The organism is Pseudomonas vlassakiae, assembly GCF_014269035.2.
Lineage (GTDB): Bacteria > Pseudomonadota > Gammaproteobacteria > Pseudomonadales > Pseudomonadaceae > Aquipseudomonas > Aquipseudomonas vlassakiae.
Map to the genome: position 1 here is coordinate 167,127 of NZ_JABWRP020000006.1, position 57,328 is coordinate 224,454.

The 57,328-nt window shown below is 61.8% G+C and carries 52 protein-coding genes, 2 tRNA genes, 1 other RNA gene and 1 pseudogene (2 of these 56 only partly in view); 41 read left to right on the plus strand and 15 right to left on the minus strand.

Features of this window, described 5'->3' with window-relative positions:
• Nucleotides 1-330, plus strand: the 3' end of a protein-coding gene (locus HU738_RS10430; RefSeq protein ID WP_186601106.1) for an MFS transporter. Its footprint begins 1,023 nt before the window's first position; the window shows 330 of its 1,353 coding nt (coding positions 1,024-1,353); the start codon falls outside the window, past its left edge; the stop codon is at nt 328-330.
• A gap of 19 nt (nt 331-349) precedes the next feature.
• Nucleotides 350-1,705 (plus strand): glucarate dehydratase, encoded by a 1,356-nt coding sequence (gene gudD, locus HU738_RS10435; protein ID WP_186601107.1) that lies wholly within the window; start codon nt 350-352, stop codon nt 1,703-1,705.
• A 123-nt stretch (nt 1,706-1,828) separates the two neighbouring features.
• Here the strand turns inward: gudD and HU738_RS10440 are convergent, their stop codons facing one another.
• Entirely contained in the window at nt 1,829-2,716 is an 888-nt protein-coding gene (locus tag HU738_RS10440; protein ID WP_186601108.1) for a LysR family transcriptional regulator, read from the minus strand.
• A gap of 99 nt (nt 2,717-2,815) precedes the next feature.
• On the opposite strand from HU738_RS10440, the gene HU738_RS10445 reads away from it, so the two are divergent.
• The 10 genes and pseudogenes from HU738_RS10445 to HU738_RS10490 all read left to right on the plus strand — a co-directional run bounded on the left by HU738_RS10445 (nt 2,816) and on the right by HU738_RS10490 (nt 13,316).
• Entirely contained in the window at nt 2,816-3,766 is a 951-nt protein-coding gene (locus tag HU738_RS10445; RefSeq protein WP_186601109.1) for a 2-hydroxyacid dehydrogenase, read from the plus strand.
• 153 nt (nt 3,767-3,919) lie between these two features.
• Nucleotides 3,920-5,263 carry an MFS transporter gene (locus HU738_RS10450; RefSeq protein ID WP_186601110.1) on the plus strand — a complete coding sequence of 448 codons (1,344 nt, stop codon included), beginning with the start codon at nt 3,920-3,922 and terminating at the stop codon, nt 5,261-5,263.
• 365 nt (nt 5,264-5,628) lie between these two features.
• On the plus strand, nt 5,629-7,020 hold the full coding sequence (gene gabP, locus HU738_RS10455; protein WP_186601111.1) for a GABA permease: 1,392 nt from the start codon (nt 5,629-5,631) through the stop codon (nt 7,018-7,020).
• A gap of 144 nt (nt 7,021-7,164) precedes the next feature.
• Nucleotides 7,165-7,567, plus strand: a pseudogene (locus HU738_RS10460) (DUF1016 N-terminal domain-containing protein); the annotation flags it as partial.
• 333 nt (nt 7,568-7,900) lie between these two features.
• Nucleotides 7,901-8,752 (plus strand): STAS domain-containing protein, encoded by an 852-nt coding sequence (locus HU738_RS10465; protein WP_186601112.1) that lies wholly within the window; start codon nt 7,901-7,903, stop codon nt 8,750-8,752.
• A gap of 4 nt (nt 8,753-8,756) precedes the next feature.
• Nucleotides 8,757-9,119 (plus strand): STAS domain-containing protein, encoded by a 363-nt coding sequence (locus HU738_RS10470; RefSeq protein WP_054883952.1) that lies wholly within the window; start codon nt 8,757-8,759, stop codon nt 9,117-9,119.
• Nucleotides 9,116-9,520 (plus strand): anti-sigma regulatory factor, encoded by a 405-nt coding sequence (locus HU738_RS10475; protein ID WP_054883953.1) that lies wholly within the window; start codon nt 9,116-9,118, stop codon nt 9,518-9,520. The genes HU738_RS10470 and HU738_RS10475 overlap by 4 nt, the downstream gene beginning before the upstream one ends.
• A complete protein-coding gene (locus HU738_RS10480) occupies nt 9,517-10,527 on the plus strand; it encodes an ATP-binding protein (RefSeq protein ID WP_186601113.1) in 1,011 nt (336 codons plus the stop codon). Before HU738_RS10475 ends, HU738_RS10480 begins: the two co-directional genes overlap by 4 nt.
• The gene (locus HU738_RS10485; protein WP_186601114.1) at nt 10,520-11,383 is read left to right on the plus strand and encodes a sensor histidine kinase; all 864 of its coding nucleotides are present in this window, start codon (nt 10,520-10,522) and stop codon (nt 11,381-11,383) included. The genes HU738_RS10480 and HU738_RS10485 overlap by 8 nt, the downstream gene beginning before the upstream one ends.
• Nucleotides 11,373-13,316: a response regulator gene (locus HU738_RS10490; protein ID WP_186601115.1), complete on the plus strand. Its 1,944-nt coding sequence runs from the start codon at nt 11,373-11,375 to the stop codon at nt 13,314-13,316. The genes HU738_RS10485 and HU738_RS10490 overlap by 11 nt, the downstream gene beginning before the upstream one ends.
• 216 nt (nt 13,317-13,532) lie before the next feature.
• On the opposite strand, the gene HU738_RS10495 is transcribed toward HU738_RS10490, so the two are convergent.
• From HU738_RS10495 to HU738_RS10530, 8 genes are all read right to left on the minus strand, one after another.
• Nucleotides 13,533-15,044, minus strand: coding sequence for an RNA/DNA-binding domain-containing protein (locus HU738_RS10495; protein WP_186601116.1), 1,512 nt, complete (start codon nt 15,042-15,044; stop codon nt 13,533-13,535).
• Nucleotides 15,045-15,377: 333 nt separating this feature from the next.
• Complete coding sequence (locus HU738_RS10500; protein ID WP_186601117.1) at nt 15,378-15,647, minus strand: DUF3077 domain-containing protein; 270 nt, start codon at nt 15,645-15,647, stop codon at nt 15,378-15,380.
• A 62-nt stretch (nt 15,648-15,709) separates the two neighbouring features.
• Nucleotides 15,710-15,952: a hypothetical protein gene (locus tag HU738_RS10505; protein ID WP_186601118.1), complete on the minus strand. Its 243-nt coding sequence runs from the start codon at nt 15,950-15,952 to the stop codon at nt 15,710-15,712.
• A 392-nt stretch (nt 15,953-16,344) separates the two neighbouring features.
• Nucleotides 16,345-16,736: a transfer-messenger RNA gene (gene ssrA / locus HU738_RS10510) on the minus strand.
• 102 nt (nt 16,737-16,838) lie between these two features.
• Nucleotides 16,839-17,132, minus strand: a complete 294-nt coding sequence (locus tag HU738_RS10515) for a PA2433 domain-containing protein (protein ID WP_176509712.1) — start codon at nt 17,130-17,132, stop codon at nt 16,839-16,841.
• Between the two features lie 264 nt (nt 17,133-17,396).
• Nucleotides 17,397-20,207 (minus strand): FAD-binding and (Fe-S)-binding domain-containing protein, encoded by a 2,811-nt coding sequence (locus HU738_RS10520; protein WP_186601119.1) that lies wholly within the window; start codon nt 20,205-20,207, stop codon nt 17,397-17,399.
• A gap of 75 nt (nt 20,208-20,282) precedes the next feature.
• A complete protein-coding gene (gene lldD / locus HU738_RS10525; protein ID WP_186601120.1) occupies nt 20,283-21,428 on the minus strand; it encodes an FMN-dependent L-lactate dehydrogenase LldD in 1,146 nt (381 codons plus the stop codon).
• Nucleotides 21,429-21,491: 63 nt separating this feature from the next.
• The gene (locus tag HU738_RS10530; RefSeq protein WP_186601121.1) at nt 21,492-23,162 is read right to left on the minus strand and encodes a lactate permease LctP family transporter; all 1,671 of its coding nucleotides are present in this window, start codon (nt 23,160-23,162) and stop codon (nt 21,492-21,494) included.
• Between the two features lie 256 nt (nt 23,163-23,418).
• On the opposite strand from HU738_RS10530, the gene HU738_RS10535 reads away from it, so the two are divergent.
• Nucleotides 23,419-24,186 (plus strand): FCD domain-containing protein, encoded by a 768-nt coding sequence (locus HU738_RS10535; RefSeq protein ID WP_186601122.1) that lies wholly within the window; start codon nt 23,419-23,421, stop codon nt 24,184-24,186.
• A gap of 32 nt (nt 24,187-24,218) precedes the next feature.
• Here HU738_RS10535 and smpB read toward each other — a convergent pair whose 3' ends face one another.
• Nucleotides 24,219-24,701 (minus strand): SsrA-binding protein SmpB, encoded by a 483-nt coding sequence (smpB, locus tag HU738_RS10540; RefSeq protein WP_176509707.1) that lies wholly within the window; start codon nt 24,699-24,701, stop codon nt 24,219-24,221.
• 163 nt (nt 24,702-24,864) lie between these two features.
• Here smpB and HU738_RS10545 point away from each other — a divergent pair, with 163 nt between their 5' ends.
• Both HU738_RS10545 and HU738_RS10550 read left to right on the plus strand, forming a co-directional pair.
• A complete protein-coding gene (locus tag HU738_RS10545; RefSeq protein WP_054885654.1) occupies nt 24,865-25,299 on the plus strand; it encodes a type II toxin-antitoxin system RatA family toxin in 435 nt (144 codons plus the stop codon).
• Nucleotides 25,292-25,582 (plus strand): RnfH family protein, encoded by a 291-nt coding sequence (locus HU738_RS10550; RefSeq protein WP_186601123.1) that lies wholly within the window; start codon nt 25,292-25,294, stop codon nt 25,580-25,582. The genes HU738_RS10545 and HU738_RS10550 overlap by 8 nt, the downstream gene beginning before the upstream one ends.
• A 60-nt stretch (nt 25,583-25,642) precedes the next feature.
• On the opposite strand, the gene HU738_RS10555 is transcribed toward HU738_RS10550, so the two are convergent.
• Nucleotides 25,643-26,176: an outer membrane protein assembly factor BamE gene (locus tag HU738_RS10555; protein ID WP_054885652.1), complete on the minus strand. Its 534-nt coding sequence runs from the start codon at nt 26,174-26,176 to the stop codon at nt 25,643-25,645.
• Between the two features lie 97 nt (nt 26,177-26,273).
• Here HU738_RS10555 and fur point away from each other — a divergent pair, with 97 nt between their 5' ends.
• Nucleotides 26,274-26,678, plus strand: coding sequence for a ferric iron uptake transcriptional regulator (fur, locus tag HU738_RS10560; protein WP_046788147.1), 405 nt, complete (start codon nt 26,274-26,276; stop codon nt 26,676-26,678).
• Nucleotides 26,679-26,741: 63 nt separating this feature from the next.
• Here fur and recN read toward each other — a convergent pair whose 3' ends face one another.
• On the minus strand, nt 26,742-28,415 hold the full coding sequence (recN, locus tag HU738_RS10565) for a DNA repair protein RecN (protein WP_186601124.1): 1,674 nt from the start codon (nt 28,413-28,415) through the stop codon (nt 26,742-26,744).
• 172 nt (nt 28,416-28,587) lie between these two features.
• Between recN and grpE the strand changes: the two genes are divergently transcribed.
• The 8 genes from grpE to HU738_RS10605 all read left to right on the plus strand — a co-directional run bounded on the left by grpE (nt 28,588) and on the right by HU738_RS10605 (nt 38,910).
• Nucleotides 28,588-29,160 carry a nucleotide exchange factor GrpE gene (grpE, locus tag HU738_RS10570; RefSeq protein ID WP_143524237.1) on the plus strand — a complete coding sequence of 191 codons (573 nt, stop codon included), beginning with the start codon at nt 28,588-28,590 and terminating at the stop codon, nt 29,158-29,160.
• A gap of 104 nt (nt 29,161-29,264) precedes the next feature.
• The gene (gene dnaK, locus HU738_RS10575; RefSeq protein ID WP_176509704.1) at nt 29,265-31,190 is read left to right on the plus strand and encodes a molecular chaperone DnaK; all 1,926 of its coding nucleotides are present in this window, start codon (nt 29,265-29,267) and stop codon (nt 31,188-31,190) included.
• A 197-nt stretch (nt 31,191-31,387) separates the two neighbouring features.
• Nucleotides 31,388-32,506 (plus strand): molecular chaperone DnaJ, encoded by a 1,119-nt coding sequence (gene dnaJ, locus HU738_RS10580; protein ID WP_054885648.1) that lies wholly within the window; start codon nt 31,388-31,390, stop codon nt 32,504-32,506.
• A gap of 14 nt (nt 32,507-32,520) precedes the next feature.
• The gene (dapB, locus tag HU738_RS10585; RefSeq protein WP_186601125.1) at nt 32,521-33,324 is read left to right on the plus strand and encodes a 4-hydroxy-tetrahydrodipicolinate reductase; all 804 of its coding nucleotides are present in this window, start codon (nt 32,521-32,523) and stop codon (nt 33,322-33,324) included.
• 224 nt (nt 33,325-33,548) lie between these two features.
• Nucleotides 33,549-34,685, plus strand: coding sequence for a glutamine-hydrolyzing carbamoyl-phosphate synthase small subunit (gene carA, locus HU738_RS10590; RefSeq protein WP_003249935.1), 1,137 nt, complete (start codon nt 33,549-33,551; stop codon nt 34,683-34,685).
• A gap of 106 nt (nt 34,686-34,791) precedes the next feature.
• Nucleotides 34,792-38,013 carry a carbamoyl-phosphate synthase large subunit gene (carB, locus tag HU738_RS10595; RefSeq protein WP_186601126.1) on the plus strand — a complete coding sequence of 1,074 codons (3,222 nt, stop codon included), beginning with the start codon at nt 34,792-34,794 and terminating at the stop codon, nt 38,011-38,013.
• Entirely contained in the window at nt 38,010-38,492 is a 483-nt protein-coding gene (gene greA / locus HU738_RS10600; RefSeq protein ID WP_082433603.1) for a transcription elongation factor GreA, read from the plus strand. The genes carB and greA overlap by 4 nt, the downstream gene beginning before the upstream one ends.
• Complete coding sequence (locus tag HU738_RS10605; RefSeq protein WP_054885644.1) at nt 38,470-38,910, plus strand: hypothetical protein; 441 nt, start codon at nt 38,470-38,472, stop codon at nt 38,908-38,910. Before greA ends, HU738_RS10605 begins: the two co-directional genes overlap by 23 nt.
• Nucleotides 38,911-39,045: 135 nt before the next feature.
• Here the strand turns inward: HU738_RS10605 and yhbY are convergent, their stop codons facing one another.
• Nucleotides 39,046-39,354 carry a ribosome assembly RNA-binding protein YhbY gene (gene yhbY / locus HU738_RS10610; protein ID WP_054885643.1) on the minus strand — a complete coding sequence of 103 codons (309 nt, stop codon included), beginning with the start codon at nt 39,352-39,354 and terminating at the stop codon, nt 39,046-39,048.
• A gap of 102 nt (nt 39,355-39,456) precedes the next feature.
• Between yhbY and rlmE the strand changes: the two genes are divergently transcribed.
• The 16 genes from rlmE to HU738_RS10690 all read left to right on the plus strand — a co-directional run bounded on the left by rlmE (nt 39,457) and on the right by HU738_RS10690 (nt 55,440).
• Nucleotides 39,457-40,083 carry a 23S rRNA (uridine(2552)-2'-O)-methyltransferase RlmE gene (rlmE, locus tag HU738_RS10615; protein ID WP_054885642.1) on the plus strand — a complete coding sequence of 209 codons (627 nt, stop codon included), beginning with the start codon at nt 39,457-39,459 and terminating at the stop codon, nt 40,081-40,083.
• Between the two features lie 201 nt (nt 40,084-40,284).
• Nucleotides 40,285-42,189: an ATP-dependent zinc metalloprotease FtsH gene (ftsH, locus tag HU738_RS10620; protein WP_176509702.1), complete on the plus strand. Its 1,905-nt coding sequence runs from the start codon at nt 40,285-40,287 to the stop codon at nt 42,187-42,189.
• Nucleotides 42,190-42,197: 8 nt separating this feature from the next.
• Nucleotides 42,198-43,049, plus strand: a complete 852-nt coding sequence (gene folP, locus HU738_RS10625; protein ID WP_186601127.1) for a dihydropteroate synthase — start codon at nt 42,198-42,200, stop codon at nt 43,047-43,049.
• A 16-nt stretch (nt 43,050-43,065) separates the two neighbouring features.
• Nucleotides 43,066-44,406, plus strand: coding sequence for a phosphoglucosamine mutase (glmM, locus tag HU738_RS10630; RefSeq protein WP_186601128.1), 1,341 nt, complete (start codon nt 43,066-43,068; stop codon nt 44,404-44,406).
• Nucleotides 44,407-44,472: 66 nt separating this feature from the next.
• Nucleotides 44,473-45,228: a triose-phosphate isomerase gene (gene tpiA, locus HU738_RS10635; RefSeq protein ID WP_186601129.1), complete on the plus strand. Its 756-nt coding sequence runs from the start codon at nt 44,473-44,475 to the stop codon at nt 45,226-45,228.
• A gap of 4 nt (nt 45,229-45,232) precedes the next feature.
• Complete coding sequence (gene secG, locus HU738_RS10640) at nt 45,233-45,628, plus strand: preprotein translocase subunit SecG (protein ID WP_186601130.1); 396 nt, start codon at nt 45,233-45,235, stop codon at nt 45,626-45,628.
• A gap of 21 nt (nt 45,629-45,649) precedes the next feature.
• Nucleotides 45,650-45,735: transfer RNA gene (locus HU738_RS10645), tRNA-Leu, on the plus strand.
• Nucleotides 45,736-45,835: 100 nt separating this feature from the next.
• Nucleotides 45,836-45,912, plus strand: a tRNA-Met gene (locus HU738_RS10650).
• A 132-nt stretch (nt 45,913-46,044) separates the two neighbouring features.
• Nucleotides 46,045-46,503, plus strand: coding sequence for a ribosome maturation factor RimP (gene rimP / locus HU738_RS10655; protein WP_054885662.1), 459 nt, complete (start codon nt 46,045-46,047; stop codon nt 46,501-46,503).
• Nucleotides 46,504-46,562: 59 nt separating this feature from the next.
• Nucleotides 46,563-48,044, plus strand: coding sequence for a transcription termination factor NusA (gene nusA / locus HU738_RS10660; RefSeq protein WP_054885636.1), 1,482 nt, complete (start codon nt 46,563-46,565; stop codon nt 48,042-48,044).
• A 27-nt stretch (nt 48,045-48,071) separates the two neighbouring features.
• The gene (gene infB / locus HU738_RS10665; protein ID WP_176509698.1) at nt 48,072-50,615 is read left to right on the plus strand and encodes a translation initiation factor IF-2; all 2,544 of its coding nucleotides are present in this window, start codon (nt 48,072-48,074) and stop codon (nt 50,613-50,615) included.
• A gap of 116 nt (nt 50,616-50,731) precedes the next feature.
• A complete protein-coding gene (gene rbfA / locus HU738_RS10670) occupies nt 50,732-51,130 on the plus strand; it encodes a 30S ribosome-binding factor RbfA (protein ID WP_054885634.1) in 399 nt (132 codons plus the stop codon).
• A gap of 3 nt (nt 51,131-51,133) precedes the next feature.
• Entirely contained in the window at nt 51,134-52,051 is a 918-nt protein-coding gene (truB, locus tag HU738_RS10675; protein ID WP_176509697.1) for a tRNA pseudouridine(55) synthase TruB, read from the plus strand.
• A gap of 149 nt (nt 52,052-52,200) precedes the next feature.
• Nucleotides 52,201-52,470: a 30S ribosomal protein S15 gene (gene rpsO / locus HU738_RS10680; RefSeq protein ID WP_003249971.1), complete on the plus strand. Its 270-nt coding sequence runs from the start codon at nt 52,201-52,203 to the stop codon at nt 52,468-52,470.
• A 250-nt stretch (nt 52,471-52,720) separates the two neighbouring features.
• Complete coding sequence (gene pnp / locus HU738_RS10685) at nt 52,721-54,826, plus strand: polyribonucleotide nucleotidyltransferase (protein WP_099815140.1); 2,106 nt, start codon at nt 52,721-52,723, stop codon at nt 54,824-54,826.
• Nucleotides 54,827-55,089: 263 nt separating this feature from the next.
• Nucleotides 55,090-55,440 (plus strand): BON domain-containing protein, encoded by a 351-nt coding sequence (locus tag HU738_RS10690; RefSeq protein ID WP_054885631.1) that lies wholly within the window; start codon nt 55,090-55,092, stop codon nt 55,438-55,440.
• Between the two features lie 78 nt (nt 55,441-55,518).
• Here HU738_RS10690 and HU738_RS10695 read toward each other — a convergent pair whose 3' ends face one another.
• A complete protein-coding gene (locus HU738_RS10695; protein WP_186601131.1) occupies nt 55,519-55,821 on the minus strand; it encodes a heme-binding protein in 303 nt (100 codons plus the stop codon).
• 60 nt (nt 55,822-55,881) lie between these two features.
• Here HU738_RS10695 and HU738_RS10700 point away from each other — a divergent pair, with 60 nt between their 5' ends.
• Nucleotides 55,882-56,295 (plus strand): VOC family protein, encoded by a 414-nt coding sequence (locus tag HU738_RS10700; RefSeq protein ID WP_176509695.1) that lies wholly within the window; start codon nt 55,882-55,884, stop codon nt 56,293-56,295.
• A gap of 159 nt (nt 56,296-56,454) precedes the next feature.
• Here HU738_RS10700 and HU738_RS10705 read toward each other — a convergent pair whose 3' ends face one another.
• A protein-coding gene (locus HU738_RS10705; protein ID WP_186601132.1) for a DUF748 domain-containing protein crosses the window boundary here: on the minus strand, nt 56,455-57,328 show its 3' portion. 2,063 nt of this gene lie beyond the right edge of the window; 874 of the gene's 2,937 nt are visible here — the last part of the coding sequence; its start codon lies beyond the right edge, outside the window; it ends in the stop codon at nt 56,455-56,457.

Here is a 57,328-nt window from a genome sequence, read left to right on the forward strand (position 1 = left end):
GTGTTCGCCTTCGTCGCCGTGTGCTTCGCCGCCATCGGCTTCAAGTCGGCCTCGTCGCTGTTCTGGCCGATTCCGCAAGGCTACCTGGACGCCCGTATCGCCGCGGCCGTGATCGCCTTGATCAACTCGGTCGGCAACCTCGGCGGCTTCGTCGCCCCCACCACCTTCGGCCTGCTCGAACAGCAGACCGGGTCGATCCAGGGCGGGCTGTATGGCCTGGCCGTGACTTCGGTGCTGGCGGCCATCGCCGTCTTCTTCGTACGCATTCGCCCAAAGGGCGCTTCCTCTGACCAGCACAAGGCGCCTTCGGCCTTGGGCCAGACCCACTGATGACTGCGAGACAACGACCATGAATATGCAGACCAATCCCGCCGTACACACCAGCACCCCAGTGGTCACTGACCTGCGGGTGATTCCCGTGGCCGGCCACGACAGCATGCTGCTTAACCTCAGTGGTGCTCATGGCCCGTACTTCACCCGCAATGTCGTGGTACTGCGCGACAGTGCCGGCAACACCGGCCTGGGCGAAGTGCCCGGTGGCGAGAAGATCCGCCAGACCCTGGAAGACGCCCGCAACCTGGTGGTTGGCCAGCCGATCGGCCACTACCAGCGCGTGCTCAATGCCATGCGCCAGACCTTCGCCAACCGCGATTCTGCAGGCCGCGGCCTGCAGACCTTTGACCTGCGCATCACCGTGCACGCGGTGACGGCCATCGAGTCGGCGCTGCTCGACCTGCTCGGCCAGCACCTCAACGTGCCAATGGCGGCACTGCTGGGTGAAGGCCAGCAGCGCGACGCGGTGAAGATGCTCGGTTATCTGTTCTACATTGGCGACCGCCAGCAGACCGACCTGGCCTACCGCGACGAAGCCGACGCCGATGACGACTGGTTGCGCCTGCGCCATGAAAAGGCCCTGACCCCGGAAGCGGTGGTGCGCCTGGCTGAAGCAGCCAGGCAGCGCTATGGCTTCAGCGACTTCAAGCTCAAGGGTGGAGTGTTGCGCGGTGAGGAGGAAATGGAGGCCGTGACGGCCCTGGCCGAACGCTTCCCGCAAGCGCGGATCACCCTTGACCCGAACGGCGCCTGGTCGCTGAAGGAGGCCATCGCCCTGTGCCGCGACAAGCACGATGTGCTGGCCTATGCCGAAGACCCGTGCGGGGCCGAGAACGGTTATTCGGGCCGTGAAGTGATGGCCGAATTCCGCCGTGCCACCGGCCTGCCGACCGCCACCAACATGATCGCCACCGACTGGCGGCAGATGGGCCACGCAATCCAGTTGCAGTCGGTGGACATCCCCCTGGCCGACCCGCACTTCTGGACCTTGCAGGGTTCGGTGCGGGTGGCGCAGATGTGCCATGACTGGGGCCTGACCTGGGGCTCGCACTCGAACAACCACTTCGACATTTCGCTGGCGATGTTCACCCAGGTGGCGGCGGCGGCGCCGGGTGACATCACGGCCATCGATACCCACTGGATCTGGCAGGACGGCCAGCGCCTGACCCGTGAGCCGCTGCGTATCATCGATGGCCATGTGCGGGTGCCGGAGCGGCCGGGGCTGGGCGTTGAACTGGATGAAGACCAGCTGGCGAAGGCCCATGAGTGCTACCGCAACATGGGGCTGGGGGCGCGGGATGACAGCGTGGCGATGCAGTTCCTGATCCCGGGTTGGAGCTTCGACAACAAGCGGCCTTGTCTGGTGCGGTAAGGCGACTGGCCCTTTCGCGGCGGTTCGACGCCTCGATGAACCCGCTCCAACAGGTCTGCACAAATCTGGAAGCCTGTGCATTCCCTGTGTGAGCGGGTTCACCCGCGAACAAGCCATCACTGTTCACCCTGCTTCGAAGAATGCCCGCGCCATCTCGACAAAAGCCCCCAGCACCGGGTTGGGGTTATCCCGGCAAAACGCCAGAAAGATCTCCGCCTGCTGCTCCATGCCGACCAACGGCTTGAACACCACCTGCTCCAGGCGCAACGCCTGCGCCGAAGCCGGCACCACCGCGCAGCCCAGCCCGACATTGACCAGGCCCAGGATCGAATGGGTCTGCCCCAGCTGATGCCGGTACTGCGGCTGCACCTCGTGCCGGGCGAACAGGTTGGCGATGCGGTCATGGAAATAGCGCCCTTCGTTGGCGCTGTACATCACGAACGGCTGCCCAGCGAAATCGCTCGGCCTGAGCCGCTCGCGTGCCGCCAGCGCATGCCCGGCGGGCAGGGCGGCGACGAAGGGTTCGCGGTGAATAGGCAGATACTCCACGCGGGCGCTGGGCAGCACCTGGCGCACCAGGCCGACATCGATCAGGCCGGCCTCCAGGTCATGCACCTGGGTGGACGAGACCCGTTCGCTGAGCAGTAACTCGATGTCGGGCAAGGTCTGGCCGGCGTGCACCAGCAAGCGCGGGATCATGCTGTAGGCGCCGACGGCGGTGAAGCCCAGCGTCAGGCGACCTGCTTCGCCATGGGCGATACGCCGTGCCGACTGGCTGGCCGACTCGGCGACTTGCAGGATACGCCGGGCATCTTCGAGAAAACTCTGCCCGGCCAGGGTCAGGCGCGCCTGGCGATTGTTGCGCTCCAGCAACAGCACCCCCAAAGAATGTTCCAGCAGCTGGATCTGCCGGCTCAGCGGTGGCTGGGTCATGTGCAGGCGTATGGCGGCGCGGCCGAAATGCAGCTCCTCGGCGACGGCGACGAAGCAGCGCAACTGGTGCAGCTCCATGATTCAATTCCTGAATTATTCGATCCAGCATCTATATTAGACCTGTATCAAATGTGGACCTAGCATCGAGTCATGTCTTCGAACTGCCGGATGCCCACGATGAACAACGACGCCATCGACGTGCTGCTGACCCAGCCCGTACCCGAGGCCATCGATGCCCAGCTGGTGAGTACTTACCGGGTGCATCGGCTGTATCAACATGACCACCCGCAACAGCTGCTGGCCGAGGTTGGCCCGCGCATTCGCGCGGTGGTCACTGGCGGCGCCAAGGGCTTGTCGAACGCGCTGATGGACCAGCTGCCCAGCCTTGAGATCGTCGCCATCAGCGGCATCGGCACCGACGCCGTGGACCTGCGCCACGCGGCCAGCCGCGGTATCCACGTCACCACCACGCCGGGTGTACTCACCGCTGATGTGGCGGATCTGGCGATGGGCCTGATCATCAGCACCCTGCGCCGCCTGGGCGAAGGGGAGCGGCTGGTGCGTGACGGTTTGTGGGGTACGGTGAACCTGCCATTGGCGCGCAAGGTCAGCGGCATCGAACTGGGCATCGTCGGGCTCGGCGAGGTGGGCAAGGCCATCGCCCGGCGCGCCGCTGCATTCGACATGCGCATTGCCTACAACGGGCGGCGCGAGCAGCCGGAAACCGGCTACCGCTACGAACCCGACCTGATCGAGTTGGCGCGCTCGGTGGATGTGCTGGTGGTGGCGGCTTCAGCCGATGGCGGCCGGGTGCTGGTGACGGCGCAGGTGCTCGATGCACTGGGGCCGGAGGGGTACCTGGTCAATGTGGCGCGGGGCAAGTTGGTCGATGAGCACGCGCTGGTCGAGGCACTGCGCGAACAGCGCATCGCCGGGGCCGGGCTGGATGTGTTCGTCGATGAGCCATGTGTGCCGCCGGCCTTGCGTGACCTGAACCAGGTCAGCCTGCAGCCGCATCGCGGCAGCGCCACGCTGCAGACCCGGCTGGCGATGGGGCAGATGGTGCTGAACAACCTTCAAGCCTGTTTTCGAGGCGAGGTGCCGCCGAATCGGGTGATCGACCTCTAGGGCCCTTCGCGGCTAAAGCCGCTCCTGCAGGGACATCGCCGTGTGTAGGAGCGGCTTAAGCCGCGAAGGGCCAGATCAGGCAACACAAGGCCCCAGGGCCACACCTTCTCTGTACAAAAACAATCGCTTCCACCGAGAAGCAAGAGGGTCCACATGAACAGCAAATCCGCCGTCGCCCCATCGCAGGCCGTGGCCGGGGTCGGCCGCCACCGTTTCCTGGTCCTGGCGCTGATCTTCGTCATCACTGTCATCAACTACGCTGACCGCGCCACCCTGTCGATCACCGGCACCGAAGTGCTCAAGGACCTGGGCCTGGACCCGGTAATGCTGGGGATGATCTTCTCGGCCTTCGCCTGGGCTTACGCCCTGGGCCAGGTCCCCGGCGGCTGGCTGCTCGACCGCTTCGGCGCGCGCCGGGTGTATGGCTTCAGCCTGGTCCTGTGGTCGCTGTTCACGCTGATGCAAGGCACCGTAGGCTGGCTGGGCCTGGCCGGGTTTTCCGCGGCGGTGGCGCTGTTCTCCATGCGCTTCATGCTCGGCCTGGTGGAGTCACCCGCGTTCCCGGCCAACTCACGCATCGTCAGCTGCTGGTTCCCCACCCGTGAGCGCGGCACGGCCTCTGCCTTGTTCAACTCGGCGCAGTACATGGCCGTGGTGGTGTTCACCCCGCTGATGGCATGGATGACCCACAGCCTGAGCTGGGAACAGGTATTCATCTGGATGGGCGTGCTGGGGCTGCTGCTGAGCGTGGTGTGGTTCCGCCTGTATCACGAACCGCACAGCGCGCCGGGGTTGAGCCGCGAAGAGCTGGACTACATGCGCGAGGGCGGCGCCCTGGTCGACCTGGAAAAGGAACGCAAGACCGCCAAGAGCAAACCGACCCGTGCCGAGATCGCCCAGCTGTTCACCAGCCGCAACCTGTGGGCGGTGTACCTGGGGCAGTACTGCATCACCGCGCTCACTTATTTCTTCATCACCTGGTTCCCGATCTACCTGATCAAGGGCCGTGGCATGACCATCATGGAAGCCGGTTGGGTCGCTGCGCTGCCAGCCATCTGCGGCTTCACCGGCGGCATCCTCGGCGGCTTCGTTTCGGACTGCCTGATCCGCCACGGTGTGCACCCGTCGAAGGCACGCAAGACCCCGTTCGTGATCGGCATGGCGCTCTCCACCAGCCTGGTGCTGGCCAACTATGTGGACGGCAACGCGGCGGTGATCGCCCTGATGACCCTGGCGTTCTTCGGCAAGGGCCTGGCTGCGGTGGGCTGGGCGGTGCTGTCGGATGTGGCGCCGAAGAAGATGGTCGGCCTGTGTGGTGGCGTGTTCAACGGCATCGGCAATATTGCGGGAATCATCACCCCGCTGGTGATCGGTTACGTGGTCGCCAGCACCGGTTCGTTCCACAACGCACTCTGGTTCGTGGCCGCCCATGGCGTGCTGGGGATCTTCGCTTACCTGTTGCTGGCCAGGCGTTTCGAGCGCACTGGGCAGGCGTAGGCAGACGCCTGAGCAGCAGAGGCCCCGGGGAACCGGGGCTTTTTTGTGCCTGCTGAAAACACATCCAAATGAAAAACGGAAGCTTCAGATGGCCCGCTGGCGTGATCGGGCATGCCATTCGCGACATCTGGCGCTCAGGGAAATGCCCTGTCGTGATCGAACAGTTCCGAGGCGTTCTCGTGTAATTTCCCACAGCCTTACGGGGCTTAAATGAAGCCCGAACCACACCGGCATCTTGCTCTGTGACGTGTGCCAAAGATCAACAACAGCGCACCCGCAACGTGTCGACTTCCTGATTTGAAAGGAGATATTTTCGCCTACGCCTGCCCGTCCTTCCTTGTGTCAGCAAAAAGAGAACAAGATCAATGAACACCGTGGGATCTGATGGCAACCTTGCACAAGGTTTCAAGCCACGTCATGTAACGATGCTGTCCATCGCCGGCATCATCGGTGCCGGACTTTTCGTAGGCTCCGGGCACGCCATCGCGGCTGCCGGGCCAGCCACCATACTTTCCTACTTCGTGGCCGGGACCCTGGTGGTACTGGTCATGCGCATGCTCGGCGAAATGGCCGTGGCGCATCCGGACACGGGATCGTTCTCCACCTACGCTGACCAGGCCATCGGCCGCTGGGCCGGCTATACCATCGGCTGGTTGTACTGGTGGTTCTGGGTACTGGTGATCCCGATCGAGGCATTGGCGGCAGGGCACGTGCTCAACGCCTGGTTCCCCGATATCCCCAGCTGGATCTTCGCCCTCGCCTCGGTGCTGTTGCTGGCGGGCACCAACCTGTTCAGCGTGGCCAAGTACGGCGAGTTCGAGTTCTGGTTCGCCATCCTCAAGGTCACCGCCATTCTCGGCTTCATCGGCCTGGGCTTCGCTGCGCTGCTGGGCTGGCTGCCCGAGCGTGAAGTTAGCGGCCTGAGCGGGCTGATGGCCGAACATGGTGGCTTCGTGCCCAAAGGCTGGTCGGCAGTGATCGGCGCGTTCATCACCGTGATGTTCAGCTTCATCGGCACCGAGGCCGTGACCATCGCCGCGTCCGAATCCAGCGACCCGTCGCGCAACATCGCCAAGGCCACCCGTTCGGTGATCTGGCGGATCAGCACCTTCTACATCCTGTCGATCTTCGTGATCATCTCGGTGGTGCCGTGGAACGACCCACAGCTGGCAGTGGTGGGTTCTTACCAGCGTGCGCTGGAAATCATGAATATCCCCAATGCGGCTTTCATGGTCGATCTGGTAGTGCTGGTGGCCGTGACCAGCTGCATGAACTCGTCGATCTACATCGCCTCGCGGATGATGTACTCGCTGGCCAAGCGCGGCGACGCTCCAGCGCTGCTGAACAAGACCTCCAAGGTCGGTGTGCCACGCGCCGCAGTATTCGGCAGCACCCTGATCGGCGCCGCCATCGCCATCCTCAACTATTTCGCACCCAAGGGTGTGTTCGAGTTCCTGCTGGCCAGCTCCGGCGCCATCGCGCTGCTGGTGTACATGGTCATCGCCATCTCCCAACTGCGCATGCGCCGCCGCCTGGAGCGCGAGAACACGGAGCTCAAGTTCCGCATGTGGTTGTTCCCGTACCTGACCTGGGCGGTCATCATTTTCATCTCCGGCGCGCTGGCCGTGATGATGTACACGCCTGAACACCGGGCGGAAGTGAGTTCGACCTTGGGCCTGGCGATCGTGATTTCCTTCCTGGGAATCGTGACCTCCCGGGGCCATGCGCAAACGGTGGGGGCGCGGTCGATGGGGTGATTGAGTTCACCTTGCAACAAAGGCGAGGGCACCCAGTGGATGGGTGCCCTTCGCTTTTTGAAACACTTGATCGGTGCTGTTGGCCGTTGGAGGGTGGTTGGGTGGGGGTAGACTTCCTGCGCAATTCATACAGGAAGTCGAGGCATGAGCGCGAAACAACAAGACGCCAATGCGCCAGTGGCTTCTCCGTCGGTAAAGGATGACCGTTTCGAGGAAGTGCTGGCGTTGATTCATGGGGCCCGGCAGGGCGGTGCAGGCGGTCAACAGTCAGTTGATCGATTTGTACTGGCAGGTGGGGGGCTATATCAGTCGCAAGCTGGAGCAAGCGGAGTGGGGCGATTCGGTGGTCAGCCAATTGGCCACCCATCTTGCCAAGACACAGCCAGGGTTGCGCGGCTTTACTCGCCGTAATCTATTTCGAATGCGCCAATTTTATGAGACCTACAGAGGCGACGAGAAAGTGTCAGCACTGCTGTCACAATTGCCCTGGACCCATAACCTAATCATTTTCATTCAGAGCAAGCTGCCGCAGGAGCGCGAATTCTGGCCAAGTTGCATGAGTTCTACGCCTTGGGGGCTACTCCTGATGACGGCGCTTGAACCTGGGTCAAACCATTGCGCCCCTCGTGCAGCAGGCCTTCAGGAATGGATGCCAGGCGCTGCTGCTCTGTGCCGGTAGCGCAGCCCTGGTGTTCGCTGAGCTTGTCGGTGCGCTGCTGAACCGCTCGCTGTCCACCTGGGTGTTGAAGACAGCGCGCTGATATGGCCCATTGCAACTATCTTTCCCGTGCGTCACAACTATTTGAGTGTGAAGATGTCATTCTCAACAGGCTGGCGCCCACCAGGGATGCCGGCCTTAACGCACAGGAGCGAAAGGCACATGGCAGCATTGCAAGGCAGCACGTTGGAAGCGATCAAGGCAAACCAGGCTCAGCTGATCAATGAGTGGCTTGCGGCCCTGGAAGCCAGCGGCGCCACACGCAACATCAAAGAGCAGACGCTCAACCAGGAAGTCCGCGAATTCCTCCAGCTGCTGTCGCAAGGCATGCAATCGGATAGCGTCAACAATGTCGCTACGGGTGAATGGGAGGAAACACGGCGCTTCCTGGAGAAGTTGTCTGCCAGCCGTGCCCAGCTCGGTCATGATTCGCACCAGACCGTCTATTTCATCTTCGCCCTCAAAGGCCCGTTGTTTGGCTTGCTACAGGCCCATTACAGCGATGAGCCGGCGCGCCTCGCCGAGCAGCTGTGGGGCATCTCTGAACTGCTCGACAGCCTCGGCATGCACACCATGCGTACCTACCAGAAAACCCGCGAAGCGGTGATCAAGCGTCAGCAGGAAGAGCTGCTGGAGCTGTCCACCCCCGTGGTCAAACTGTGGGACGGCGTGCTGGCGCTGCCGCTGATCGGTACCCTGGACTCGCAACGCAGCCAGACCGTGATGGAGTCGTTGCTGCAACGCATCGTCGACACCGGCTCGGAAATCGCCATCATCGATATCACCGGCGTGCCGACCGTCGATACCCTGGTCGCCCAGCACCTGCTCAAGACGGTGACTGCTATCCGCCTGATGGGCGCCGACTGCATCATAAGTGGGGTGCGCCCACAGATCGCCCAGACCATCGTTCACCTGGGGCTCGACCTCGGCACGCTGACCACCAAGGCCAACCTTGCCGACGCGCTGAAACTGGCCCTGTCACGCCTGGGTGTGAGCCTGGCCGAGCGGGGATAAGGCCATGGAACGCATACCGATTCTGCAAATGGGTGAATTCTTGCTGGTGACCATTCAGGTCGACATGCATGACGAACTGGCCATGCGCCTGCAGGACGATCTTACCGACCGTATCAGCAGCACCTCGGCCCGTGGCGTGCTGATCGACATTTCCGCACTCGACATGGTCGACTCCTTCATCGGCCGGATGATCGCCGACATCGCCAGCCTGTCGCGGCTGATGGATGCCCAGGTGATGGTGGTGGGCATGCAGCCAGCGGTGGCCATCACTCTGGTGGAGCTGGGCCTGAACCTGCCCGGCGTCAGCACGGCACTGAACGTCGAGCGTGGCATGCAGCGCCTGCGCCAGACCGTGAGGCGCGTATGAATGCCCATGACAGTGGCAGCCTGCCGGTGCGTATCGAGCAGGACGTGGTGCTGGCCCGCCAATTGGCCCGCAAGCTGGCCGGCGAATGCGGCATGCGCCTGGTGGACCTGACCAAACTGGTGACGGCGGTCAGCGAGCTGGCGCGCAACACCGTGGTCTACGGCGGTGGCGGCGACATGGACTGGCAGGTGCTGGAAGAGGCCGGGCGAACCGGCTTGCGCCTGGTATTCCGCGATGAAGGCCCGGGCATCCCCGACATCAACCTGGCGCTGACCGACGGCTGGACCTCCGGCAATGGTCTGGGCCTTGGCCTGACGGGAGCCAGGCGGCTGGTCGACGAATTCGAGCTGGACACCGCGCCAGGCGAGGGCACACGAGTGACGATCACGCGATGGGCATGAACATCCATGCCAGCCTCACGCTGGTGTTGCCGCTGGAAGACAGCAGCCAGGTCGGCCACGCCCGGCGCATGGCGCAGAAGCTGGCCGAGCAACAAGGCTTCGACAGTGAGGATGCCGGGCGCGTAGCCCTGCTGGCGACCGAACTGAGCAGCAATGTGCTCAAGCATGCACAGCGCGGCGAGCTGCACCTGCGCGCCATACCCGGCGCCAACGGCTGCGGCGTCGAACTGGTGGCCGTGGACCGGGCGCAGGGCTTCGATACCGCCACCTGCCTGGCAGACGGTTATTCCACAGGCGGCACCCAAGGCATTGGCCTGGGTGCCATTGCGCGCCTCGCGCAGGTGTTCGACGTTCACACCGATGCGCGGGGTTCGGTGATCATGGCGCGCTTGTACCGGCGCCAGGACGCCGGTCACGATATCCGTATCGGCGTGAGCCATCACGCCTTGCATGACGACCCGGCCTGTGGCGACATCTGGCACGTGGCGATCGACGGCAACCGCCTCAGCGCGTTGCTGGTGGATGGCCTGGGCCACGGTCCGGATGCCGAGGCGGCCGCGCAGGCAGGCGCTGTGGCCTTTGCCGCCGATGCGTTCATCGACCCGTTGCAGCTGATCGGCCGCCTGCATCAGGCGATGGCAGGCACCCGCGGTGGGGCCGTCGCCATCGCCCAGCATGATGCCAGCCAGAACCGCCTGTCCTTCACCGGCGTCGGCAATATCGGCGCCAGCCTGATCCAGGGCACCCAGGCACGTGGCCTGGCCTCGCTGCCGGGCATTGTCGGCGGCCAATACCGCAAGGCGCAGGCCTTCGACTACGCTCAGGTAAACGGCAACCTGCTCATCCTGTACAGCGACGGCCTGCAATCGCGCTGGAACCTTCAAGACTACCCTGGCCTGGTGCATCGCCATCCGGCCGTGATCGCGACCGTGCTGCACCGTGATTTCTGCCGTGGGCGGGATGATGTGACAGTGCTGGTCGTTGACCTGGAGCCCACCCATGGCTGAACCCTTGACCGACCCAGTGGCACTGGTCGCCCGCCTGCAGGCCGAAAACCAGGCACTGCGCGCCGAACTCGACGAGACCAACCAGGGCGTGCTGGCGCTGTATGCCGAACTGGACATCCAGGCTGAACAACTGCGCCAGGCTTCGGACCTGAAAAGCCGCTTCCTGTCCTACATGAGCCACGAATTCCGCACACCGCTGGGTTCGATCCTGAGTATTACCAGCCTGCTGGCCGACGAACTGGATGGCCCCTTGTCCGAAGAGCAGCACCGCCAGGTCGCGTTCGTCAGTACCGCCACCCGCGAGCTGTCGGACATGGTCGACGACCTCCTCGACCTGGCCAAGATCGAGGCCGGGCGCATCACCATCTCGCCGGCCTGGTTCGACATGCTCGACCTGTTCGCGGCCCTGCGCGGCATGTTCCGGCCAATTGTCGACGCCAGCGCGGTGGACCTGATCTTCGAAGAGCCGGTCGGCCTGCCCAGGCTCTACACCGACGACAAGAAGCTTGCGCAGATCCTGCGCAACTTCATCTCCAACGCCGTGAAATTCACCTCGCGCGGAGAGGTGCGCGTTTCTGCCCGACTGCAAGGCGAAAACAAGATCCGCTTCGCCGTCAGCGATACCGGCATCGGCATCCCTACCGGGCTGTTGAACACCTTGTTCGAGGATTTCGCCCAGGTCGACTCGCCGCTGCAGAAACGCCTGCGCGGCACCGGCCTGGGGTTGTCGCTGTGCAAGCGCTTCGCCACGCTGCTGGGCGGTGAGGTGGGCGTGACCAGCGAACCAGGGATCGGCTCATGCTTCTTCGTAATCATCCCGCTGGCCTTGGCCCAGGAGCACGCCGATGAAACCTGATGTGCGCCTGCTGATCGTCGACGACAACGCGGCTACCCGCTACGCCTTGCGCCGGCGTTTGGGCGTGCATGGCTATGAGGTGCTCGAAGCCGGCACCGGCGGCGATGGGCTGGCGCTGATCAGGGAGCAGCAGGTGGATGCACTCATCCTCGACGTCAACCTGCCCGACATGAGCGGTTTCGATATCGTTCGCCTGCTGCGCCAGGACCCGGCCACAGCCCTGTTGCCGGTGATCCACGTGTCGGCCGCATCGATCCAGAGCGGCGACATCATCACCGGTCTCAACGCCGGTGCCGATGCCTACCTGATCCACCCGGTCGACCCGGACGTATTGCTGGCCACCCTGCGCACGCTGTTGCGGGTACGCGACACTGAACGTGCGCTGCGCGAAAGCGAGGCGCGTTTTCAGGAAATCTTCCGCAGCGTATCGGCGCCTATCGCCGTGCTCGACGCCGAGTTCAAGGTGCATGAATGCAACCACGCATTCGCCGACCTGATGCAGGACAACCGCGACCCGCAGCAACTGCGCGAGTGCTTTGCCGAAGGCCAGGCACTGGTGCTGGAAGAAATGCGCGAGCACTTGCGCGCCGGCAAGCGCTGGCGCGGCAACCTGGGCATGCGCCTGCATGGCGAGCCGCGCGATACCGAATGGCAGTTGTCACCGTATCGCGCACCTGGGCTTTGCCTGGTGTTTATCGAAGACATCACCGAGCACCGCCACCGCGAACGCTCGCACCTGGCGCGCCTGGACGATGCCACCACGCAGTTGGCCAAGGAAGTCGCCGAGCGTGCGCGCACCGAGGCCCAGCTGTTGCAACTGCAGAAAATGGAAGCCCTGGGCAGCCTGACCGGTGGCATCGCCCATGACTTCAACAACCTGCTGACGGGCGTGATCACCAGCCTCGAACTGATCCGCAAACGCGTCACCGAAGGCCGCACGGAAAAGGTGCCGAAATACGTCGATGCAGCGCTCAGTTCCGCCAACAGCGCCGCCGTGCTGACCCACCGCCTGTTGGCCTTCGCTCGCCAGCAACCGCTGGACACCCGGCCGGTGGACGTCAATCAGCACGTCAGCTCGCTGGAGGAGCTGCTCACCCGCACCATCGGCGAACGGGTTTCCCTCAGCCTGGATTTGTCTACCCATCCTGCCATCGCCCTGGTCGACCCCGTGCAGCTGGAAAGTGCCGTGCTCAACCTGGTGATCAACGCCCGCGATGCGTTGCCCAAGGGCGGGCAGATCTGGGTCAAGACCTGCACGGCGTTGGTCCATGGCGACCCCAACCTGCAAGACGGTCCCTATGTAGCGGTGACGGTGCGTGACAACGGCAGCGGCATCGAGCCTGATGTGCTCGACAAGGTTTTCGACCCGTTCTTCACCACCAAACCGCTGGGCCAGGGGACCGGTTTGGGGCTGTCGACCATCTACGGCTTCGCCCGGCAGTCGGGCGGCCACGTAGTGCTGCGCAGCGTATTGGGTGAAGGCACCGAAGTGACCCTGATGTTGCCCGCCACCGAGGATGTCGCCGTGCCCCCGCAGCGCGAAGTGGCGGAAGATGCCCGCGGCAATGGCGAGCATGTGCTGATTGTCGAGGACATGGCGTCGGTGCGCCTGTCGGTGGCCGAGGCACTGACCGATGCAGGGTACCGCTGCACACTGGCCTCGACGATCGACGAGGCGCTTTTCCATCTGCGGCACGAGCCAGGGCCGGATTTGCTGTTGACCGATGTGGGGCTGCCGACGCTGAGCGGGCGCGAACTGGCGGATATGGCCAGAGTTTGCAGGCCTGGGTTGCCGGTGGTGTTCATGACCGGGTATGCCGATGAAGCGCTGGACCGGCAGGCGTTTCTGGGGGTGGGGATGGATATGCTGGTGAAACCGTTTCGGTTGGGTGAGTTGCTGGACAAGGTGAGACGGGCGGTGGGGCGGGGGTGAAAGAGGGCGTGTTCACTTTACCATCAAGCGCCCGCTGGTTACTGCAGCAGGCGCCTGTATCACCTCAGTTGTTGTTCCTAGCTATCGCAGAGGGCTCCGGGATTTTGCGAAGGTCCAGCAGCATTTGCCGGTAGTAATTAACAGCAGAAACACGAGCTCGGTGACTTAGTCGCTGTAGTTGAGGCTCTCCCGTGCAGCACGTAGCAGAGGCTGAGATCAGTCGCCTGAGGGGCGTTGTTCGGCTTTTAGCGCTCGGCCGGCCGCAGTCAGTCGATAGCGTTGCTTGCTGCTGTTGGGCTTGTCTGGGATGGTCATCTCAACCACGCCAAGTGCCAGTAGTGGGGCCAAAACTTGCTCGCGGAACTTGCTGCGGTTGCTGCGCCCGACGAAAGTCATCAGCTCTGGCGCAGCGTGATCGCCTGTCATCTTGTACAGCAGCGTTATCTGCTCTTGCTGCAGAGGCAGGCGAGTATCGGCCTGGCCTCCTTCGATAGCGGACTCAGTAGCTACTTGGTCCCGACTTAGTCCCGACTTAGTCCCTGCTTGGTCCCGACTTGGACCCGAAAGAGGCCCTTTTTCAACGTCGCGCTGAACCACCACCTTGAACTGATTACTCTGCCGGTCGTCCTCCAGCCGAATCATTGGCCAAGCATCGATAGCGCGCGGGATGCCGGTGCCCAGACCGCGATAGGGGAGAATGTGCACAGCATGGGAAGTGAGCGTCGGGTTACGACGGTTGGACAGGCCGAATCTAATTTTCTCAGTGTCGAGGACGTCAGGCAGGTGCCCGGGGCTGATCAGTTCGATGCGATCGGCAAAGATCATGATCCGGATCGAGGCGCTGACAAAGTAGTCGCGGTGGATCAGGGCATTGACCAGCAGTTCCTCAAACACTTCCTCCGGTACTTCTAGCTGACCGAGGCTATTGAAGCCCTGCTGCAGCTGGACATGGCGCAGGTTGCGCTTGATGAAGGCGAGGCTTCGTCGGTACTGCTCCAGCAGGGTACCGTCGATATCTTCGCTATCTAGATAGTGGCGGTCATGCACCACCGTGCCCGGAAACGCCACGGCCTTGATATCGAAAGCTGGACACAGACGCTGTGGCGCCTGGCCGAAGAGCAGCAAACCGGCCACATTAGGGGTTCCACCACTGGCGAGACCGAGATTTTCCAAGATACGGACGGTTTCCAGGCCTGACTGTTCAAGGCTTTGTCGAAAGCGCCTTTGGAAGTACTGGCCAAGCGCTTTAGCGTCGATGTCCGCTACACTGCTGCCCGCTACTGGTACCGCATCGGCACACACCAGCCCGGCCTGCTGGAACAAACGCTGCAATTCTTCACGGGCCGTGACCCGACGCTTATCGGAGCCGTTCTTTACCCAGATGCGACCCTGGTTGTCGACATAGGGTTTGTTCAGCCCTTGCTCGACTGTCACTACCATGACCAGCCCGTGCTCAGTCTGAAGGTTGCTGGACAGTGGATTGATAGCAGGGCGGACATTCTGCGAGGACGCATTCGAGAGCAGCTGATTGAGCCGCGCAACGTCGGTGCTACTGAGACCACTAACCGCGCCGGAGTCGTCCACGCCAATCATTAGATAGCCACCTGAGGTATTGGCGAACGCCACCAACTCGGCTGCCAGGGCATCGACATTATTGAAATCGCGCTTGAACTGATGGCGACTGTCCTCACCACAGGCAAGGATCTGATGAAGCTCGGCAAGGGTCATGAAACGTCTCTAAGTATCGCGGCCGATAAGTCTTATAGCCGGGGCATTATCCCTTATGAGCGAGTATGGTGGCCAATCCGATGAGCTGGATCGGCCCTATCCCGTCTGGCCCCAGAGGTTGTCATTGGGTGCTAGCACCACGCCTAGATTACCACCGAGCATTTTGACCAGCCGCGCGCCGCCGCCATCGTTTTTGAACGCTTCATCAATCTGCTTCTGACGAAGCTTCGGCTGATGCTGGTTGTTTGCGCTGATGTTGAGATTGCTGTGGCCGCTTTGCGGACCTATCGCGAAACGAGGCCGCTCCTACAAAAGAGCGGCGGCGGGTCTATTTCAAGGCACTTTTGCCATGCCCAACTCGGCGTCATCAAGCAGGGCCTTGGCCATGGCGCTGAGGTAGTGCGAGGCCCAAAGCAGCAGGGGTTTGTCTTCCATCAGGCCGTCGATGGACAGGTCGCGAACGTAGCCCATCAGTTCTGAAGCCTGTTCGCGAGCGGCCTGGCAAGGGATGCCGGGTTCGATGCGGAACAATGGATGGGTCTGGTTTTCGCCTTGGAAGAAGGTGGTTTTGCCAACGGTGAATCGGGTTTCTTCGGTGGCCATTGTTTGATCTCCCTGAAGTCGTAGAGGCCTGGCCTGGCAGGCCAGGCTGAGCATGCTGCGGATCAGTGCAGCGTCTGCGGGTCGGCGGGTTTCTGGATCTGGGCCAGGGCCGTTTCGAGCAATTTGCGCAAGCTGTCGAGTTCGTGCATCGACGTCATGATCAGCAGCGACACAGGTGACTTGGGCTGCATCAGCATTGCCTGCTGGACGACGGCTTCGGCGCAGAGCGCATAGTCGGCGGCCATCATCAGCGTGTCCTCCAGGGCGTGGAGGAGGTGGGGGGGATCGGGGACTATCTTCAACATGATTGCTTCCATTTCAGGGCCGTCACCATCTGCTGTCAAACAGAGGGTGGCAGCTGTACGCGGGTTGACAGACCGGCGGAAACAACAAGTTCCGGCGCACGCAAGCGTGCCCGCACGTACAGCCGCCATAACGACGAACCGCTTTGTTGTTTACCGTCGCGACCTGTCAAAGTCATGCCGTTGGAGTGCAACGACCCAGCGAGACTAAAACCCTGAAAAAGCGATCGCAACGGAAAACAGGGGCGGAGAGTATCTTTGGGAAGTGTCCTACAAGAAAGGGGTAAAAACCGATTTTTCGCTGCATTTCGAAACAATCTGTAACGCTAGGCAGGTGGATTAGATTATTCCAGACACAAAAAAAGACGCCCTAGGGCGTCTTCTATTTTGGAATTTGGTGGAGCCGGGGGGATTTGAACCCCCGTCCGCCAGTACTCCGCTGTCGGTACTACATGCTTAGCCGTGTCTACTGATTTAATCCGCAGCCGCCCGACGGGCAGGGTGCTTTGGATGAGTTGGGTAAGTTTTAGTCGCTTTGCCCCCAACGTGCTACACGACGATCCTGTTCTGTATGACAATCATTTCGGGTTTACAGGCATCCCCTGATGATTGCTGGAGCCGAAGCTACCAGGAGAGCGGGCTCAGCTGCTTACGCAGCGAGAGCGTAGCCCTCGTAGTTTTCGTCATTGGCAACTATAGAAAGTTGCAACAGTGGATTTACGAGTTCTGTTACCAACTCGGCATGCACCTAGAGTTTCGCTACCGGCGTCGAATCCTGATCGGCCCCACACTAGCTCTTGGCTAACGCACCTTACGGCACGTGAGGCGGAGTATACGCCATTGCGCGGGCGACGTCGACAGCCGGTCCTGTCGCCCGCGCTGCGACGGCTCAAGCACCGCTGCCGCCGGCCGTGCCGCTGCCTTTCTCGGTCTTTTCCAGGCGCTCCAGCACCTTGCTGGTGATGGCGATGCAGCCTTTGGTGTCACCTGAAGCCTGGGCGGCCTTGGCTTTGTCGACCTGCTCGGTCAGGGCTTTGTCCAGGCCCTCGGAGGTCGCGCCGGCGGTGGCCATGCTGTCGTCGATCTTCTGCAGGTTGATCGTGCACAGGTCATCGGCGGCGAATACCGGCGAAGCCAGGAGGGTAGCGGCCGCGAAGAGGGCCGAAAGCGCGGTGCCTTTCATGGGAGTCTCCTTTTATGGCCGCTGGGAAGTGGGCCTGTAAGGGTGGACTGTCGGGATTTTGCGAGGGTTCAATCGGGTGATGGATTGGACAGGGTGGTGTGTGGCGGGATGTTGCCGTCGATAGGCTAATGCGGTCCGTGTGGGAGCGGCCTTGTGTCGCGAAAGGGCTGCGCAGCAGCCCCGGCGATTTTCGCGTCTGCGCTGAACGCGAGGGGCCGCTTTGCGGCCCTTTCGCGACACAAGGCCGCTCCCACAGGGACAACCTCAGATTTCGCGTGCTCTTGTGACGCGGTCCACCAGGTAGACCAGGCCGTGGTAGTCGATGCCGCTGTGGCTGGACAGGCCGATTTCACAGGTGCGGCTGGTGGAGATGCCTTCGCTGCAATGCTGCACTGCGTTCTTCAGGCTACGCAGCGAGTGGGCGTTGAGCTCGGGTGTGGTGAAGCCCTTGTCGCCAGCGAACCCGCAACAGTGGATGCCTTCCGGAATCACCACCTGCTTGCTGCAACGGCGCGCCAGGTCAATCAATGCCTGGCTTTCGCCCAGATGCTGAGTGCTGCAGGTCACATGCACGGCCACGGGTTCGTCCTGGGGGCTGAACTCCAGTCTGTCGACCAGGTGGGTGCGGATGAAGCGCACCGGGTCATACAGGTCCAGTCGGGTTTCGCCCAGGTCCTGCACCAGGCGCAGGGTGCACGGGCTGGTGTCGCAGTAGATCGGGTCGAGGCCGCCGCGGCTGGCGTGGAGCAGGGCGTTGAGCAGTTCCTGGCGCTTGTGCTCGGCCTGCTCGGGGTAGCCCTTGGAGGCGAACGGCTGGCCGCAGCAGAGGCTGTCGGCGTTGTCCGGGAACACCACTTGGTAACCGGCCTTTTCCAGCAGGGCGCGGGTCTTGTCGAGCAGCGAGCTTTGCTCGCGGTCGGCATAGGCGGGGCCCATCACGCGTGAAACACAGGCGGCAAGGTAGACCACGCGGGGCCGGGCGTCGTTGCTTGCCGGGCCGAAGTCCAGCGTGCGCAGCGGCTGGGGCAGGGCCGGGGTCCACTGTGGCAGGCGGCCTTTGCTGGCCTTGCTCAGGGCTGCACTGAGACGCCCGAGGCGTGGTGCGCCGAGCAGCTTGCGGGCGTTGTTGGCGGCGGTGAGGGTGAAGCGGGCGCCGCCCAGCGCGGTGTGGAAATGCTCGGCCAGCCAATCGGCGGTCTTGGCATGATCAGCGGCCTGGCTGCGCAGTTTCTTCACCAGCTCGCCGGTGTTGATGCCGACCGGGCAGCGCTGGGCGCACAGGCCGGTGGCGGCGCAGGTGTCGATGCCTTGGTACTGGTAGCTTTGCAGCAGCTCGCGGGTGTCGATGCCGGCGCGCTTCTTCGCCTGAATGTCGCGCCACATGACGATGCGCTGGCGTGGGCTGAGGGTCAGGCCCTTGGAGGGGCAGACCGGTTCGCAGAAGCCGCACTCGATGCACTTGTCGACGATCTCGTCAGCGGCGGGCAGCGGCTTGAGGTTTTTCAGGTGGATGTCCGGATCTTCGCTCAACACCACATCGGGGTTGAGGATGCCGTTGGGGTCGAGCAGGCGCTTGAGTTTCCACATCAGCTGGTAGGCATCAGCGCCCCATTCCAGCGCCACGAACGGCGCCATGTTGCGGCCGGTGCCGTGCTCGGCCTTGAGCGAGCCGCCGAACTCGACGGCCACCAGCTGCGCCACGTCGTCCATGAAGGCCTGGTAACGGGCGACTTCCTCGGCGCTGTTGAAGCCCTGGGTGAAGACGAAGTGCAGGTTACCCTCCAGCGCGTGGCCGAAGATGATCGCCTCGTCGTACTGGTGCTTGTCGAACAGCTGGATCAGCCGGTTGACGCCTTCGGCCAGTTGCTCGACGGGGAAGGTGACGTCCTCGATGATCACCGTGGTGCCGGTCTGGCGCACGGCACCGACGGCGGGGAAGGTGTCCTTGCGGATTTTCCACAGCTGGTTGTACACGGCCGGGTCTTCGCTGAAGTCGACCTTCTGCTCCAGCGGGTAATCGGCGATCGAGGCCATCACCCGCTGCAGTTGTTCGTGCAGCAGGCTCTGGCTGGCGGCGCGGGACTCGATCAGCAGGGCGCAGGCGTTGGCTGACAGGGCTTTGACCCACAGCGGCATGCCCGGCATGTTCTGCACCGAACGCAGGCTGCGGCGGTCGAGCAGTTCGACGGCGGACACCGGCTGGCGCTTGAGCACGGTGACGGCGCGGCAGCAGCTTTCCACGCTGGGGAACACCAGCAGGGCGCTGGCCTTGTGCGGATGGTCGGGCACGGTGTTGTAGGTAACGGCGCTGATGAAGCCCAGGGTGCCTTCGGAACCGACCAGCAGGTGCTGCAGGATATCCAGCGGTTGGTCGTAGTCCACCAGTGCGTTGAGCGACAGGCCGGTGGTGTTCTTCAACCGGTATTTGTGCCGGATGCGGTCGGCCAGTTCGGTATTGGCGCGGGTTTCGCGGCCCAGGCGCGCCAGCGCTTCGAGCAGTTCTGCGTGGCTGCTTTCAAAGGCGGCGACACTGACGGGGTCTTCGCTGTCCAGGCGGGTGCCATCAGCCAGCACCAGGCGCAGGCCGGCGAGGGTGTGGTAGGTGTTCTGCGCGGTACCGCAGCACATGCCGCTGGCGTTGTTGGCGACAATGCCGCCGATCTTGCAGGCGTTGATCGAAGCCGGGTCGGGGCCGATCTTGCGCCCATAGGGGGCCAGCCAGGCGTTGGCCTGGGCGCCGATGACGCCGGGTTGCAGGCGAATCTGCTCGCCCTGGCCGCGGATCTCCTTGCCTCCCCAGTTGTCGCCCAGCACGATCAGCACCGAGTCGCTGATGGCCTGGCCGGACAAGCTGGTGCCTGCGGCGCGGAAGGTCACCGGCACGCGATCGCGCTGGGCCAGTTGAATCAGCCCGACCACTTCGTCCTCGGACTCGACGCGCACCACCAGCTTGGGGATCAGCCGATAGAAGCTGGCGTCGGTGCCGAAGGCCAGGGTAGAGGTCGGGTCGTCGAACCGGCGTTCGGCCGGGATAAGGCGCTCGGCATCGCGCAGGAACGCAGCGGGCAGGCTCATGCAATCTCCTCGCGGGGCCGCAGCGTCTGCTGCGCAGCGTGCCCCGGTCATTCAGGCGGTACGGTTGGCAGGCGCTCAGGCGCCCAGTTCGCGGACCAGCGAGTCGCGGGTGATCTCGCTGATCGACTTGGCGCCAGTCAGCACCATGGCCACGCGCATTTCCTTCTCGAACAGTTCGAGCAGGTTCTTCACCCCGGCCTGGCCGTGCACGGCCAGGGCCCACAGGAAGGCGCGGCCAATCAGCACGGTGTCGGCACCAAGGGCGATCATGCGCACCACGTCGAGGCCGCTGCGGATGCCGGAGTCGGCGAGGATCTTCAGGTCGCCTTTGACCGCATCGGCAATCGCCGGCAGGGCGCGGGCGCTCGACAGCACGCCGTCGAGCTGGCGGCCGCCGTGGTTGGAGACAACGATGCCGTCGGCGCCGAACTTGACCGCGTCACGGGCGTCGTCGGCGTCGAGGATGCCCTTGATGATCATCGGGCCATCCCAGAATTCGCGGATCCACTCCAGGTCCTTCCACGAGATCGACGGGTCGAAGTTGTTGCCGAGCCAGCCGATGTAGTCGGCCAGGCCCGTGGGGTTGCCACGATACTTGGAGATGTTGCCCAGGTCGTGCGGGCGGCCCATCACGCCAACGTCCCATGCCCATTCGGGGTGGGTCATGGCCTGCAGCACGCGGCGCATCGGGCCGTTCGCGCCGCTCATGCCGGAGTGGGCATCGCGGTAGCGGGCACCGGGCACGGGCATGTCGACGGTGAACACCAGGGTCTTCACGCCAGCGGCCTTGGCCCGCTCCAGGGCGTTGCGCATGAAGCCGCGGTCTTTGAGCACGTACAGCTGGAACCACATCGGCCGGTCGATGGCGGGCGCCACTTCTTCGATCGGGCACACCGATACCGTCGACATGGTAAACGGAATGCCGTGGGCGGCTGCTGCACGCGCCGCCTGCACTTCACCGCGGCGGGCGTACATGCCGGTGAGGCCGACCGGGGCCAAGGCCACGGGCATGCTTAGGGTCTCGTCGAACAGCCTGGTTTCCAGGCTCAGCTCGGACATGTTCTTCAGCACGCGCTGACGCAGGGCGATGCTGGCCAGGTCCGAGACGTTGTGGCGCAGGGTGTGCTCGGCGTAGGCGCCGCCGTCGGCATAGTGGAAGAGGAAAGGAGGCAGCTTGCGTTGGGCCGCGGCGCGATAGTCGGTGGAGGCGGAAATGATCATGGATTCTCGCAGCGTGGGTTGAAGGAGATGCCGGGCGCGCAAGGGCGCCCGGCCCCTTTCACTTTAGTGATGAACCAGCATGCCGGTCAGCCAGTAGGCCTGGATCAGGGTGATCAGGCCGACGATGGTGGCGAAGAACAGGCTGTGCTTGACGGTGAAGCGGAACAGGTCGGATTCCTTGCCGACCAGCCCGGTGGCAGCGCAGGCCACGGCGATCGACTGCGGCGAGATCATCTTGCCGGTCACCCCGCCGCTGGTGTTGGCCGCCACCAGCAGGGTGTCGTTGACCCCGATCTGGTGGGCGGTGGTGGCCTGCAGCGAGCTGAACAGGGCGTTGGACGAGGTGTCGGAACCGGTCAGGAACACGCCCAGCCAGCCAAGGAACGGCGAGAAGAACGGGAACGCGGCGCCGGTGCCGGCCAGGACCAGGGCCATGGTCGAAGACATGCCCGAATAGTTGGTGACGAAGGCGAAAGCCAGCACCATGCCGATCGACAGGATCGGCCAACGCAGTTCCCAGAGCGTCTCTTTGAGAGTGGTCAGACCAGTTTTGAAGTTGATCTTCAACACCCACATGGACACCAGTGCGGAGAGGAAGATCGCGGTGCCGGTGGCCGAAATCGGATCGAGCTTGAACACCGCAGGCATGGCGGTTGGCGCGGTCACGATCGGCGCAGTCTTGATCACCAGCTGGTCAAGGTGCGGGATGGCGAAGTTGAACACGAAGTTGTACATCGCGCCGCCGGGGGCGAAGGCCGCTTTGAATGGCTTCAGGGTCCAGAGGGTGACCAGCACGGTGAGGATCAGGAACGGCGACCAGGCCTTGAAGATCTCGCCGAAGCTGTACGGGGTCGGTTGGCTGCCGCTTGGCTGCACCACGGCGGCGCCGACACTGCCTTTGGCTTCGGCGAACGAGCGCTTGGGCTGCCAGACTTTCAGGAACAGGGTCAGGCAAATCAGGCTGGCCAGGGCCGAGGTGATGTCCGGGAGCTCTGGGCCAATGAAGTTCGAGGTGAAGTACTGGGTCACGGCGAAGCTCAGGCCGGCGACCAGGGCGGCAGGCCAGGTTTCCTTTACGCCGCGCAGGCCGTCCATCATGAACACCAGCCAGAACGGTACGAACAGCGACAGCAGTGGCAGCTGGCGCCCGGTCATGGCGCCGATGTGGAAGGCGTCGATACCGGTGACCTGGCCGGCCACGATGATCGGGATGCCCAGGGCACCGAAGGCTACCGGTGCGGTGTTGGCAATCAGGCACAGGCCGGCGGCGTACAGCGGGTTGAAGCCCAGCCCCACCAGCAATGCGGCGGTGATGGCTACCGGCGCGCCGAAGCCGGCCGCACCTTCGAGGAAGGCACCGAAGCAGAAGCCGATCAGCAGCACTTGCAGGCGTTGGTCATCGGTAATCGACAGCACCGAGCTGCGGATCACTTCGAACTGGCCGCTCTTGACCGTGAGTTTGTACAGGAACACCGCGGCAACGATGATCCAGGCAATCGGCCAGAGGCCGTAGAGGAAGCCATACCCTGCGGCAGCGAGGGCCATGTCGACAGGCATCTGGAAGGCAAAGATCGCCACCAGGATCGACAGGGCCAGGGTGATGCTGCCAGCCACGTGGCCTTTGAGGCGGAACACGGCCAGGGCCAGGAAGAAAAACACGATGGGGATGACCGCCGCCAGTGCGGACAGGCCGAGACTACCAAGCGGGGTATAGAGTTGTTGCCAGGTTTGCATATGGGGTGGCCCCTAATTGTTGTTGGTCAGGCACTGGCATTGGATAATTGGTAAGACCAATTTACAATGGCTGGTCGCTAGGTTAAAAGCGCTGTCGTGGGTGTGTCAATTTGTCCCGTGCAAAACTTTGGTCGCGGGTCGATGAACGGGCAGCTGCTCACTGGCGAAAACCGTCGCCTGATGCGTGCTGGAGCAGCGCGGATCGGCGAGAATAGGCGCTCGGCGATAATCGGCCGGGGTTTGTGGAGAGCATGTGATGGTTTTTGATCAGGTCCGCCAACGGCGCCTGTCCGACGACATCGTCGATCGGTTGGAAGGGATGATTCTGGAAGGCACGCTGACCTCTGGGCAGCGGCTGCCGGCCGAGCGCGTCCTGGCCGAGCAGTTCGGTGTGTCGCGCCCGTCACTGCGTGAGGCGATCCAGAAGCTGGTGGCCAAGGGGCTGCTGGTGAGCCGCCAGGGTGGCGGCAATTACGTAGCCGAATCGCTTGGCTCGACCTTCAGCGACCCACTGCTGCAGTTGCTCGAGCATAGCGCCGAAGCGCAGCGCGACCTGCTTGAGTTTCGCCACACCCTGGAGGCGTCATGCGCTTACTACGCAGCCCTGCGTGCCACCGAGCCTGATCGTACGCGGTTGAAAGCGGCATTCGATGCTCTGCAGGACTGCTATGCGCGGGCTGACGAGGTGACGCGGGCGGAGGAGGGCGCGGCCGATGCGCGCTTCCACCTGGCGATTGCCGAGGCCAGCCATAACGCGGTGTTGCTGCATACGATCCGTGGCTTGTTCGACCTGCTCAAGCGCAATGTGGTGACCAACATCGGTGGCATGTACCAGCAGCGCACGGAGACACGCGACATGCTGATCAGTCAGCACCGCGAGTTGTACCTGGCGATTGTCGAGGGTCGGGCGGAGGAGGCGCGAGAGGTTTCCAGCCGGCACATTCTGTATGTGCAGGAGGTACTGGAAGAGGCGCAGGACGAAGCCCAGCGGGTAGCACGGGCGGAGCGGCGCAACGGGCGTTGAGCCGCTCCCACAGGGCCCGCACCGGGCAGGAATTACTCTTCCTTGCCCTTGTTCCGCACCGCACGCTGCAGCTCGCGGTTGGAGTCGCGTTCGCGCAGGGTGTCGCGCTTGTCGAACTCCTTCTTGCCCTTGCCAAGCGCGATCTCGCACTTGATCAGGTGCTTGCTCCAGTACAGCGCCAAGGCTACACAGGTGTAGCCTTTTTGTGCCACGGCGGCTTCCACGCGCTCGAGCTCGCGCTTGTTCAGCAGCAGCTTGCGGGTGCGCGTGGGGTCGGCGATGACGTGGGTGCTGGCGGTGGTCAGCGGGGTGATGTGGCTGCCGAACAGCCAGGCTTCGCCATCCTTGAGCAGCACGTAGCTGTCGGTCAGGTGCGCCTTGCCGGCCCGCAGGCTCTTTACTTCCCAGCCGGACAGGACCAGCCCGGCCTCGAACTTGTGTTCGATGAAGTAATCGTGTCGCGCCTTTTTGTTTTGCGCGATGGTCCCGGTCGGATGTTTCTTTTGTTTAGCCATAGGGGCGGCATTATAGGCAAGACATCACGTGGTCGGCTATGGGATTTCGGTGTGCTTGAGCCACCGCAATGAATACCGGACAATACAAGGCCTGTTCTCTGCACAGAACCTGTTTCCGGCACGCTGCGAAGCGCCGCCAACCAGCCTTGGAAGTGACGCCTGGATGACTACCCATATTCAACGCTCCGCCCTGCTGCCGTACCCTGCCCAGGCGCTCTACGATCTGGTCAATGACGTGGCCAGTTACCCTGAATTCCTGCCTTGGTGCTCGGCCTCGACGGTGATCGAGGCCAGCGACACGCACATGCGGGCGAAGCTGGAAGTGGCCAAGGGCGGCATGAGCCAGCAGTTCGTCACCCGCAACATATTGGTGCCAGGGCAGTCCATCGAAATGAACCTGGAAGAGGGGCCATTCACGCAGCTGCATGGCCTGTGGGTGTTCAAGCCGCTCGGCGAAAAAGCCTGCAAGATCAGCCTGGACCTGACCTTCGACTACGCCGGCGCGATCGTGCGCGCCACGCTCGGGCCACTGTTCAACCAGGCGGCCAACACCCTGGTGGATGCGTTCTGCCAGCGTGCCAAGCAGCTCAATGGTTAAGGTCGAAGTGGCCTACGCCACGGCCGAACGCCAGTGGCTGTTGGCCTGTGAAGTGCCGGATGGGGTGACAGTGCGTGAAGCGTTGCGCCTGTCCGGGATCGCCGGGCAAGTGATTGGGCTGGATATCGCACACTGTCCGGTCGGCATTTTCGGCAAGGTGGTGGCGGATGCGCAGGAGCGCGTAGTCGAGGAGGGGGACCGCCTGGAAATCTACCGGCCTCTGCTGCTCGACCCTGTCGAGGCGCGCAAGCAGCGCGCTGCGAAGGCGAAGGCCAAGCGCTAGCTGAGCTGACAGTAATAAAAAGCCCGGACCATGGTCCGGGCTTTTTCATCTGGCCGGCAATTACTGCGGCGAGGTTTCCAGCGGTGCCGGTGTCGGCACTGGAGTGGTCTCGATGGTATCGATCTCGCGCTGGATGGACTCTTCCGTCGAGCCTGGCTTGGCCGGTTTCTCTTCCGGCTGCGGCTTGGCCTGCTCTGGCTGGGTGGCCGGGCTGACCGTGGTAGTGTTGCTGCCGCCGAGGATTTCCTGGTCGCGGCTCACGCCTGGCATGAAGTCGCCGGACAGGCTGACCAGTTGGTCGCTGTCGTTGAAGAAGATGCTCATGCGTTCCTGCTGACGTGTGCCGCCACCAGGTTGCAGGCTGTACAGGTAGTCCCAACGATTGGTGTTGAAGGTGTCCTGCAGCAGCGGGTTGCCCATGATAAACCTTACTTGCCGACGGGTCATTCCGGGGCGTAATTGGTCTATCATGTCTTGCGTGACGACATTGCCCTGCTGGATGTCGATTTTGTAAACCCCGGGAAACGAGCAACCGGCGAGTGCGAGCAGTCCCGCGAGGGCGAGGCTGTTTAGCAAGAGCTTGGTGTTTTGCATCGGTGGGCGACTTCCACTATCTTGGCTGGACAACGTAAACCCCGATCATACCCGTATTAAGAGAAGCTGCGAAGCAGCATCGGCGAGAAAGCTGACCATGGTTGAAAATAGCGAATTGCGCAAAGCCGGTCTCAAGGTGACCCTGCCTCGAGTCAAGATCCTTCAGATGCTCGACTCGACCGAGCAACGTCACATGAGCGCCGAGGATGTCTACAAGGCGCTGATGGAGGCTGGCGAGGACGTCGGTCTGGCAACCGTCTATCGCGTACTGACCCAGTTCGAAGCGGCGGGTCTGGTGGTGCGCCACAACTTCGATGGTGGCCACGCGGTGTTCGAGCTGGCTGACGGCGGTCACCACGACCATATGGTCAACGTGGATACCAGTGAAGTTATCGAGTTCATGGATGCCGAGATTGAGCGCCGCCAGAAAGAGATCGTGGCCGAGCACGGCTACGAGCTGGTGGACCACAACCTGGTTCTCTATGTGCGTAAGAAAAAGTAACGTTTTAGCGCGGCTTGAATAACAAAGGCGACCTTCTGGTCGCCTTTGTGCTTTCTGAGGCGATCATGCCTTGCCGGAAACCACCATCTTGCGCGCATGGGCCAGGGATTCCTTGGTCAAGTCGATGCCGCCAAGCATGCGCGCCACTTCTTCGACCCGCTCGCGTTTGCCCAGGCTGGCGACTGCGGTGTGGGTGGTGTCGCTGTTGCGTACCTTGTGCACGAACAGATGATGGTGCCCTTGCGCGGCCACTTGCGGCAGGTGGGTCACGGTCAGTACCTGGCCGCGTTCGCCCAGGCGGCGCAGCAACTGGCCGACGATTTCGGCTGTCGGGCCACCGATGCCGACGTCCACTTCGTCGAACACCAGGGTCGGAATGCGCGAGGTCTGCGCTGTGATTACCTGGATCGCCAGGCTGATACGGGAGAGCTCGCCCCCGGATGCCACCTTGGCCAGGCCCTTGAGTGGCTGCCCGGGGTTGGCGCTGACCAGCAATTCGATCTGTTCCAGGCCGTGGGGTGACAGGTCATTGCCTTCGTTGGGGGTAAGTTCGATGCAGAACCGCCCACCCGGCATGCCCAGGCGCTGGATTTCCTGCTCCACGGCGACGGCCAGCTGTTTGGCTGCCTGCTGGCGCAGTGCACTGAGCTCCTGTGCCTTCTCTTTATAGTGCTGGGCATAGGCGCCAAGCTCCTCGGCCAGGCGTTCGATCGACTCGTCGCTGGCGTTCAGGCCTTCGAGTTCATCCATCAGCTGTTGCTGCAAGTGTGGCAGCTCAGTGGGGTGCACGCGGTGCTTGCGCGCCAGGGTGTAGATCGTGTCGAGGCGCTCTTCCAGGGCTTGCAGGCGCATGGGGTCGGCGTCGAAGTTGTCGAGGAAGCGGTTGAGTTCGCCCACCGCTTCTTCTACCTGAATCTGTGCGCTGGCGATCAGGTTGGCGGCCTCACCCAGTGCGCGCGGGGCGTTCGTTGCAGCGCCGAGGCGGTTGAGGCTGGCGGTCAGCGCGCTGAGCACATTGCCTGAATCGCTCTCGCTGCACTGGTCGATGACCTGGCGGCAGATGCCGAACAGGGCCTCTGCGTTGGTCAGGTTCTTGTGTTCCTGCTCCAGTTGTTCCAGTTCGTTTTCGCCCAGGCCGAGATTGTCCAGCTCTTCCAGCTGGTAGCTGAGCAGTTGCTGGCGGGCGCGTTGCTCGTCGCCGGAATTGCTCAGCCGCTCGAGCTCCAGGCGGGTCTGGTTCCAGCGTTTGGCGGCAAGCTGCACCTGGCGGGAAAGGTCGATGGCGCCGGCGTATTCGTCCACCAAACGGCGGTGGGTGTCGGTCTTCAGCAGTGACTGGTGTTCATGCTGGCTGTGGATGTCGATCAGCAGCTCGCCCAGCGCCTTGAGGTCGCCGAGCGGGCAGGGTGTGCCGTTGATGTAGCCGCGGCTGCGCCCTTCGGCGGTGATGACGCGGCGCAGAATGCACAACCCGTCGTTGTCCAGGTCGCGCTCGGCCAGCCAGGCATGGGCTTCGGGGATGTCCACCAGGTCGAACGTGGCAAGGATGTCTGCCTTGTCGGTGCCGGGGCGCACCACGCCGCTGTCGGCACGGTCGCCCAGGGCCAGGCCGAGGGCGTCGAGCATGATCGATTTGCCCGCACCGGTCTCGCCGGTGATCACCGACATGCCACGGGCGATTTCAAGGTCGAGGTGCTCGACGATGGCGTAGTTGTGAATGGACAGGTGCACCAGCATGGGGGCGGCTCCCGAAGTTCAGGTCTGGTTATTTATACAGTACTTTTTTCAGCCCTGCCAATGCCCTCTGGCGGATTCTGTTGCGACCGGCAAAACCCACGTGCCCCTTGAAGCTGGTTTTTCCGGCCCCATATAGCCGGCAGACACGGCGAGCTTTGCTCGTACAACCGAAATTGCGGAGGAGAGACCCATGGCTGACGAACAGCTGAATGAACAAGACCTTAATGCCGAAGAGGCAGGTGCAGTGGATAACGGCGCCCGCGTTCAGGAGCTCGAGGAGCAGCTGGCCGCCGCCAAGGATCAGTCCCTGCGTGCCGCTGCCGAAGCGCAGAACAGCATTCGTCGCGCCGAGCAGGAAGTCGACAAGGCCCGCAAGTTCGCGCTCGAGAAGTTTGCTGGCGACCTGCTACCGGTGATCGACAGCCTGGAAATGGCCCTGGCGCACCTCAAGCCCGACGACGAACAGGTCAAGAGCACGCGTGAGGGCGTCGAGCTGACCCTGAAGATGTTCCAGGACACCCTCAAGCGCTACAACCTCGAAGCCATCGACCCGCACGGTCAGCCGTTCAACCCTGAACATCATCAGGCCATGGCCATGCAGGAAAACGCCGAGGTCGAGCCTAACAGCGTGCTCAACGTGTTCCAGAAGGGCTACCTGCTCAACGGCCGCCTGCTGCGCCCCGCCATGGTGGTGGTCAGCAAGGCGCCAGCGGCACCACAACCTTCTATCGATGAGAAGGCTTGAAATCCTCCGGGGCATCCCCATCTAGGTGTCAAGCGTTCAAGTATTACCGCAGTTGGCCACGACCGTAGCCGCTGCCGCCAAATTCAAGTTTCGGGAGAGTAAACATGGGCAAAATCATCGGTATCGACCTGGGGACCACCAACTCGTGCGTCTCCATTCTGGAAAACGGTAACGTCAAGGTCATCGAAAACGCCGAAGGCGCGCGTACTACCCCTTCGATCGTGGCCTACGCCAACGACGGTGAAATCCTGGTTGGCCAGTCGGCCAAGCGCCAGGCCGTCACCAACCCGCACAACACCCTGTTCGCAGTGAAGCGCCTGATTGGCCGTCGCTTCGAAGAAGATGTCGTGCAAAAAGACATCAAGCTGGTTCCCTACAAGATCGTCAAAGCCAATAACGGTGACGCCTGGGTTGAAGCCAGCGGCAAGGAAATGGCGCCTCCGCAGATCAGCGCCGAAGTACTGAAGAAAATGAAGAAGACCGCCGAAGACTACCTCGGCGAGGCCGTGACCGAAGCGGTGATCACCGTTCCGGCCTACTTCAACGACAGTCAGCGTCAGGCCACCAAGGACGCCGGCCGTATCGCTGGCCTGGACGTAAAACGAATCATCAACGAGCCGACCGCCGCTGCACTGGCCTACGGCATGGACAAGGCCAAGGGCGACCACACCGTCATCGTTTATGACCTGGGTGGTGGTACCTTCGACGTTTCGGTCATCGAAATCGCCGAAGTCGACGGTGAGCACCAGTTCGAAGTACTGGCCACCAACGGCGACACCTTCCTGGGTGGCGAAGACTTCGACATGCGCCTGATCGACTACCTCGTCGACGAGTTCAAGAAAGAGTCCGGCATGGACCTGAAGAACGATCCGCTGGCCCTGCAGCGTCTGAAAGAAGCTGCTGAGAAGGCCAAGATCGAGCTGTCCTCGGCGCAGTCTACCGATGTCAACCTGCCGTACATCACTGCAGACGCCACCGGTCCTAAGCACCTGAACGTGAAGATTTCCCGCGCCAAGCTGGAGTCGCTGGTCGAAGACCTGGTCAAGCGCACCATCGAGCCTTGCCGCATCGCCCTGAAAGACGCCGGCATCGACGCCAGCAAGATCGACGACGTGATCCTGGTCGGTGGCCAGACCCGTATGCCGATGGTGCAGAAGGCCGTCGCCGACTTCTTCGGTAAAGAAGCGCGCAAGGACGTCAACCCGGACGAAGCCGTGGCCATGGGTGCTGCCATTCAGGGCGCCGTGCTGGCCGGTGACGTGAAGGACGTGCTGCTGCTGGACGTCAGCCCGCTGACCCTGGGTATCGAAACCATGGGTGGCGTGATGACCGCGCTGATCGAGAAGAACACCACCATTCCGACCAAGAAGTCGCAGGTGTTCTCGACTGCCGACGACAACCAGAGCGCCGTGACCATTCACGTGCTGCAAGGCGAGCGCAAGCAGGCGGCGCAGAACAAGTCGCTGGGCAAGTTCGACCTGGCCGAGATTCCGCCAGCGCCTCGCGGCGTACCGCAAATCGAAGTGACCTTCGACATCGACGCCAACGGCATCCTGCACGTGGGCGCCAAGGACAAGGCCACCGGCAAGACCCAGTCGATCGTGATCAAGGCCAACTCCGGCCTGTCTGACGAAGAAATCGAGCGCATGGTGCGTGACGCCGAGGCCAACGCCGAGGAAGACCGCAAGTTCGAAGAGCTGGCCACTGCCCGTAACCAGGGTGATGCGCTGGTGCACTCGACCCGCAAGATGGTTGCAGACGCCGGTGACAAGGTTACTGCTGAAGAGAAGGCCGCGATCGAAGCTGCCGTGGTTGCCCTGGAAGCCGCTGTCAAAGGCGACGACAAGGCCGCCATCGACGCCAAGGTCGAAGAACTGTCCAAGGTATCGGCTCCGGTTGCTCAGAAGATGTATGCCGAGCAGCAGGCCGAACAGCCTCAGGGTGGCGCACAGCAAGCCGAGCCGGAAGCCAAGCACGATGACGTGGTTGACGCCGAGTTCGAAGAAGTGAAAGGCGACGACAAGAAGTAATCGTTGCCTGCTGTCGACCCGTTCACTGGTGGGTGCCGGTGAGCTGGTAGGATGTCGCCGCGCGGGGGCTTGCTCCCGCGTTGGCGTATCTGGAATTCGAGATTTTTAACAGCATTTGTCGGGGCCATTCGTGGTGTGCAGGCAGGTGCTGATGGCGCGGCGCAGATGCCTGACGCCCAACAAGGTGCAAATGACCTATGTCCAAGCGTGATTATTATGAGGTCCTGGGTGTCGAGCGCGGCGCCAGCGAAGCTGACCTCAAGAAGGCTTACCGCCGACTGGCGATGAAGTACCACCCGGACCGCAATCCGGGCGATAAAGAGTCGGAAGACAAGTTCAAGGAGGCCAACGAGGCCTACGAAGTACTGTCCGATGCGAACAAGCGTGCGGCGTTCGACCAGTACGGTCATGCCGGTGTCGACCCCAGCATGGGTGGCGGTGGTGCCGGTTTCGGCGGCGCCAACTTCTCCGACATTTTTGGCGACGTTTTCAGCGACTTCTTCGGCGGCGGCCGCGGTGGTGGACGTGGCGGTGCCCAGCGCGGCAGCGACCTGCGCTATACCCTGGAGCTGAACCTGGAAGAAGCGGTGCGCGGCACCACGGTCAGTATTCGCGTGCCGACGCTGGTCAACTGCAAGCCGTGCGACGGCTCCGGCGCCAAGAAGGGGTCGACCCCGTCGACTTGCCCGACCTGCGGTGGCATCGGCCAGGTGCGCATGCAGCAAGGCTTCTTCTCGGTGCAGCAGACCTGCCCACGCTGCCACGGCCAGGGCAAGATCATCACCGACCCCTGCACCTCGTGCCATGGCGAGGGCCGTGTCGAGGAATACAAGACCCTGTCGGTCAAAGTGCCGGCGGGCGTCGATACCGGCGACCGCATCCGTCTGTCCGGCGAGGGCGAGGCGGGCACCCATGGTGGTCCGACTGGCGATCTGTATGTTGTGATCAACGTGCGCGAGCACGAGATCTTCCAGCGTGACGGCAAGCACCTCTATTGCGAAGTGCCGATCAGCTACACCGATGCCGCACTCGGTGGCGAGCTGGAAGTGCCGACCCTCGATGGTCGCGTGAAGCTCAAGATTCCGGAAGGTACCCAGACCGGCAAGCAGTTCCGCTTGCGTGGCAAGGGTGTCGCCCCGGTTCGCGGTGGTGGTGCCGGTGACCTGCTGTGCCGCGTAGCGGTTGAGACCCCGGTCAACCTGACCCGTCGCCAGCGCGAATTGCTCGAAGAGCTGCGCAGCTCGCTGGAGGGTGACAACTCGCCCAAGGCCAGCGGCTGGTTCGATGGTGTTAAGCGCTTCTTCGGCGATCTCTGACAAGGAAAATGGCTATGCGACGTATTGCAGTGATGGGCGCAGCGGGGCGGATGGGCAAGACCCTCATCGAAGCCGTTCAGCAAACTCCGGGCGCGGGGCTGACGGCGGCGATCGATCGGCCGGACAGCTCGCTGGTCGGGGCGGATGCCGGCGAGCTGGCAGCGCTCGGTCGTATCGGTGTACTGCTGTCGGACGACCTGGCCAAGGTTGCCGACGAATTCGACGTGCTGATCGACTTCACTCACCCGTCGGTGACGCTGAAGAACCTGGCGTTCTGCCGCAAGCACGGCAAGGCGATGATCATCGGTACCACCGGTTTCACCGCCGAGGAGAAGCAACTGCTTGCCGAAGCGGGCAAAGACATCCCGATCGTGTTTGCCGCCAACTTCAGCGTGGGTGTCAATCTCAGCCTCAAGCTGTTGGACATGGCTGCGCGGGTATTGGGTGACGATGTCGACATCGAGATCATCGAGGCGCACCACCGGCACAAGGTCGATGCCCCGTCGGGGACCGCGCTGCGCATGGGGGAAGTGGTTGCCAATGCGCTGGGGCGCGATCTGCAGGAAGTGGCGGTGTATGGCCGTGAAGGCCAGACCGGCGCGCGTGATCGCCAGACCATCGGCTTCGCCACCGTGCGTGCCGGCGATGTGGTCGGTGATCACACCGTGCTGTTTGCCGCTGAGGGCGAGCGCCTGGAAATCACCCACAAGGCCTCCAGCCGTATGACCTTCGCCAAGGGCGCGGTGCGAGCGGCGCTGTGGCTCGATGGGCGCGAGCCGGGCCTGTACGACATGCAGGATGTGCTCGAGCTGCGCTGATCAGTTCGGGCGCGCTGCGCCCTCTGTCGCATTGATGTGTTTTAGAGGCACATATGCGGTAGACCGAAAACGCACTTTTCTGTAAGCTACAGCTTTAGTGTGTCCACTAAAAGCGCGCAGCGAATTGAATTCAGCACATGAAAGCGGGGTGACGTGTCCATACGTCACTCCGCTTTTTTGCAACCTGCGATCGCCCTTTCATGCTTGACTTACGGGAGGTCTTCTTGACAAAGCCAGCCATACTCGCCCTTGCCGACGGCAGTATTTTCCGCGGTGAAGCCATCGGTGCCGACGGTCAGACCGTTGGTGAGGTGGTATTCAACACCGCTATGACCGGCTACCAGGAAATCCTTACAGACCCTTCCTACGCGCAGCAAATCGTTACCCTGACCTACCCGCACATCGGCAACACCGGCACTACGCCGGAAGATGCCGAGTCGAACCGTGTCTGGTCCGCTGGCCTGGTTATCCGCGACCTGCCGCTGCTGGCCAGCAACTGGCGTAATACCCAGTCGCTGCCTGAGTACCTCAAGGCCAACAACGTCGTCGCCATCGCCGGTATCGACACCCGTCGCCTGACCCGTATCCTGCGCGAAAAAGGCGCTCAGAACGGCTGCATCCTGGCGGGTGACAACATCAGCGAAGAAGCCGCCATCGCTGCCGCCCGTGGCTTCCCTGGCCTGAAGGGCATGGACCTGGCCAAGGTCGTTTCCACCAAGGAACGCTACGAGTGGCGCTCCAGCGTTTGGGAGCTGAAGACCGATAGCCACCCGACCATCGACGCTGCCGACCTGCCGTACCACGTGGTCGCCTTCGACTACGGCGTCAAGCTGAACATCCTGCGCATGCTGGTCGCCCGCGGCTGCCGCGTGACCGTGGTGCCTGCCCAGACCCCGGCCAGCGAAGTGCTGGCATTGAATCCGGATGGTGTGTTCCTGTCCAACGGCCCTGGTGATCCGGAGCCATGCGACTATGCGATCCAGGCGATCAAGGAAATCCTCGAAACCGAGATTCCGGTATTCGGCATCTGCCTCGGTCACCAGCTGCTGGCCCTGGCCTCCGGCGCCAAGACCGTGAAGATGGGCCATGGCCACCACGGTGCCAACCACCCGGTCCAGGACCTGGACACCGGCGTGGTCATGATCACCAGCCAGAACCACGGCTTCGCCGTTGACGAAGCCACCCTGCCGGGCAATGTCCGCGCCATCCACAAGTCGCTGTTCGACGGCACCCTGCAGGGTATCGAGCGCACCGACAAGAGCGCGTTCAGCTTCCAGGGTCACCCTGAAGCGAGCCCAGGCCCGACCGACGTCGCGCCACTGTTCGATCGTTTCACCGATGCCATGGCCAAGCGCCGCTGAGCATCCTGCATCAAGGCCCCGGGCCGGCTCACGCCGCGCCCGGAAGCGCCTGACCCAGATTGTTCAAGACGGCTTGCCGACTGACCCGCGGATTTGAGTGACAACCATGCCAAAACGTACAGACATCAAAAGCATCCTGATTCTCGGCGCTGGCCCGATCGTGATCGGCCAGGCCTGCGAATTCGACTATTCCGGCGCCCAGGCCTGTAAAGCCCTGCGCGAGGAAGGTTTCCGCGTCATCCTGGTGAACTCCAACCCGGCCACCATCATGACCGACCCGGCCATGGCCGACGCTACCTACATCGAGCCGATCAAGTGGCAGTCGGTGGCCAAGATCATCGAGAAAGAGCGCCCGGACGCGGTTCTGCCGACCATGGGTGGCCAGACTGCATTGAACTGCGCCCTGGACCTGGAGCGCCACGGCGTGCTGGAAAAGTTCGGCGTAGAGATGATCGGCGCCAACGCCGACACCATCGACAAGGCTGAAGACCGTTCGCGCTTCGACAAGGCCATGAAGGACATCGGCCTGGAGTGCCCACGCTCCGGTATTGCCCACAGCATGGAAGAGGCCAATGCAGTGCTCGAGAAGCTCGGCTTCCCGTGCATCATTCGTCCATCGTTCACCATGGGCGGCACTGGCGGCGGTATCGCCTACAACCGCGAAGAATTCGAAGAAATCTGCACCCGTGGCCTGGACCTGTCGCCGACCAAGGAGCTGCTGATCGACGAATCGCTGATCGGCTGGAAGGAATACGAGATGGAGGTGGTCCGCGACAAGAAGGACAACTGCATCATCGTTTGCTCCATCGAGAACTTCGACCCGATGGGCGTGCACACCGGTGACTCGATCACCGTGGCGCCGGCGCAGACCCTGACCGACAAGGAATACCAGATCATGCGCAACGCCTCGCTGGCGGTGCTGCGTGAAATTGGCGTGGAAACCGGCGGCTCCAACGTGCAGTTCGGTATCTGCCCGAACACTGGCCGCATGGTCGTGATCGAGATGAACCCGCGTGTTTCGCGTTCGTCCGCCCTGGCTTCCAAGGCCACTGGCTTCCCGATCGCCAAGATCGCCGCCAAGCTGGCCATTGGTTACACCCTCGACGAGCTGCAGAACGACATCACCGGCGGCCGCACCCCGGCGTCCTTCGAGCCGTCGATCGACTACGTCGTGACCAAGCTGCCACGCTTCGCCTTCGAGAAATTCCCGAAAGCCGACGCCCGCCTGACCACCCAGATGAAGTCCGTGGGTGAAGTCATGGCCATCGGCCGCACCTTCCAGGAGTCCCTGCAGAAAGCCCTGCGCGGTCTGGAAGTCGGCGCCTGCGGCCTCGACCCTAAAGTCGACCTGGCCAGCCCGGAAGCCGCCGGCATCCTCAAGCGCGAATTGACCGTGCCGGGCGCCGAGCGCATCTGGTACGTGGCTGACGCCATGCGTTCGGGCATGACCTGTGAAGAGATCTTCGCACTGACCGGCATCGACATGTGGTTCCTGGTGCAGATGGAAGACCTGATCAAGGAAGAAGAGAAGGTCAAGACTCTGGCGCTGTCGTCGATCGACAAAGACTACATGCTGCGCCTCAAGCGCAAGGGCTTCTCGGACCAGCGCCTGGCCAAGCTGCTCGGCATCACCGACAAGAACCTGCGTCGTCACCGCCACAAGCTGGAAGTGTTCCCGGTGTACAAGCGCGTCGACACCTGCGCCGCCGAGTTCGCCACCGACACCGCCTACCTGTACTCGACCTACGAGGAAGAGTGCGAGGCCAGCCCGTCGACCCGCGACAAGATCATGATCCTGGGTGGCGGCCCGAACCGTATCGGCCAAGGTATCGAGTTCGACTACTGCTGCGTACACGCTGCACTGGCGCTGCGTGAAGACGGTTACGAGACCATCATGGTCAACTGCAACCCGGAAACCGTCTCCACCGACTACGACACCTCCGACCGCCTGTACTTCGAGCCGCTGACCCTGGAAGACGTGCTGGAAGTCTGCCGCGTCGAGAAGCCGAAGGGTGTCATCGTTCACTACGGCGGCCAGACCCCGCTGAAACTGGCTCGCGCCCTGGAAGAAGCCGGCGTACCGATCATCGGTACCAGCCCGGACGCCATTGACCGTGCCGAAGACCGTGAGCGCTTCCAGCAGATGGTTCAGCGCCTGAGCCTGCTGCAGCCGCCAAACGCCACCGTGCGCAGTGAAGAGGAAGCCATCAGCGCTGCGGGTGGCATCGGTTACCCACTGGTCGTGCGCCCATCCTATGTGCTGGGTGGTCGCGCCATGGAGATCGTCTACGAGCTGGACGAGCTCAAGCGCTATCTGCGTGAAGCCGTGCAGGTTTCCAACGACAGCCCGGTACTGCTCGACCACTTCCTCAACTGCGCCATCGAGATGGATGTGGATGCAGTCTGCGACGGCACCGACGTGGTGATCGGCGCGATCATGCAGCACATCGAGCAGGCCGGCGTTCACTCCGGTGACTCGGCGTGCTCGCTGCCGCCGTACTCGTTGAGCAAGGAAGTGCAGGACGAAGTCCGCGTACAGGTCAAGAAAATGGCCCTGGAGCTGGGCGTCGTCGGCCTGATGAACGTGCAGCTGGCCCTGCAGGGCGACAAGATCTATGTGATCGAAGTCAACCCGCGCGCCTCGCGTACCGTACCGTTCGTGTCCAAGTGCATCGGCACCTCCCTGGCCATGATCGCTGCACGCGTGATGGCCGGCAAAACCCTGAAAGAACTGGGCTTCACCCAGGAAATCATCCCGAACTTCTACAGCGTCAAGGAAGCCGTCTTCCCGTTCGCCAAGTTCCCAGGGGTTGACCCGATCCTCGGCCCTGAGATGAAATCGACCGGTGAAGTCATGGGTGTCGGTGACAGCTTCGGTGAAGCGTTCGCCAAGGCCCAGATGGGGGCCAGCGAAGTGCTGCCGACCGGCGGTACTGCGTTCATCAGCGTGCGTGACGACGACAAGCCGCAAGTGGCTGGCGTTGCCCGCGATCTGATCGCCCTGGGCTTCGAAGTGGTTGCAACTGCAGGCACCGCCAAGGTCATCGAAGCGGCAGGCCTGAAAGTGCGCCGTGTGAACAAGGTGACCGAAGGGCGTCCGCACGTGGTCGACATGATCAAGAACGACGAAGTGTCGTTGATCATCAACACCACCGAAGGTCGCCAGTCGATCGCCGATTCCTACTCGATTCGTCGCAATGCGCTGCAGCACAAGATCTACTGCACCACTACCATTGCGGCTGGTGAAGCCATCTGCGAGGCGCTGAAATTCGGTCCCGAGAAGACTGTTCGTCGCCTGCAGGATCTGCATGCAGGACTCAAAGCATGAGCATTACCAAGTACCCGATGACCGTCCAGGGCGCCCGCGCCCTGGAAGAGGAGCTGGCCTTCCTGAGCAAGACCGAGCGCCCACGCCTGAGCCAGGCCATTGGCGAAGCGCGTGAGCTGGGCGACCTCAAGGAAAACGCTGAATACCACGCCGCCCGTGAGGAGCAGGGCATGGTCGAAGCGCGCATCCGCGATATCGAAGGCCGTCTGCAGAACTCGGTGGTGATCGATGTCACCACCATCGCCCACACCGGCAAAGTGATTTTCGGCACCACCGTGGTGCTGGCGAACACCGAGACCGATGACGAAGTGACCTACCAGATCGTTGGCGAAGATGAAGCTGACGTGAAAATAGGCAAGCTTTCGAGCAGCGCACCGATCGCCCGTGCCATCATTGGCAAGGAAGAAGGTGACACCGTGGTGGTGAAGACGCCAAGCGGTACGGTCGAGTACGAGATTGTCGAAGTCAAACACATCTGACCGGCGCCTGCGGGCGCCATCCCTCGAGGGGATTCTCTGGCAACTGGCCCAGGTTTTCTGGGTCGGTGGCTTATGGGTGTTCCATGTAGGGCTGGTGCCGGCGCTGAAAGTCAGTGGGCTGGCGCCTTTGCTGGTGCAGGACGTCGCCGGGCAGATCGACCGCTGGTTGATCGGTGTGGCGTTGCTTGGCTTGTTGACCCAGCTGGCGGTGCTGGCGAGGGTGGACGGCCTGGTGGCCTGGTGGCGGCAGTTTCGCGGCCAGATGCTGTTGTTGGGCTTCGCAGCCTGCGTGGGGTATTACACCTTGCGCTACGGCATCTCGGTCGGCGAGCGCTGGCAGATGTTCTGTTTTCTCGTGTTGGGCTTCTCCGGCATCGTGCTGGTGGCCCAACCGGTCCCGGTCAGGGCGCGCCGCTAGCCGGTATGGAGCCTTGTGGGAGCGGCCTCGTGTCGCGAAAGGGTCGCGAAGCGACCCCAGGATGTCAGCTTTATCGCAAATACCGCAGGGGCTGCTTTGCAGCCCTTTCGTGACGCAAGGCCGCTCCCACACCCGTCACTTGTAACGGTGGATGTTGGACAGCTGCTTGTTCGGCTGCGGATTCTTGCGATAGATCAGTGCCTTCTTGCCGATGGTCTGTACCAGTTCGGCGCGGCCGGCCTTGCACAGTTCGGCAATGACGACGGCGCGCTCTTCGCGATCTTCCGAGCGGATTTCGACCTTGATCAGTTCGTGATCGACCAGCGCGCGCTCCAGTTCGGCGATCACGCCTTCGTTCAAGCCGTTGCCAGCTACGATCAGGACCGGCTTCAGGTCATGACCAATGGACTTGTATTGCTTCTTCTGCTCGTTATTGAGCGGCATAATCTGACCCTTTCCGTCTGATTCTGTAAAATTGACCGGCATTTTACCCGAGGGCCACCGGCTCCGCCCAGTCAATCACGACGCATATCATCGAGGTGCCCCGTGGTACAACGTTCCAAAAGCAGCGCAAACTGGCTGCGAGAGCATTTCAACGATCCTTTTGTGAAGCAAGCGCAGAAGGATGGCTACCGCTCGCGTGCGAGCTACAAACTGCTGGAGATCCAGGAGAAAGATCGCCTGATCCGTCCTGGCATGAGTGTGATCGACCTCGGCGCGGCCCCCGGAGGCTGGTCGCAGGTGACCAGTCGTCTGATTGGTGGCCAGGGTCGCTTGATCGCCTCTGACATCCTGGAAATGGACTCGATCCCCGACGTGACCTTCATTCAGGGCGACTTCACCCAGGATGAAGTGCTGCAGCAGATTCTGCAGGCGGTCGGTGATTCGCACGTAGACCTTGTGATTTCCGACATGGCCCCCAATATGAGTGGTACGCCCGCGGTGGATATGCCGCGAGCCATGTTTCTCTGCGAGCTGGCCCTGGACCTGGCGACCCGCGTGCTCAAGCCGGGCGGGGACTTCCTGATCAAGATCTTCCAGGGCGAAGGTTTCGACATGTACCTCAAGGACGTGCGCAGCAAATTCGACAAGGTGCAGATGCGCAAGCCGTCGTCTTCGCGGGACCGGTCCCGCGAACAGTACCTGCTGGGCAGGGGTTTCAAAGGAGCATGAGGCGTATTGCGGGGTGGCTGATAGTTAATTCCAATCGGCTGCCCCGTCTGGATTGTCCGAACTTCGTGTAGTCTAGGTTTCACAAAGGGTTACAGACGGTGCCTGCGGATGCGTAGGTAATGTAGTAAGTTAGGGCGATGAATATCATGCGAGGCACGGCTGCGTCGTGCGCCGGCCTCAGAGGGTAGCGAATTGAACGACATGGCAAAGAATCTGATCCTGTGGTTGATCATCGCAGCTGTCCTGGTGACGGTGATGAACAACTTCTCCAGCCCTAACGAGCCGCAGACCCTCAACTATTCCGACTTCATCCAGCAGGTCAAGGATGGCAAGGTCGAGCGTGTGACCGTCGATGGCTACATCATTACCGGCAAGCGCGCCGACGGCGACAACTTCAAGACCGTGCGCCCGGCCATTACCGACAATGGCCTGATCGGCGACCTGGTCGACAACCATGTAGTCATCGAAGGCAAGCAGCCGGAACAGCAGAGCATCTGGACTCAGCTGCTGGTGGCAAGCTTCCCGATCCTCGTGATCATCGCCGTGTTCATGTTCTTCATGCGCCAGATGCAAGGTGGTGCAGGGGGCAAGGGCGGGCCGATGAGCTTCGGCAAGAGCAAGGCGCGCCTGCTTTCCGAAGACCAGGTCAAGACCACCCTGGCTGACGTCGCCGGTTGCGACGAGGCCAAGGAAGAGGTCGGCGAACTGGTCGAATTCCTGCGCGATCCGGGCAAGTTCCAGCGTCTGGGCGGTCGTATTCCGCGCGGCGTGCTGATGGTCGGCCCGCCAGGTACCGGTAAGACCCTGCTGGCCAAAGCCATTGCCGGTGAAGCCAAGGTACCGTTCTTCACCATCTCCGGTTCCGACTTCGTCGAGATGTTCGTCGGTGTAGGTGCAAGCCGGGTGCGTGACATGTTCGAGCAGGCCAAGAAGCATGCTCCGTGCATCATCTTCATCGATGAGATCGACGCTGTTGGTCGCCACCGTGGCGCCGGCATGGGCGGTGGTCACGACGAGCGCGAGCAGACCCTCAACCAGCTGCTGGTTGAAATGGACGGCTTCGAAATGAACGATGGCATCATCGTCATTGCCGCCACCAACCGCCCGGACGTGCTCGACCCTGCGCTGCTGCGCCCTGGTCGCTTCGACCGTCAGGTCGTGGTCGGTCTGCCGGATATCCGTGGCCGTGAGCAAATTCTCAAGGTGCACATGCGCAAGGTGCCGGTCGGCGAAAACGTCAATCCGGCCGTCATTGCCCGTGGTACCCCAGGCTTCTCGGGTGCCGACCTGGCCAACCTGGTCAACGAGGCTTCGCTGTTCGCCGCTCGCGCCAACAAGCGCCTGGTCGAAATGAAAGAGTTCGAACTGGCCAAGGACAAGATCATGATGGGTGCCGAGCGCAAGACCATGGTCATGTCCGAGAAGGAAAAGAGGAACACCGCTTATCACGAGGCCGGTCACGCCATTGTCGGTCGCCTGGTGCCTGAGCACGATCCGGTCTACAAGGTTTCGATCATCCCCCGTGGTCGTGCCTTGGGTGTCACCATGTTCCTGCCGGAGGAAGACCGCTACAGCCTGTCCAAGCGTGCGCTGATCAGCCAGATCTGCTCGCTGTACGGTGGTCGGATCGCCGAGGAAATGACCTTGGGCTTCGATGGCGTTACCACCGGTGCGTCCAACGACATCATGCGAGCCAGCCAGATCGCTCGCAACATGGTCACCAAGTGGGGCCTGTCGGAAAAACTCGGTCCGCTGATGTACGCCGAAGAGGAGGGCGAGGTATTCCTCGGTCGCAGTGCCGCCAGCCAGCACGCCAGCGTTTCTGGCGAGACGGCCAAGCTGATCGACTCCGAAGTGCGCAGCATCATCGACCAGTGCTACGCCACTGCCAAGCAGTTGCTGATCGACAACCGCGACAAGCTAGAGGCGATGACCGAAGCCTTGATGAAGTACGAGACCATTGATGCCGATCAGATCGACGATATCATGGCTGGCCGTACGCCGCGTGAGCCCCGTGATTGGGATGATGACAAGGATTCGGGCGCACCGACTGCCCAGAATGATCGCCCGGAATCGCCGATCGGCGGCCCCGCAGCTCAACACTAAGGGCATCTATGAGCTCAGTGCAGTACCCGACCCGGTTGCCTTGCGGCAACCGGGTTCTTGATCTCTCCCGTACCCATGTCATGGGTATCCTCAATGTCACTCCCGACTCCTTCTCCGATGGCGGGCGCTTCAGTCAGCGCGACGAAGCGTTGCGCCATGCCGAGGCGATGATCGCGGCAGGGGCCACGTTGATCGACATCGGTGGAGAATCGACCCGCCCCGGTGCGCGTGCGGTTTCGGTCACCGAAGAGATCGAGCGCGTGGCGCCGATGGTCGAGGCCATCAACAGTCGCTTCGACGTGGTCATCTCGGTCGATACCTCAACGCCGGCGGTCATTCGCGAGTCGGCGCGGTTGGGTGCCGGCCTGATCAACGACGTGCGTGCGCTGGAGCGCGATGGCGCCCTGGATGCGGCGGCGGACACCGGCTTGCCGGTTTGCCTGATGCACATGCGCGGTGAACCCGGGAACATGCAGGACAATCCGCATTACGACGATGTGACTGCCGACGTAACGCGCTATCTTGAACAGCGGATGGCCGCTTGCTCAGCGGTGGGTATCCCCGCCGAACGCATCATTCTTGACCCAGGCTTCGGTTTCGCCAAGACGCTCGCGCACAACCTCAGCTTGTTCAAACACATGGAAGCGCTCTATCGCCTGGGGCGCCCGCTGCTGGTGGGCGTTTCGCGCAAGAGCATGATCGGCCTGACGCTGAATCGTCCGGTCGGTGAGCGACTGTATGGCAGCCTCGCGCTGGCGGCTCTGGCCATGACCAAGGGCGCCAGCATCCTGCGCGTCCATGACGTGGCCGAGACCGTCGACGTGGTGCGCATGATTGCCGCAGTACAGAACGCCGAATAAGAACATTGGAGTCCCTATGAGCAGAAAATATTTTGGTACCGACGGTATTCGTGGCCGCGTCGGCGAATACCCGATCACGCCGGACTTCATGCTGAAGCTGGGCTGGGCGGCTGGCATGGCCTTCCGCAAGCAAGGCAATTGCCGTGTACTGGTGGGCAAGGACACGCGTATTTCCGGTTACATGTTTGAATCCGCGCTCGAGGCCGGCTTGTCTGCAGCCGGTGCTGACGTCATGCTGCTCGGGCCTATGCCGACGCCGGCCATCGCTTACCTCACCCGCACTTTCCATGCTGAAGCGGGCATTGTCATCAGTGCCTCGCACAACCCGCATGACGACAACGGCATCAAGTTCTTTTCCGGGCAGGGCACCAAGCTGCCCGACGAAGTCGAGCTGATGATCGAGGAGTTGCTCGATCAGCCGATGACCGTGGTCGAATCGAGCAAGCTGGGCAAGGTTTCCCGCATCAACGATGCGGCTGGCCGCTATATCGAGTTCTGCAAGAGCAGCGTGCCGAGCAGCACCAGCTTCGAAGGCCTCAAGCTGGTGGTCGACTGCGCTCACGGCGCCACCTACAAGGTTGCCCCGAGCGTGTTCCGTGAATTGGGTGCCGACGTGACCGTGCTGCATGCGCAGCCGGACGGCCTTAACATCAACGAGGGCTGCGGCTCGACCCATATTGAGTCGCTGCAGGCTGCCGTACTGGTAGGGCATGCCGACCTGGGCATTGCCTTCGACGGCGATGGCGACCGTGTATTGATGGTCGACCACACCGGTGCCATCGTCGACGGCGACGAGTTGCTGTTCATCATCGCTCGTGACTTGCAGGAGCGTGGCAAGCTGCAAGGCGGCGTGGTCGGCACACTGATGAGCAACCTGGGCCTTGAGCTTGCGCTCAAGGATCTGGATATTCCGTTCGTGCGGGCAAAGGTCGGCGATCGCTATGTAATGGCAGAGCTGCTCGAGCGCGATTGGTTGCTCGGGGGTGAAAACTCCGGGCACGTGGTGTGCTGTAACCACACCACCACCGGTGACGCGATCATTGCTGCCCTGCAGGTGCTGATGGCGCTCAAGCGTCGTGGCGAAACCCTGGCGCAGGCGCGTCAAGCCCTACGCAAATGCCCGCAGGTCCTGATCAACGTGCGTTTCGGTGCGAGCAAGGTCGACCCGCTGCAGCATCCGGCCGTCAAGGAAGCCAGCGCCAAGGTCACCGAGGCCATGGCGGGGCGTGGGCGTGTGCTGCTGCGCAAATCCGGCACCGAGCCCTTGGTGCGGGTAATGGTCGAGGGCGACGACGAAAACCAGGTGCGTGGTCATGCCGAAGCCCTGGCCAAGCTGGTCGCAGAAGTTTGTGCCTGAAAGAGGCTTGCCAGCGCAGATCGGGTTGGGTAAGATCTGCGCCCACTTTGACCGACGAGGTAAAGCATGCGTCGCCCCATGGTAGCTGGTAACTGGAAGATGCACGGTACCCGCGCCAGCGTCGCTGAGCTGATCCTGGGCCTGGGCAATATGTCCGTGCCAAGCGGTGTTGAAGTCGCGGTGTTTCCGCCGACGCTGTTCATCAATCAAGTGGTTGATGGTTTGCAGGGTAGCGGGATCGCTGTCGGAGCACAGAATTCTGCGATAAAGCCCGAGCAGGGCGCGCTGACCGGTGAAGTTGCACCGAGTCAGTTGGTTGAAGCAGGTTGCAAGTGGGTCTTGATTGGTCACTCAGAGCGTCGCCAGATCATTGGCGAAAGTGAAGAAGTACTGAAAGAGAAGTTTGCAGCCGCTCAACTTAGTGGTTTAATGCCGGTGCTCTGCGTAGGGGAAACTCTAGAAGAGCGCGAGGCAGGCAAGACACTCGAAGTTGTCGGGCGTCAACTAAGCAGTATCATCGACGCGTTCGGTGTTAAGGCTTTTGCCAAGGCTGTAATTGCCTATGAGCCGGTTTGGGCTATTGGCACAGGTTTGACGGCTTCGCCTCAACAGGCTCAGGATGTGCATGCAGCCATCCGTGCCCAGTTGGCGGTCGAAGACGCCGAAGTTGCCGCAAGCGTGCAGCTTCTCTACGGCGGCAGCGTGAAGGCGGCCAATGCGGCCGAACTGTTCGGCATGCCGGATATCGATGGGGGGCTCATTGGTGGAGCGTCCCTGAACGCAGACGAATTCGGTGCAATTTGTCGCGCCGCAGGAAACTGAACAAATGCTGGAAACAGTTATCGTTGTTTTTCATCTGTTGGCAGCGCTGTCACTTGTAGTGCTGGTTCTGCTGCAACAGGGTAAGGGTGCGGAAGCAGGTGCATCTTTCGGCGCAGGTGCCTCAAACACTGTGTTCGGAAGCCAAGGTTCTGCTACCTTCCTGAGTAAATTGACTGCTATACTCGCTGCCACTTTCTTTTTGACAGCACTTGGGTTAGGATACTTCGCGAAGCAACAAGCTCACCAGCTTAGCCAAGCAGGTCTTCCAGATCCAGCGGTGCTAGAAGTGAAAGAGCCGCAGAAACCGGCAGTTAATGATGATGTACCGGTGCTCCAGGAACAGAAGAGTGACAGCACCCCTAAAGGTGATGTACCTCCTCCGGCCGAAGAGCAGAAGTAACGGGTTTCAAGTAGTAGTATTGCCGAGGTGGTGGAATTGGTAGACACGCAACCTTGAGGTGGTTGTGCCCATAGGGTGTAGGGGTTCGAGTCCCCTTCTCGGTACCAATTGAAGCTTGAGAGCCCGCTTTAGCGGGCTTTCTTGCAGGTGAAGGTTTGGGTTTGACCCATAAGCAGGTTAAGTCTTATACTTTCGCCCCAGCTTTGTCGCGGGGTGGAGCAGCTTGGTAGCTCGTCGGGCTCATAACCCGAAGGTCGTTGGTTCAAATCCAGCCCCCGCAACCAGCTTCAGCGGAGCCCCTTTTCAGGGGCTTTTTGCTAGCTGAACGAAATTTACGGCGTCGTTGTCCTACGGCGCTTTCAGGGATGGGCGCTTCGCCCATTTTTTATTTGCACAGCATGCACGAGGGGGTTCAGGTGTCGAGCAAGCTAGAACAGTTGCAGGCCTTGTTGGCCCCGGTGGTCGAGGGTCTGGGCTATCAGTGCTGGGGGATCGAATTCGTATCCCAGGGTAAGCATTCGGTACTGCGCATCTATATCGACAAGGAAGACGGCATCCTGGTGGACGACTGCGAAGCGGTCAGCCGTCAGGCCAGCGCGATCCTCGATGTGGAAGATCCGATCAGCAGCGAATATACCCTTGAGGTCTCCTCTCCAGGCATGGATCGCCCACTGTTCACTCTGGAACAGTTTGCCTCGCATGCCGGCGAACAAGTGAAGATCAAGCTGCGTTCACCCTTCGAGGGGCGTCGTAACTTCCAGGGCCTTCTCCGCGGTGTGGAGGATCAGGACGTGGTGGTCCAGGTGGACAACCAGGAGTTCCTGCTGCCGATCGATTCGATCGACAAGGCCAATATTATTCCCAGTTTTGACTGAGACGTGCCGGGCCCGGCGGACTATCCGGGCCTAATGGCTTGCGCAAGGCGAGGCGTACGATGAGCAAAGAAGTACTGCTGGTTGTTGAATCGGTATCCAACGAAAAAGGTGTACCGCCCGGCGTCATTTTCGAAGCGCTGGAAGTGGCCCTGGCTACTGCAACCAAAAAACGTTTTGAGGACGAAGTCGATCTGCGTGTGGAAATCAACCGCCACACCGGTAGCTATGAGACGTTCCGTCGCTGGACCGTGGTCGACGAGAACGACCTGGACGATCCGGCGATCGAAACCTGGCTGGACAAGATCAAGGACACTCACCCTGAAGCGAAAGTCGGTGACGTGATCGAAGAAAAGATCGAGTCCATCGAATTCGGCCGTATCGCCGCGCAGACCGCCAAGCAGGTCATCGTGCAGAAGGTTCGTGAAGCCGAGCGCGCCCAGGTGGTTGACGCCTACCGCGAGCGGGTCAACGAGATCATCTCCGGCACCGTCAAGAAAGTCACCCGTGACAACGTCATCGTTGATCTGGGTAACAACGCCGAGGCCCTGCTGGCCCGCGAAGACATCATTCCACGTGAGACCTTCCGTGTTGGCGTGCGCCTGCGTGCGCTGCTCAAGGAAATCCGCACCGAGAACCGCGGTCCTCAGCTGATCCTGTCGCGCACCGCGCCGCAGATGCTGATCGAGCTGTTCCGCATCGAAGTGCCGGAAATCGCCGAAGGCCTCATCGAAGTCATGGCTGCATCCCGTGATCCGGGGTCGCGTGCCAAGATCGCCGTCCGCTCCAAGGACAAGCGCATCGACCCGCAAGGTGCCTGTATCGGCATGCGCGGTTCGCGCGTCCAGGCCGTATCCGGCGAGCTGGGTGGTGAGCGCGTGGATATCGTCTTGTGGGACGAGAACCCGGCGCAATTCGTCATCAACGCCATGTCGCCGGCTGAAGTCGCGGCGATCATCGTTGATGAAGATGCCCATGCAATGGACATCGCCGTTGCCGAAGACAACCTGGCACAAGCCATTGGCCGTGGTGGCCAGAACGTTCGCCTGGCCAGTCAGCTGACTGGCTGGACCCTGAACGTGATGACCGAGAAGGACATCCAGGCCAAGCAACAGGCTGAAACCGGCGACATCCTGCGTAATTTCATCGAAGAGCTGGAAGTCGACGAGGAGCTGGCCCAAGTGCTGGTCGACGAAGGCTTCACCAGCCTCGAAGAGATTGCCTACGTACCGTTGGAAGAAATGCTCAACATCGATGGCTTTGACGAAGAAATCGTCAATGAGCTGCGCGCTCGTGCCAAGGACCGTTTGTTGACCAAGGCCATCGCTACCGAAGAAAAACTGGCAGACGCCCATCCGTCCGACGACTTGCTCTCCCTCGAGGGCATGGACAAGGACCTGGCAGCGGAACTGGCGGTGCGCGGCGTGGTTAACCGCGAAGACCTGGCCGAGCAGTCGATTGACGACCTGCTCGACATCGACGGCATCGACGAAGAGCGTGCCGGCAAGTTGATCATGGCCGCCCGAGCCCACTGGTTCGAGTAATTAGGCGCGGCCTGAGGAGAGAAGTGCATGACGCAAGTCACGGTGAAAGAACTGGCCCAAGAGGTCGAGGCACCGGTAGAGCGCCTGCTGCAGCAGATGCGTGAGGCAGGTCTGCCGCACACCGACGCCGGTCAGGTAGTGACCGACAATGAAAAGCAGACTCTGCTGACCCATTTGAAGAGCAGCCACAAGAGCAAGGCGGAAGAGCCGCGCAAGATTACCTTGCAGCGCAAGACCACCAGCACCCTGCGTGTCGCCGGTAGCAAAAGCATCAGCGTAGAAGTACGCAAGAAGAAAGTTTTCGTTCAGCGCAGCCCGGAAGAAATCCAGGCCGAGCAGAAGCGTGAGCTGGATGATCGCCGCGCGGCTGAAAATGCCGCTCGCGAAAAGGTCGAGGCCGAAGTTCGCCAGCGCAACGAAGAGCAGGCTCGCCGTCAGGCGGCCGATGCTGCTGCAGCGCCAGCTCCGGCGCCTGTGGCAAAGGCCGAACCAGCACCGGCTCCGGCTCCGGCCCCGGTAGTCGCCGACGCCCCGGCGTCCGAAGACGCCGCCGCCCGTGCTGCCGAGCGCAAGAAGGACGAAGCCCGTCGCAACGAAGGCCGCACCCGTGACGAAGACCGTCGTGGTGGCGAGCGTCGTGGCGAAGCGCCGCGCGTGTCGATCAAGGTCAAGGTCAAGGAGAAGGAAAAGGCTCCGACTCCTCGTGCCGCACCGCGCACCACCGACGAAGAGAGCGATGGCGCTCGTCGTGGCCGTGGTGGCAAGAGCAAGCTGAAGAAACGTAATCAGCACGGCTTCCAGAACCCGACCGGCCCCGTCATTCGTGACGTGACCATCGGCGAGACCATTACCGTCTCCGAGCTGGCCAACCAGATGTCCGTCAAGGGCGCCGAAGTGGTCAAGTTCATGTTCAAGCTGGGTACCCCGGTTACCATCAACCAGGTGCTCGACCAGGAAACCGCTCAGCTGGTCGCAGAAGAGCTGGGTCACAAGGTCACCCTGATCAGCGATACCGCTCTGGAAGATTCCCTGGCCGAATCGCTGAAGTTCGAGGGCCAGACCGAGTCGCGTGCGCCGGTAGTTACGGTCATGGGTCACGTCGACCACGGTAAGACCTCGCTGCTCGACTACATCCGTCGTGCCAAGGTTGCTGCCGGCGAAGCCGGTGGTATTACCCAGCACATCGGTGCCTACCACGTGGAAACCGACCGCGGCATGGTCACCTTCCTCGATACCCCGGGCCACGCCGCGTTTACCGCGATGCGTGCCCGTGGTGCCAAGGCCACCGACATCGTCATCCTGGTGGTGGCGGCGGACGACGGCGTGATGCCGCAAACCCGCGAAGCCGTTCAGCATGCCAAGGCTGCTGGCGTTCCGCTGGTGGTTGCAGTGAACAAGATCGACAAGCCGGGTGCCGACCTCGATCGCATCCGCAACGAACTGGCCGTCGAAGGCGTGACCTCCGAGGACTGGGGCGGTGACACGCCGTTCGTCAAGGTTTCGGCGAAGATGGGTACCGGTGTCGACGAATTGCTCGAAGCCGTCTTGCTGCAGGCCGAAATTCTCGAGCTGACCGCCACCCCGACCGCTCCAGGTCGTGGCGTCGTGGTCGAATCGCGCCTGGACAAGGGCCGTGGTCCGGTGGCGACCATCCTGGTCCAGGACGGTACCCTGCGTCAGGGCGACATGGTCCTGTGCGGCTCCAACTATGGCCGCGTACGTGCCATGCTCGACGAGAACGGCAAGCCTGTGAAGGAAGCCGGCCCGTCGATCCCGGTCGAGATCCTCGGCCTGGACGGTACCCCGGAAGCCGGTGACGAGCTGTCCGTGGTTGCCGACGAGAAGAAGGCCCGTGAAGTTGCCCTGTTCCGTCAAGGCAAATACCGCGAGGTCAAGCTGGCCCGTGCTCACGCCGGCAAGCTGGAAAACATCTTCGAGACCATGGGTCAGGAAGAGAAGAAGACCCTCAACATCGTCCTCAAGACCGACGTGCGGGGCTCCCTGGAAGCACTGCAGGGCTCGCTGTCTGGTCTGGGCAACGACGAAGTTCAGGTGCGCGTGATTGGTGGCGGCGTCGGTGGTATCACCGAAAGCGACGCCAACCTGGCGCTGGCTTCGAATGCAGTACTGTTCGGCTTCAACGTGCGTGCCGATGCCGGCGCGCGCAAGATCGTCGAGCAGGAAGGTCTGGATATGCGTTACTACAACGTGATCTACGACATCATCGAAGACGTCAAGAAAGCCCTGACCGGCATGCTCGGCAGCGATGTTCGCGAGAACATTCTGGGCGTTGCTGAAGTCCGTGACGTGTTCCGTTCGCCGAAGTTCGGCGCCATCGCTGGCTGTATGGTCATCGAAGGTACCGTGTACCGCAACCGTCCGATCCGCGTACTGCGCGAAGACGTTGTGATCTTCGAAGGTGAACTGGAATCGCTGCGTCGCTTCAAGGACGACGCTTCCGAAGTGCGTTCGGGCATGGAGTGCGGTATTGGCGTCAAGAGCTACAACGACGTCAAGGTCGGCGACAAGATCGAAGTCTTCGAGAAAGTCCAGGTTGCTCGTACCCTTTAAGGGTGAGCAGGGCGCCAGCCCCCGCCGCAGGGCGGTGGGCAGCGCCTCAGTAGGTAGCGCCCGGTCAGGCTTATGCCTCACCGGGCGTTTGCCGCTTTAAGTTACAGGTAGCAAGAATGGCCAAAGAATACAGCCGTACCCAACGTATCGGTGATCAGATGCAGCGTGAGCTGGCCGAGCTGATCCGCCGTGAAGTCAAGGACCCACGCGTCGGCCTGGTGACCATCACCGCTGTGGATGTCAGCCGCGACCTGGGCCATGCCAAGGTCTTCATCACCGTCATGGGCGAAGAAGCGCCAGACGCCGTGCAGCAGTCGCTCAAGGCCCTGAACAGCGCCGCAAGCTTCCTGCGCCTGCACCTGGGCCGCTCGATGCAACTGCGCAGCGTGCCGCAGTTGCACTTCCACTTCGATGAAAGTGTCAGCCGCGGTGTCCACCTCTCGGCGCTGATCGAGCGTGCAGTGGCCGAAGACCGCCTGCACAAGGATGCCGACGAGTCGGACGCCAAGGAGTAAGCGGTGGCCCAGGTCAAACGTATCCGCCGCAACGTCAGCGGCATCATCCTGCTCGACAAGCCGCTGGGCTTTACCTCCAACGCCGCGCTGCAGAAGGTCCGTTGGTTGCTCAATGCCGAGAAGGCCGGCCACACCGGCAGCCTCGACCCACTGGCCACCGGCGTGCTGCCGCTGTGCTTTGGTGAGGCGACCAAGTTTTCGCAGTACCTGCTCGATTCCGACAAGGGCTACGAAACGGTCATGCAGCTGGGGCAGACTACCAGCACCGCAGACGCTGAAGGTGAAGTCCTGCAGACCCGCGAGGTGACCGTTGGTCGCGCCGATATCGAAGCGGTGATCCCGCGTTTTCGCGGTGAAATCCTTCAGGTACCGCCGATGTACTCGGCGCTCAAGCGTGACGGCCAACCGCTGTACAAACTGGCACGTGCAGGAGAGGTAGTGGAGCGCGAGGCGCGTTCTGTTACTATTGGCCGCTTGGAGTTGCTCGAGTGCGAAGGCACCCGTGCACGGTTGTCGGTTGGCTGCAGCAAAGGCACCTATATCCGCACCCTGGTGGAGGATATCGGCGAGGCCTTGGGCTGTGGCGCCTACGTCGCCGAGTTGCGCCGGACCCAGGCCGGGCCTTTTGCCCTGGCCCAGACGGTGACCCTCGAGGCACTCGAGCAGGCCCATGCCGAAGGCGGCAACGAAGCGCTCGACCGCTTCCTGATGCCATCCGACAGCGGGCTGCAGGACTGGCCACTGGTGTGCCTGTCCGAGCACAGCGCGTTTTACTGGCTGCATGGCCAGGCAGTGCGTGCGCCGGATGCACCGCAGTTTGGCATGGTCCGCGTACAGGATCACAATGGCCGCTTCATCGGTATCGGTGAAGTGAGCGAAGACGGGCGCATTGCGCCGCGTCGATTGATTCGGTCGGAATGACCGAAACCACAGGTCGAGGCTTTGGCTGAAACCGGTGGGTCGAGGGTGGCTGTCAGTAGGCACGGTCACAGCTCATTTTATTAATACAGGGTTTTGTCCCTGGCCTATTGGACCCCGCTTGCGGGATCCGTTTGATTTGGAGAAGCCTCATGGCCCTCAGCGTTGAAGAAAAAGCTCAGATCGTTGCCGAATACCAGCAAGCCGCCGGCGATACCGGTAGCCCGGAAGTGCAGGTTGCTCTGCTGACCGCCAACATCAACAAGCTGCAAGGCCACTTCAAGGCCAACGACAAAGACCACCACTCCCGTCGTGGTCTGATCCGTATGGTCAACCAGCGTCGTAAGCTGCTGGACTACCTGAAGGGCAAAGACACCACTCGTTACAGCGCCCTGATCGGTCGCCTGGGCCTGCGTCGCTAATAGCGGCCTGGTCAGTGGTGTGCATGGCGTGTCGCAAGCTTCGGCTATGCTGCTTTGCAGCATCGCCGTCGGGCACGCCACGCGTATCTCCGAGGTTGGCAGCCTGGTTTTGCTGAGCGGTTTACCGCACAGCAGCCAGGTTCCCAACCTCGTGTTGTATCTGGACGGTCAATGGGGCCGATTCCCCGTTCTGCCCAAGAATTCGCAAGAAACCAGTTCCCCCAGAGCCACTGAAAAAAGGTAGGAAACCGTGAACCCGGTAATCAAGAAATTCCAGTTCGGTCAATCGACCGTTACTCTCGAAACGGGCCGTATCGCCCGTCAGGCAACCGGCGCCGTGCTGGTTACCGTCGACAACGACGTCACCGTGCTGGTGACCGTGGTCGGTGCCAAGCAGGCCGATCCAGGCAAGGGTTTCTTCCCGCTGTCGGTCCACTACCAGGAAAAGACCTACGCCGCCGGCAAGATCCCGGGTGGCTTCTTCAAGCGTGAAGGCCGTCCTTCCGAGAAAGAGACGCTGACCTCGCGCCTGATCGACCGTCCGATCCGCCCGCTGTTCCCAGAAGGGTTCATGAACGAAGTGCAGGTTGTCTGCACCGTGGTTTCCACCAGCAAGAAGACCGATCCGGACATCGCTGCGATGATCGGTACCTCGGCTGCCCTGGCCATCTCCGGCATTCCGTTCGAAGGCCCGATTGGCGCTGCCCGTGTTGCCTTCCACGAAAGCACCGGCTACCTGCTGAACCCGACCTACGAGCAGCTGGCTGCTTCGAGCCTGGACATGGTCGTTGCCGGTACCTCCGACGCCGTTCTGATGGTTGAGTCGGAAGCTCAAGAGCTGACCGAAGACCAGATGCTGGGCGCCGTGCTGTTCGCCCACGACGAGTTCCAGGCTGTCATCCAGGCTGTCAAAGAGCTGGCCGCCGAAGCGGGCAAGCCGACCTGGGACTGGAAACCTGCCGTTGCCAATACCGAACTGTTCAACGCCATCCGTGCAGAGTTCGGCGAAGCCATTTCCCAGGGCTACACCATCACCGTCAAGGCCGACCGCTATGCGCGCCTGGGCGAGCTGCGCGATCAGGCCGTTGCCAAGTTCTCCGGTGAAGAAGGCCAACCTTCGGCTGCTGAAGTCAAAGAAATCTTCGGCGAAATCGAATACCGCACCGTTCGCGAAAACATCGTCAATGGCAAGCCACGTATCGACGGCCGCGACACCAAGACCGTACGTCCGCTGAACATCGAAGTCGGTGTGCTGCCGAAGACCCACGGCTCGGCCCTGTTCACCCGTGGCGAAACCCAGGCCCTGGTCGTCGCGACCCTGGGTACTGCGCGTGATGCCCAGCTGCTGGACACCCTCGAAGGCGAGAAGAAAGACCCGTTCATGCTGCACTACAACTTCCCACCGTTCTCGGTGGGCGAGTGTGGTCGCATGGGGGGTGCCGGTCGTCGCGAAATCGGCCACGGCCGTCTGGCCCGTCGTTCGGTTCAGGCCATGCTGCCATCTGCCGACGTGTTCCCGTACACCATCCGTGTGGTGTCGGAAATCACCGAATCCAACGGTTCCAGCTCCATGGCTTCGGTCTGCGGTGCTTCCCTGGCCTTGATGGACGCCGGTGTACCGATGAAGGCACCCGTTGCCGGTATCGCCATGGGCCTGGTCAAGGAAGGCGAGAAGTTCGCAGTCCTGACCGATATCCTCGGTGACGAAGACCACCTCGGCGACATGGACTTCAAGGTTGCGGGTACCGCCAAAGGTGTTACCGCGCTGCAGATGGACATCAAGATCAACGGCATCACCGAAGAGATCATGGAAATCGCCCTGGGCCAGGCCCTGGAAGCGCGCCTGAACATCCTCGGCCAGATGAACCAGATCATTGGCGAGTCGCGTACCGAGCTGTCGGCCAATGCCCCGACCATGATCGCGATGAAGATCGACACCGACAAGATCCGTGATGTCATCGGCAAAGGCGGCGCTACCATTCGCGCCATCTGCGAAGAAACCAAGGCTTCGATCGACATCGAAGATGACGGCTCGATCAAGATCTTCGGCGAAACCAAGGACGCGGCAGACGCAGCCAAGCAGCGCATCCTGGGCATCACCGCCGAGGCCGAGATCGGCAAGATCTACGTCGGCAAGGTCGAGCGAATCGTCGACTTCGGCGCCTTTGTCAACATCCTGCCTGGCAAGGACGGCCTGGTTCACATCTCGATGCTGAGCGACGCTCGCGTAGAGAAGGTGACCGACGTACTGAAAGAAGGTCAGGAAGTCGAAGTGCTGGTACTGGACGTGGACAACCGCGGCCGTATCAAGCTGTCGATCAAGGACGTTGCCGCTGCCAAGGCTTCGGGCGTCTAAGCGACTGACATGCGACAGGAAAAGGGCCCCTCTGGGGCCCTTTTTTTTGGAGGACGGGGAACCTTTTGCGGACTTGCATCTTGCATGCAGGTTTTTCGCACTGATTGCAAAATGCACGAATGTCGGTTGCCCCCTTATTCGTTAAGTTGTTGATTTACAAGGAAACAAGCGAAGCGGAAAAACTGGCATAGCGCATGCAACTACAGTGTTACCTGCCGCCAGGACATACGGCGCAGACCTTTCGACAAACAGGAGTGACCCAAATGAAGAAGTTCGCCATTGCTGCCGCTACTGCTACCGCTCTGACCCTGACCATGGCCAACGGTGCCTTCGCTGCCCAGCCAACTCAGGCTCCGGTCATGTTGGCTGCCAATACCGTGGACAACGCCAAACAGGAAGGCTCTGACACCTGGATCACCACCAAGGTCAAAGCTGACCTGATGACCGAGAAAGGCGTACCGGGTAGCGATATCAAGGTGGAAACCAGCCACGGTGTGGTCTCGCTGTCTTCTGACGTGAAGGTGACTGAATCGCAAAAGGCTGAAGCTGTTCGCATCACCAAAAATATCAAAGGCGTGAAAAGCGTGATGGCTGATGGCTTGAAAGCCGAATAAGGAATGTCCCGTCGGCCAAAAGGATTTGGCCACCTCCACCGAAGCCCCGGCCACTGCCGGGGCTTTTTCATGTTGGCCTCAGTACACCGGGTTACGCGCGATCACATGACTTTCGAAGCACTCCTGCTCTGCGATCAGCGGCTCGACCAGTGGGCGGCTATCGCGAAAGTGGGCGGTCTGTGTATGCGCCTCGTACGCATTATCGTCACGGTAGATCTCGTACAGGTAGATCACGTCTGGATCCATGCGGTCCTGGGATACGTCGAACACCAGGCAGCCGGGCTCGGTAGCGACAGAGGCAGCGGCATTGACCTTGATGGCAGTGAGAAATGCTTCGGCGCAGCCGGCTTTGACGCGGGTCTTGATGAACAGGCTATACACAGGACGTTCCTTTTGTTTTAAATTCTGAAATGAATTGTATACAAAAATGGAGCCGCGCCAATGTCCGAATTACCTGCCCGTCCTGGCCGCCTGAATGGTCTGCGCCATATCGCCTTGCTGGTGCCCAACCTGGAGGAGTGTGAACGTTTCTATGTCGATGTGATGGGCATGGAGGTGCTGAACCGGGCTAATGAGGACCTGGTTTATCTGACTTGCGGTAACGACAATCTGTCGTTGGGGCGTGGGGCGGGGGCGGCGAATGGCCTGCAGACCCTGGACCATTACGGTTTCATCGTCGATAGCGTGGAGGAGCTGGAGGCCTGGTACCACTACTTCAAGGCGCGTGGGGTGACATTGCTCGACAAGCCGTTCAACCATGGTGATGGTGCGCGCAGCTTCCACCTGCTGGATCCGGCGGGGAACAAGGTACAGCCGCTGTATCACCCGTCGGTTTCGGGGCAGCGGCTGGTGTGATCGCCGGCCGGAAGCGGATTTTGTGGGAGCGGCCTTGCGTCGCGAAAGGGCCGCAGAGCGGCCCCCGGATTTCAGCTTGGTACACCTATTTCTGGGGCCGCTGCGCGGCCCTTTCGCGACGCAAGGCCGCTCCCACAGGTCCGCGTTCGGGTCAGCTGATCATTCAGCATCCAGGTGCATCGGCGTTACCACCCGTCCATCACTCTCAGCCTGCCCCAGGTTGGTATCGATGAAGTAGACCCGGTCATCCTCGAGCTTGCCCTTGTCAACAAGGTAGTCCTTGATGCTGCTGGCCCTTTCCTGGCCAAGGGTGCGCAGCAACGCAGGGCTTTCAGCCCACGACTTGATCACCGCCTCGCGCAGCTTGGCGGTGCGCTCGTCACGGCTCAACTGCTCCCACTCGGCGGGAGGTTGTTGCTTCAGGCGGGTCCGGTAGATGCCTTCGAGCATCGCCGGCTTGTCGCGCTCATCGACCTGCAGCATCGAGGCATTGGCCGGTACCTTGTCGCCACGGCGTTGCAGGATTTTGTACCAGTTCGCCTGGTATTCACGTTCCAGGCGTTGCTGAGCAATCAAGGGGCCGTCGCTGCTCTGGGCACTGGTGCCTTCGATCTCCAGGCGAAGCTCCGGGCGCTCCTTGAGTGCGGATGCGAGCTTGTCCAGTGCCGATTGCGCATCGCCACTGAGCTCACTGGAGCCTGGGGCGAACGCCACGGTACCGAGGTCTTCCGAGCCGCCACCGGCAATCAGCCCACCGATGAACTTGAACGGCGCCTGCGCCGCACGCAGCACCAGGTTGCGCAGGGTCTGCCAGACGATCGGCATGACGCTGAACTGCGGGTTGTTCAAGTCACCGGAAACAGGCAGTTCAATGGAGATCCGCCCCTCAGTGTCTTTCAGCAGCGCGATCGCCAGGCGGATCGGCAGGTCCACGGCGTCCGGGCTGTCGACCTTCTCACCCAGTTGCAACTGCTCGACCACCACCTTGTTCTCGGCCTTGAGCTGACCGTTGGTGATCAGGTAATGCAGGTCA

Coding starts and splice junctions, on each gene's coding strand:
- gudD (WP_186601107.1), top strand. CDS start 350: ATGAATATGCAGACCAATCCCGCCGTACACACCAGCACCCCAGTGGTC.
- HU738_RS10440 (WP_186601108.1), bottom strand. CDS start 2,716: ATGGAGCTGCACCAGTTGCGCTGCTTCGTCGCCGTCGCCGAGGAGCTG.
- HU738_RS10445 (WP_186601109.1), top strand. CDS start 2,816: ATGAACAACGACGCCATCGACGTGCTGCTGACCCAGCCCGTACCCGAG.
- HU738_RS10450 (WP_186601110.1), top strand. CDS start 3,920: ATGAACAGCAAATCCGCCGTCGCCCCATCGCAGGCCGTGGCCGGGGTC.
- gabP (WP_186601111.1), top strand. CDS start 5,629: ATGAACACCGTGGGATCTGATGGCAACCTTGCACAAGGTTTCAAGCCA.
- HU738_RS10465 (WP_186601112.1), top strand. CDS start 7,901: ATGGCAGCATTGCAAGGCAGCACGTTGGAAGCGATCAAGGCAAACCAG.
- HU738_RS10470 (WP_054883952.1), top strand. CDS start 8,757: ATGGAACGCATACCGATTCTGCAAATGGGTGAATTCTTGCTGGTGACC.
- HU738_RS10475 (WP_054883953.1), top strand. CDS start 9,116: ATGAATGCCCATGACAGTGGCAGCCTGCCGGTGCGTATCGAGCAGGAC.
- HU738_RS10480 (WP_186601113.1), top strand. CDS start 9,517: ATGAACATCCATGCCAGCCTCACGCTGGTGTTGCCGCTGGAAGACAGC.
- HU738_RS10485 (WP_186601114.1), top strand. CDS start 10,520: ATGGCTGAACCCTTGACCGACCCAGTGGCACTGGTCGCCCGCCTGCAG.
- HU738_RS10490 (WP_186601115.1), top strand. CDS start 11,373: ATGAAACCTGATGTGCGCCTGCTGATCGTCGACGACAACGCGGCTACC.
- HU738_RS10495 (WP_186601116.1), bottom strand. CDS start 15,044: ATGACCCTTGCCGAGCTTCATCAGATCCTTGCCTGTGGTGAGGACAGT.
- HU738_RS10500 (WP_186601117.1), bottom strand. CDS start 15,647: ATGGCCACCGAAGAAACCCGATTCACCGTTGGCAAAACCACCTTCTTC.
- HU738_RS10505 (WP_186601118.1), bottom strand. CDS start 15,952: ATGTTGAAGATAGTCCCCGATCCCCCCCACCTCCTCCACGCCCTGGAG.
- HU738_RS10515 (WP_176509712.1), bottom strand. CDS start 17,132: ATGAAAGGCACCGCGCTTTCGGCCCTCTTCGCGGCCGCTACCCTCCTG.
- HU738_RS10520 (WP_186601119.1), bottom strand. CDS start 20,207: ATGAGCCTGCCCGCTGCGTTCCTGCGCGATGCCGAGCGCCTTATCCCG.
- lldD (WP_186601120.1), bottom strand. CDS start 21,428: ATGATCATTTCCGCCTCCACCGACTATCGCGCCGCGGCCCAACGCAAG.
- HU738_RS10530 (WP_186601121.1), bottom strand. CDS start 23,162: ATGCAAACCTGGCAACAACTCTATACCCCGCTTGGTAGTCTCGGCCTG.
- HU738_RS10535 (WP_186601122.1), top strand. CDS start 23,419: ATGGTTTTTGATCAGGTCCGCCAACGGCGCCTGTCCGACGACATCGTC.
- smpB (WP_176509707.1), bottom strand. CDS start 24,701: ATGGCTAAACAAAAGAAACATCCGACCGGGACCATCGCGCAAAACAAA.
- HU738_RS10545 (WP_054885654.1), top strand. CDS start 24,865: ATGACTACCCATATTCAACGCTCCGCCCTGCTGCCGTACCCTGCCCAG.
- HU738_RS10550 (WP_186601123.1), top strand. CDS start 25,292: ATGGTTAAGGTCGAAGTGGCCTACGCCACGGCCGAACGCCAGTGGCTG.
- HU738_RS10555 (WP_054885652.1), bottom strand. CDS start 26,176: ATGCAAAACACCAAGCTCTTGCTAAACAGCCTCGCCCTCGCGGGACTG.
- fur (WP_046788147.1), top strand. CDS start 26,274: ATGGTTGAAAATAGCGAATTGCGCAAAGCCGGTCTCAAGGTGACCCTG.
- recN (WP_186601124.1), bottom strand. CDS start 28,415: ATGCTGGTGCACCTGTCCATTCACAACTACGCCATCGTCGAGCACCTC.
- dnaK (WP_176509704.1), top strand. CDS start 29,265: ATGGGCAAAATCATCGGTATCGACCTGGGGACCACCAACTCGTGCGTC.
- dnaJ (WP_054885648.1), top strand. CDS start 31,388: ATGTCCAAGCGTGATTATTATGAGGTCCTGGGTGTCGAGCGCGGCGCC.
- dapB (WP_186601125.1), top strand. CDS start 32,521: ATGCGACGTATTGCAGTGATGGGCGCAGCGGGGCGGATGGGCAAGACC.
- carB (WP_186601126.1), top strand. CDS start 34,792: ATGCCAAAACGTACAGACATCAAAAGCATCCTGATTCTCGGCGCTGGC.
- greA (WP_082433603.1), top strand. CDS start 38,010: ATGAGCATTACCAAGTACCCGATGACCGTCCAGGGCGCCCGCGCCCTG.
- yhbY (WP_054885643.1), bottom strand. CDS start 39,354: ATGCCGCTCAATAACGAGCAGAAGAAGCAATACAAGTCCATTGGTCAT.
- ftsH (WP_176509702.1), top strand. CDS start 40,285: ATGGCAAAGAATCTGATCCTGTGGTTGATCATCGCAGCTGTCCTGGTG.
- folP (WP_186601127.1), top strand. CDS start 42,198: ATGAGCTCAGTGCAGTACCCGACCCGGTTGCCTTGCGGCAACCGGGTT.
- glmM (WP_186601128.1), top strand. CDS start 43,066: ATGAGCAGAAAATATTTTGGTACCGACGGTATTCGTGGCCGCGTCGGC.
- tpiA (WP_186601129.1), top strand. CDS start 44,473: ATGCGTCGCCCCATGGTAGCTGGTAACTGGAAGATGCACGGTACCCGC.
- secG (WP_186601130.1), top strand. CDS start 45,233: ATGCTGGAAACAGTTATCGTTGTTTTTCATCTGTTGGCAGCGCTGTCA.
- nusA (WP_054885636.1), top strand. CDS start 46,563: ATGAGCAAAGAAGTACTGCTGGTTGTTGAATCGGTATCCAACGAAAAA.
- infB (WP_176509698.1), top strand. CDS start 48,072: ATGACGCAAGTCACGGTGAAAGAACTGGCCCAAGAGGTCGAGGCACCG.
- rbfA (WP_054885634.1), top strand. CDS start 50,732: ATGGCCAAAGAATACAGCCGTACCCAACGTATCGGTGATCAGATGCAG.
- rpsO (WP_003249971.1), top strand. CDS start 52,201: ATGGCCCTCAGCGTTGAAGAAAAAGCTCAGATCGTTGCCGAATACCAG.
- HU738_RS10690 (WP_054885631.1), top strand. CDS start 55,090: ATGAAGAAGTTCGCCATTGCTGCCGCTACTGCTACCGCTCTGACCCTG.
- HU738_RS10700 (WP_176509695.1), top strand. CDS start 55,882: ATGTCCGAATTACCTGCCCGTCCTGGCCGCCTGAATGGTCTGCGCCAT.